The sequence below is a fragment of the Oceanitalea stevensii genome, assembly GCF_014837105.1.
In the GTDB taxonomy this organism is placed as follows: domain Bacteria; phylum Actinomycetota; class Actinomycetes; order Actinomycetales; family Actinomycetaceae; genus Oceanitalea; species Oceanitalea stevensii.
Map to the genome: position 1 here is coordinate 1 of NZ_JACSPO010000015.1, position 52952 is coordinate 52952.

The 52952-nt window shown below is 73.9% G+C and carries 48 protein-coding genes and 1 pseudogene; 13 read left to right on the forward strand and 36 right to left on the reverse strand.

Annotation, left to right across the window (positions count from 1 at the left end):
* Window positions 1-121: 121 nt before the first annotated feature.
* Entirely contained in the window at window positions 122-1429 is a 1308-nt protein-coding gene (locus tag H9624_RS15240; protein WP_251840754.1) for an ABC transporter substrate-binding protein, read from the reverse strand.
* Window positions 1430-1791: 362 nt separating this feature from the next.
* Window positions 1792-2814 (reverse strand): LacI family DNA-binding transcriptional regulator, encoded by a 1023-nt coding sequence (locus H9624_RS15245; RefSeq protein ID WP_251840755.1) that lies wholly within the window; start codon window positions 2812-2814, stop codon window positions 1792-1794.
* 123 nt (window positions 2815-2937) lie between these two features.
* On the opposite strand from H9624_RS15245, the gene H9624_RS15250 reads away from it, so the two are divergent.
* Window positions 2938-4371 carry a lipase maturation factor family protein gene (locus H9624_RS15250; RefSeq protein WP_251840756.1) on the forward strand — a complete coding sequence of 478 codons (1434 nt, stop codon included), beginning with the start codon at window positions 2938-2940 and terminating at the stop codon, window positions 4369-4371.
* Here the strand turns inward: H9624_RS15250 and H9624_RS15255 are convergent.
* Window positions 4334-4969 (reverse strand): TetR/AcrR family transcriptional regulator, encoded by a 636-nt coding sequence (locus H9624_RS15255; protein ID WP_251840757.1) that lies wholly within the window; start codon window positions 4967-4969, stop codon window positions 4334-4336. The genes H9624_RS15250 and H9624_RS15255 overlap by 38 nt on opposite strands.
* 82 nt (window positions 4970-5051) lie before the next feature.
* Between H9624_RS15255 and H9624_RS15260 the strand changes: the two genes are divergently transcribed.
* The 4 genes from H9624_RS15260 to H9624_RS15275 are packed head-to-tail and all read left to right on the forward strand — an operon-like array spanning window position 5052 to window position 10108.
* Window positions 5052-6710: an ABC transporter substrate-binding protein gene (locus H9624_RS15260; RefSeq protein ID WP_251840758.1), complete on the forward strand. Its 1659-nt coding sequence runs from the start codon at window positions 5052-5054 to the stop codon at window positions 6708-6710.
* A 10-nt stretch (window positions 6711-6720) separates the two neighbouring features.
* Entirely contained in the window at window positions 6721-7710 is a 990-nt protein-coding gene (locus H9624_RS15265; RefSeq protein WP_251840759.1) for an ABC transporter permease, read from the forward strand.
* On the forward strand, window positions 7707-8555 hold the full coding sequence (locus H9624_RS15270; protein ID WP_251840760.1) for an ABC transporter permease: 849 nt from the start codon (window positions 7707-7709) through the stop codon (window positions 8553-8555). The genes H9624_RS15265 and H9624_RS15270 overlap by 4 nt, the downstream gene beginning before the upstream one ends.
* Complete coding sequence (locus H9624_RS15275; protein ID WP_251840761.1) at window positions 8552-10108, forward strand: ATP-binding cassette domain-containing protein; 1557 nt, start codon at window positions 8552-8554, stop codon at window positions 10106-10108. The genes H9624_RS15270 and H9624_RS15275 overlap by 4 nt, the downstream gene beginning before the upstream one ends.
* 77 nt (window positions 10109-10185) lie before the next feature.
* Here the strand turns inward: H9624_RS15275 and H9624_RS15280 are convergent, their stop codons facing one another.
* The 8 genes from H9624_RS15280 to H9624_RS15315 all read right to left on the reverse strand — a co-directional run bounded on the left by H9624_RS15280 (window position 10186) and on the right by H9624_RS15315 (window position 18463).
* Window positions 10186-12858, reverse strand: coding sequence for a phosphoenolpyruvate carboxylase (locus H9624_RS15280; RefSeq protein WP_251840762.1), 2673 nt, complete (start codon window positions 12856-12858; stop codon window positions 10186-10188).
* Window positions 12859-12997: 139 nt separating this feature from the next.
* Window positions 12998-13969, reverse strand: a complete 972-nt coding sequence (locus H9624_RS15285) for an NAD-dependent epimerase/dehydratase family protein (protein WP_251840763.1) — start codon at window positions 13967-13969, stop codon at window positions 12998-13000.
* Window positions 13970-14187: 218 nt separating this feature from the next.
* Window positions 14188-14982: an MBL fold metallo-hydrolase gene (locus tag H9624_RS15290; RefSeq protein ID WP_251840764.1), complete on the reverse strand. Its 795-nt coding sequence runs from the start codon at window positions 14980-14982 to the stop codon at window positions 14188-14190.
* Window positions 14979-15803, reverse strand: coding sequence for a glutamate racemase (gene murI / locus H9624_RS15295; RefSeq protein ID WP_251840765.1), 825 nt, complete (start codon window positions 15801-15803; stop codon window positions 14979-14981). Before murI ends, H9624_RS15290 begins: the two co-directional genes overlap by 4 nt.
* 17 nt (window positions 15804-15820) lie before the next feature.
* Window positions 15821-16441: a DUF2017 domain-containing protein gene (locus H9624_RS15300; protein WP_251840766.1), complete on the reverse strand. Its 621-nt coding sequence runs from the start codon at window positions 16439-16441 to the stop codon at window positions 15821-15823.
* 1 nt (window position 16442) lies between these two features.
* Window positions 16443-16748, reverse strand: coding sequence for an ATP-dependent Clp protease adapter ClpS (gene clpS / locus H9624_RS15305; RefSeq protein WP_251840767.1), 306 nt, complete (start codon window positions 16746-16748; stop codon window positions 16443-16445).
* A 128-nt stretch (window positions 16749-16876) separates the two neighbouring features.
* Window positions 16877-17032, reverse strand: a complete 156-nt coding sequence (locus tag H9624_RS15310) for a hypothetical protein (RefSeq protein ID WP_181424561.1) — start codon at window positions 17030-17032, stop codon at window positions 16877-16879.
* Window positions 17033-17128: 96 nt separating this feature from the next.
* Window positions 17129-18463, reverse strand: a complete 1335-nt coding sequence (locus H9624_RS15315) for a nicotinate phosphoribosyltransferase (protein WP_251840768.1) — start codon at window positions 18461-18463, stop codon at window positions 17129-17131.
* A 92-nt stretch (window positions 18464-18555) separates the two neighbouring features.
* Between H9624_RS15315 and H9624_RS15320 the strand changes: the two genes are divergently transcribed.
* Window positions 18556-19380 carry an aminoglycoside 3'-phosphotransferase gene (locus H9624_RS15320; RefSeq protein ID WP_251840769.1) on the forward strand — a complete coding sequence of 275 codons (825 nt, stop codon included), beginning with the start codon at window positions 18556-18558 and terminating at the stop codon, window positions 19378-19380.
* 7 nt (window positions 19381-19387) lie between these two features.
* Here H9624_RS15320 and H9624_RS15325 read toward each other — a convergent pair whose 3' ends face one another.
* The 5 genes from H9624_RS15325 to H9624_RS15345 all read right to left on the reverse strand — a co-directional run bounded on the left by H9624_RS15325 (window position 19388) and on the right by H9624_RS15345 (window position 23826).
* Window positions 19388-21226, reverse strand: coding sequence for a DEAD/DEAH box helicase (locus tag H9624_RS15325; protein WP_372435156.1), 1839 nt, complete (start codon window positions 21224-21226; stop codon window positions 19388-19390).
* A complete protein-coding gene (locus H9624_RS15330) occupies window positions 21223-21567 on the reverse strand; it encodes a DUF3039 domain-containing protein (protein WP_251840770.1) in 345 nt (114 codons plus the stop codon). Before H9624_RS15330 ends, H9624_RS15325 begins: the two co-directional genes overlap by 4 nt.
* 73 nt (window positions 21568-21640) lie before the next feature.
* On the reverse strand, window positions 21641-22426 hold the full coding sequence (gene nagB / locus H9624_RS15335) for a glucosamine-6-phosphate deaminase (RefSeq protein ID WP_251840771.1): 786 nt from the start codon (window positions 22424-22426) through the stop codon (window positions 21641-21643).
* 242 nt (window positions 22427-22668) lie between these two features.
* Entirely contained in the window at window positions 22669-22953 is a 285-nt protein-coding gene (locus H9624_RS15340; RefSeq protein WP_110851969.1) for an HU family DNA-binding protein, read from the reverse strand.
* Between the two features lie 168 nt (window positions 22954-23121).
* Window positions 23122-23826, reverse strand: a complete 705-nt coding sequence (locus tag H9624_RS15345) for an NADPH-dependent FMN reductase (RefSeq protein WP_251840772.1) — start codon at window positions 23824-23826, stop codon at window positions 23122-23124.
* A 118-nt stretch (window positions 23827-23944) separates the two neighbouring features.
* Between H9624_RS15345 and H9624_RS15350 the strand changes: the two genes are divergently transcribed.
* Window positions 23945-24733, forward strand: a complete 789-nt coding sequence (locus tag H9624_RS15350) for a DUF1206 domain-containing protein (protein WP_251840773.1) — start codon at window positions 23945-23947, stop codon at window positions 24731-24733.
* Between the two features lie 20 nt (window positions 24734-24753).
* Here the strand turns inward: H9624_RS15350 and H9624_RS15355 are convergent, their stop codons facing one another.
* The 7 genes from H9624_RS15355 to H9624_RS15385 all read right to left on the reverse strand — a co-directional run bounded on the left by H9624_RS15355 (window position 24754) and on the right by H9624_RS15385 (window position 32909).
* Window positions 24754-25434, reverse strand: a complete 681-nt coding sequence (locus H9624_RS15355) for an N-acetylmannosamine-6-phosphate 2-epimerase (protein WP_251840774.1) — start codon at window positions 25432-25434, stop codon at window positions 24754-24756.
* Window positions 25435-25450: 16 nt separating this feature from the next.
* Window positions 25451-26431: an ROK family protein gene (locus H9624_RS15360; protein ID WP_251840775.1), complete on the reverse strand. Its 981-nt coding sequence runs from the start codon at window positions 26429-26431 to the stop codon at window positions 25451-25453.
* A 66-nt stretch (window positions 26432-26497) separates the two neighbouring features.
* Window positions 26498-27424 (reverse strand): dihydrodipicolinate synthase family protein, encoded by a 927-nt coding sequence (locus H9624_RS15365; RefSeq protein ID WP_251840776.1) that lies wholly within the window; start codon window positions 27422-27424, stop codon window positions 26498-26500.
* A 77-nt stretch (window positions 27425-27501) separates the two neighbouring features.
* A complete protein-coding gene (locus H9624_RS15370) occupies window positions 27502-28305 on the reverse strand; it encodes an ABC transporter ATP-binding protein (protein WP_251840777.1) in 804 nt (267 codons plus the stop codon).
* The gene (locus H9624_RS15375) at window positions 28302-30275 is read right to left on the reverse strand and encodes a dipeptide/oligopeptide/nickel ABC transporter permease/ATP-binding protein (protein ID WP_251840778.1); all 1974 of its coding nucleotides are present in this window, start codon (window positions 30273-30275) and stop codon (window positions 28302-28304) included. The genes H9624_RS15370 and H9624_RS15375 overlap by 4 nt, the downstream gene beginning before the upstream one ends.
* A gap of 2 nt (window positions 30276-30277) precedes the next feature.
* Window positions 30278-31234 carry an ABC transporter permease gene (locus H9624_RS15380; RefSeq protein ID WP_251840779.1) on the reverse strand — a complete coding sequence of 319 codons (957 nt, stop codon included), beginning with the start codon at window positions 31232-31234 and terminating at the stop codon, window positions 30278-30280.
* A gap of 67 nt (window positions 31235-31301) precedes the next feature.
* Entirely contained in the window at window positions 31302-32909 is a 1608-nt protein-coding gene (locus tag H9624_RS15385) for an ABC transporter substrate-binding protein (protein ID WP_251840780.1), read from the reverse strand.
* Window positions 32910-32996: 87 nt separating this feature from the next.
* On the opposite strand from H9624_RS15385, the gene H9624_RS15390 reads away from it, so the two are divergent.
* The 3 genes from H9624_RS15390 to H9624_RS15400 are packed head-to-tail and all read left to right on the forward strand — an operon-like array spanning window position 32997 to window position 35871.
* Window positions 32997-33770 (forward strand): FadR/GntR family transcriptional regulator, encoded by a 774-nt coding sequence (locus H9624_RS15390; RefSeq protein WP_251840781.1) that lies wholly within the window; start codon window positions 32997-32999, stop codon window positions 33768-33770.
* Window positions 33767-34798 carry a Gfo/Idh/MocA family protein gene (locus H9624_RS15395; protein ID WP_251840782.1) on the forward strand — a complete coding sequence of 344 codons (1032 nt, stop codon included), beginning with the start codon at window positions 33767-33769 and terminating at the stop codon, window positions 34796-34798. The genes H9624_RS15390 and H9624_RS15395 overlap by 4 nt, the downstream gene beginning before the upstream one ends.
* Entirely contained in the window at window positions 34798-35871 is a 1074-nt protein-coding gene (locus tag H9624_RS15400; protein ID WP_251840783.1) for a Gfo/Idh/MocA family protein, read from the forward strand. The genes H9624_RS15395 and H9624_RS15400 overlap by 1 nt, the downstream gene beginning before the upstream one ends.
* Window positions 35872-35892: 21 nt before the next feature.
* Here the strand turns inward: H9624_RS15400 and H9624_RS15405 are convergent, their stop codons facing one another.
* Window positions 35893-36117: an ECF-type sigma factor gene (locus tag H9624_RS15405; RefSeq protein WP_251840784.1), complete on the reverse strand. Its 225-nt coding sequence runs from the start codon at window positions 36115-36117 to the stop codon at window positions 35893-35895.
* 206 nt (window positions 36118-36323) lie between these two features.
* Between H9624_RS15405 and H9624_RS15410 the strand changes: the two genes are divergently transcribed.
* A complete protein-coding gene (locus H9624_RS15410) occupies window positions 36324-39392 on the forward strand; it encodes a discoidin domain-containing protein (RefSeq protein WP_251840785.1) in 3069 nt (1022 codons plus the stop codon).
* 56 nt (window positions 39393-39448) lie between these two features.
* On the opposite strand, the gene H9624_RS15415 is transcribed toward H9624_RS15410, so the two are convergent.
* From H9624_RS15415 to H9624_RS15460, 10 genes are all read right to left on the reverse strand, one after another.
* Window positions 39449-40465, reverse strand: a complete 1017-nt coding sequence (locus tag H9624_RS15415) for a putative FMN-dependent luciferase-like monooxygenase (RefSeq protein ID WP_251840786.1) — start codon at window positions 40463-40465, stop codon at window positions 39449-39451.
* A complete protein-coding gene (locus H9624_RS15420) occupies window positions 40462-41067 on the reverse strand; it encodes an alkylhydroperoxidase domain protein (RefSeq protein ID WP_251840787.1) in 606 nt (201 codons plus the stop codon). Before H9624_RS15420 ends, H9624_RS15415 begins: the two co-directional genes overlap by 4 nt.
* Window positions 41064-41699 (reverse strand): CMD domain protein, encoded by a 636-nt coding sequence (locus H9624_RS15425; RefSeq protein WP_251840788.1) that lies wholly within the window; start codon window positions 41697-41699, stop codon window positions 41064-41066. Before H9624_RS15425 ends, H9624_RS15420 begins: the two co-directional genes overlap by 4 nt.
* Window positions 41696-43309: a dipeptide ABC transporter ATP-binding protein gene (locus tag H9624_RS15430; protein WP_251840789.1), complete on the reverse strand. Its 1614-nt coding sequence runs from the start codon at window positions 43307-43309 to the stop codon at window positions 41696-41698. Before H9624_RS15430 ends, H9624_RS15425 begins: the two co-directional genes overlap by 4 nt.
* Window positions 43306-44184, reverse strand: a complete 879-nt coding sequence (locus tag H9624_RS15435; RefSeq protein WP_251840790.1) for an ABC transporter permease — start codon at window positions 44182-44184, stop codon at window positions 43306-43308. The genes H9624_RS15430 and H9624_RS15435 overlap by 4 nt, the downstream gene beginning before the upstream one ends.
* Window positions 44181-45188, reverse strand: a complete 1008-nt coding sequence (locus H9624_RS15440; protein ID WP_251840791.1) for an ABC transporter permease — start codon at window positions 45186-45188, stop codon at window positions 44181-44183. The genes H9624_RS15435 and H9624_RS15440 overlap by 4 nt, the downstream gene beginning before the upstream one ends.
* Complete coding sequence (locus H9624_RS15445; protein WP_251840792.1) at window positions 45185-46816, reverse strand: TIGR04028 family ABC transporter substrate-binding protein; 1632 nt, start codon at window positions 46814-46816, stop codon at window positions 45185-45187. Before H9624_RS15445 ends, H9624_RS15440 begins: the two co-directional genes overlap by 4 nt.
* 155 nt (window positions 46817-46971) lie before the next feature.
* Complete coding sequence (locus H9624_RS17005; RefSeq protein WP_251840793.1) at window positions 46972-47862, reverse strand: CAP domain-containing protein; 891 nt, start codon at window positions 47860-47862, stop codon at window positions 46972-46974.
* Between the two features lie 195 nt (window positions 47863-48057).
* On the reverse strand, window positions 48058-48735 hold the full coding sequence (locus tag H9624_RS15455; RefSeq protein WP_251840794.1) for a response regulator: 678 nt from the start codon (window positions 48733-48735) through the stop codon (window positions 48058-48060).
* A gap of 23 nt (window positions 48736-48758) precedes the next feature.
* Window positions 48759-49994, reverse strand: a complete 1236-nt coding sequence (locus tag H9624_RS15460; RefSeq protein WP_251840795.1) for a sensor histidine kinase — start codon at window positions 49992-49994, stop codon at window positions 48759-48761.
* 166 nt (window positions 49995-50160) lie between these two features.
* Between H9624_RS15460 and H9624_RS15465 the strand changes: the two genes are divergently transcribed.
* Window positions 50161-50868 (forward strand): DUF4352 domain-containing protein, encoded by a 708-nt coding sequence (locus H9624_RS15465; RefSeq protein WP_251840796.1) that lies wholly within the window; start codon window positions 50161-50163, stop codon window positions 50866-50868.
* A 48-nt stretch (window positions 50869-50916) separates the two neighbouring features.
* Here the strand turns inward: H9624_RS15465 and H9624_RS15470 are convergent, their stop codons facing one another.
* Both H9624_RS15470 and H9624_RS15475 read right to left on the reverse strand, forming a co-directional pair.
* A complete protein-coding gene (locus H9624_RS15470; protein ID WP_251840797.1) occupies window positions 50917-51330 on the reverse strand; it encodes a pilus assembly protein CpaE in 414 nt (137 codons plus the stop codon).
* The gene (locus tag H9624_RS15475) at window positions 51327-52184 is read right to left on the reverse strand and encodes a DUF72 domain-containing protein (RefSeq protein WP_251840798.1); all 858 of its coding nucleotides are present in this window, start codon (window positions 52182-52184) and stop codon (window positions 51327-51329) included. Before H9624_RS15475 ends, H9624_RS15470 begins: the two co-directional genes overlap by 4 nt.
* Before the next feature lie 120 nt (window positions 52185-52304).
* On the opposite strand from H9624_RS15475, the pseudogene H9624_RS15480 reads away from it, so the two are divergent.
* Window positions 52305-52952: pseudogene (locus H9624_RS15480) on the forward strand (hypothetical protein); the annotation flags it as partial.

Sequence of the window (52952 nt, forward strand, 5' to 3'; positions counted from 1 at the left end):
CGCCGAACGGCAAGGAGATCGCCGTCGAGATCGTCAAGGTCAAGCCCTTCACGGGCTGACCGAGCGACACCCGGGAGCGGGGGGGGGGGGGGGGGGGGCCCCCCCCCCCCACCGGGTGCCGTCAGCCGACCTGGTTGAGGATCTGGGAGACGCCGTTCTCCCAGGCCTCGGCCGGGTCGACGCCGTTGACCTCGACGGACAGCAGGGCCTGGACGAGCGCGTTCTTCGCCACGCCGTCGTGCGGGCCGAGGATCTGCGTCGGCGCGTTCTCGGCCGACGTCGTGAACACCTCACCGGTGGGGGCGCCGTTGAAGTACTCGTCGGTCGTGTCACCGACGAGCTCGATCGCGCCGGTGTTGGAGGGGAAGTTGCCGACGTTCTCGAAGACGGCGGCCTGCTGCTCGGCGTCGGTCAGCCACGCGAGGAGCTCGGCGGCCTCCTCCTTGTTCTCGCTGGCCTCCGGGATGCCGAGGTAGGCACCGCCCCAGTTGCCACCCTGGCCACCGGGGAGGGTGGTGATGTTCCACTGGCCGCTGCCGGCGTCGCCGGCCTTGCCCTTGATGTAGCCGATCATCCACGAGGGGCAGGCGATCGAGGCGAAGGTGCCGCTGCCGAAGCCGGCGTCCCAGCTCGGGTCGACGAACTGCTCGAGCTTGGCGGTCAGCCCGTCCTGGCCGGCCTGGGCCGCCATGTCGAAGGCCTCGCGGACGGCGGGGTTGCTGTCGACGACGAGCTCGCCGCTCGTGTCGTGGTAGATCTCCTCCTCGGTGGAGATGATCGCGTTGTAAAGGCCACCGGCGGAGTCGTGGAAGGCGGTGCCGTCGGGAGCGCCGGCCTGGAACTCCTCGCCGAGGGAGAGGAAGTCCTCCCACGAGCCGAGACGTCCGGCGAGCTCGTCGGGGTCGGTCGGCAGGCCGGCCTCCTCGAAGAGGTCGGTGCGGTAGCACAGGGCCATCGGGCCGATGTCGGTGCCCAGGCCGAGGACGCGGCCGTCCGCCGTCGTGGCGGCGTCGGCCTTCCACTGGACGTAGTCACCGACGCGCTCGCCGGCCACGGTCTCGCTGAGGTCGGTCCACAGGTCGGCCTGGTTGGCGGTGACCTCGGAGATGCGGGCGACCTCGATGCCCTGGATGTCGGCGGTGCCGCTGCCGGAGTTGAGCTTGGTCTGCAGCGCGGGCCAGTACTTGTCCTCGCCCTGGGTGGAGTCGTACTCGATGACGATGTCGGGGTTCTCCTCCATGTACTGCTCGAAGAGGCCCGACTCCTCGAAGCCGAAGGTGCCGAAGAGCGAGACGGTGAGCGTCGTCTTGCCGTCGCTGCTGGCGTCGGCCGCGGCCGAGTCGTTGCTTGCGCTGTCCCCGCAGGCGGACAGCGTCAGTGCGCCCGCCGTCATGGCCGCGATGACGGCCACAGACTTCCTGGTGTGCATTGCTCCTCCTCCCGGCCGAAGCGGCCGGCTGGTGTCGGCGGGCGGATCAGGCCTTCCTGATCGCCCCGTCCGTGCCCCCAGCTCTTCCTGGGCGGCGCGGGAACGGATGGGCGCCGTGGAAGCGGTTCCACGACGTTCCACGTACTGTGCCGGTGCGGTGCCCACCGTGTCAAGCGCCACGCAGGTCACGACAAGGTCACGGCGCCGAGGTGACAGCGCGCAGCGCGCGCCCCGCCCCGCCGCCGCTTGCGTCGCCCTTTCCGATCTCGCCGCGCCCTTTCCGTCGCCCTCGGCGGAGCGGAAGGTGCGACGCAAGCGCGTCCGGACCGGCCGGCGAGAGGCCGGCTCAGGGCCAGCCGGGGCTAGGCGGAGTCTCGGGGGACGAGGGCGACGTCGAGGGTCACCGAGGTGGCCTGCCCACCGTCGGCGAGGTCGATGAGCATCCGGGCCATCTGCCGTCCCATCGCCTCGAGGGGCTGGCGGACGGTGGTGAGCGGCGGGTCGGAGTCGACGGCGATCGGGACGTCGTCGAAGCCGACGACCGCGACGTCGTCGGGCACGCGCAGGCCACGTTCGCGCAGCGCCCGCAGCGCCCCGACGGCGGTGAGGTCGTTCGCCGCGAAGAGCCCGTCGAGCTGCTCCCCCGTGGCGAGCAGCTCGCGCATCGTGCGGTACCCGCCGCCGATCGTGAAGTCTCCCTCGACCACGCGCGAGCCCGGCAGCTCGACGCCCTGCTCGGTGAGCTCGGCCTGGAAGCCCGCGAACCGGTCGCTGGTCGCGGTCATGTCACGCGGGCCGGTGATGGTCGCCGGCGTGCGGCAGCCGCGGGCGAGCAGCGCCTGCGCGGCGAGCCGGCCCCCGGTGAAGTTGTCCGGGCTGACGAAGGGGAAGGAGGCGCGGCGGCTCGGTGGGCGGCCCGCCAGCACGACGGGCACCCCGAGGCGGTTGACGCGCCCGGGCAGCGGGTCGTCGCCGTGGACGGAGAGGAACATCGCGCCGTCGACGTGGCCGCCGGCCGCGTACTCCTCCAGCCGGGCGCGGTCGTCGTCGCTGCTCACGACGACGAAGAGCAGCTGGCGCCGCCGCTCGGCCGCCGCGACCTGCGCCCCGCGCAGCACCCCGGCGAAGAACGGGTCGGCGAAGAACTTCTCCCCGGACTCGGCGACGACGAAGGCCAGCGCGTCGCTGCGGCTCGTGGCCAGCGAGCGGGCGGCCTGGCGCGGGACGTAGGAGAGCTCCGCGGCGGCCGTGCGGACCGCCTCGCGGGCCCGGTCACTGACCCTCGGGTCGCCGCTCAGCACGCGGCTGGCGGTGGCGCGCGAGACCCCGGCCCGTTCGGCAACCGTGTCCAGCGTCGGCGCCGGGTCTCTCAGTGGCGTGGCCATGGGGGCTCCTCCCTCCGGCGAGTGGTCGTGGTGGACAGTATGCACACCGCTTCCATGGGCGGCGTCCATCGCCCAGGCGTGCAGGCGTCCGCGCGCCGGTGTTCGATGGGCGGGGAGGCAGCGGTGGACTGGTTCGTCGCGGAGGACTACGGGCTCGCGCGGCTCGTGCTGCAGCGGGGTGTCGCGCTGCTGTACGTCGTCGCCTTCGTCGCCGTGCTGCGGCAGTTCCCGGCCCTGCTCGGCGAGCGCGGCCTGCTGCCCGTCCCCCGCTTCACCGCCCGCGTCCCGGCGCGTGCGACCCCGAGCCTCTTCCACTGGCGCTACTCCGACCGGCTGCTGCGCGTCGTCGCCTGGACGGGCCTCGCGCTGGCCCTCGCCGTCGTCGTCGGTCTCCCGCAGCCGGGTCCGCCGTGGCTGCCGATGCTCACCTTCCTCGTGCTCTACGGGCTGTACCTGTCAGTGGTCAACGTGGGGCAGGTCTTCTACGGCTTCGACTGGGAGTCGCTGCTGCTCGAGGCCGGTTTCCTCGCCGCCTTCCTCGGGTCCGACGACGTCGGCACCCCGTGGATCACGCTCGTCGCCTTCCGCTGGCTCCTGTTCCGCGTCGAGCTCGGGGCCGGCCTCATCAAGCTGCGCGGCGACACCGCCTGGCGCGACCTCACCGCGCTGCACTACCACCACGAGACCCAGCCGATGCCCGGCCCGCTCAGCTGGTTCTTCCACCACCTGCCCGGTCCGCTGCACAAGGTGGAGGTCCTCGCCAACCACGTCACCCAGCTCGTCGTCCCCGTCCTCCTCCTCGCTCCGCAGCCGGTCGCGACGTGGGCGGCCGCCGTCGTCGTCGTCACCCAGCTGTGGCTCGTGCTGTCGGGGAACTTCGCCTGGCTCAACTGGGTGACGATCGTGCTCGCCTTCTCGGCGGTGAGCGACGACGTCGTCTCGGGCCTGGTCCCGTCCCTCGCCCCGGACCGGGCGTACGGTCCGACGCCGCTGTGGTTCGCCGTCGTCGTCGTCGCGGTGGGGGCGGTGCTGCTCGTGCTCAGCTGGTGGCCGGCCCGCAACCTGTTCTCGCGGCGGCAGCGGATGAACGCCTCCTTCAACGCCTTCCACCTCATGGGCGCCTACGGGGCCTTCGGGTCGATCACGCGGCGGCGGGACGAGGTCGTCGTCGAGGGCACGCGGGCGGCGGACCCGGGCGAGGACGACTGGGAGGAGTACGTCTTCCGCGGCAAGCCGGGGCCGACGGGGCGGCTGCCCCGGCAGTTCGCGCCGTACCACCTGCGGCTGGACTGGGGCATGTGGTTCCTCGCGCTGGGCTCCTCGGCGCAGCTGTCGTGGTTCCTGCCCTTCCTCGACCGGCTCCTCGAGGCGGACCGCGCCACCCTGCGGCTGCTCGCCCACGACCCCTTCGACGGCGAGCGGCCGGTCTGGGTGCGGGCGCGGGTGTTCCGTTACCGGTACTCGACCTGGGAGGAGCTGCGCGAGCGGGTGTGGTGGGTGCGCCGGGAGGTGGGGGCGCTCACGGCTCCCCGGGGGCTGCACCGCCCGCACGGCTGAGGGCGTCCAGGGCGCGAGCGAGCACCTCGGTGAGGGGCGGGCGCGGGACGGGGACGCGCGACCAGGAGCGCAGCGCCGCGAGGAAGGCCCCGGCGAGCGCCGCCCCGACGACCTCCGCCTCGAGCTCTGCCACACCGCGGCGGCGCAGGAAGCCCGCGAGCTGTGCGGCGGCCCGCCGCTGGCGGCGTGCCGCCGACTCCTCGAGCTCGTCGGCCACCCCCATGGGCTCGGCGTTGCCGAAGGCCAGCACGACGGTGCCCGGCTCCAGGAGCTCGGCCGCGCGCACGAGCGCCGCGCGGGCCTCCCCCACGGCTCCCGCGGCGGGAGGTGCGCCCACCTCCCTGCCCGGCACGCCGTCGCCGGAGGGGGCGAGGTCCTCGCCGAGCACCGCGAGCGCGTCGTCGACGGAGGTCCACAGCAGGTCGCTCTTGGCGGGGATGTAGTTGAAGAAGGTGGCCCGGCTCACGCCCGCGCGGCGGGTGATGTCCGCCACGGAGGTGTCCGCGTAGCCCTGCTCGAGGAACAGCTCGACGGCCGCCTCCTCCAGCATCTCGCGGCTTGCGGACCGCGGCCGGCCCGCCCGGCGTCCCTCGTGCATACCGAGATCCTACGGTCCGCCGCCGTTCGCGCAGGTCTATTGTTGGACGCAGACCAAGAACCTCCGAGTGAACGGTGCTCCCATGGCCAAGGCCACCTCCCTCGCTGCCGCTGCGCTCGCGGCCTCCCTGCTCCTCGCCGCGTGCGGCGGGGGCGGCAGCGACGACGCCGCGACGGGCGGCGGCGAGCCCGTCGCGGGCGGCACGCTCGTCTACGCCACCGGCGACGCCGAGCCCACCTGCCTGGACCCGCACGTGGGCGGCAACTACCCCCAGGCGCTCGTCAGCACCCAGTACCTCGAGCCGCTCGTCGGGCGCGACGCCTCCGGGGAGATCCAGCCCTGGCTCGCCACCGACTGGGAGGTGAGCGAGGACGGGCTCACCTGGGACCTCACGCTCGCCGAGGGCCTCACCTTCACCGACGGCACGCCGCTGGACGCCGAGGCCGTCAAGGTGAACATCGAGCACCTCCAGGACCCGGACACCGCCTCCTCCACCGGCTACCTCGGGGTGCGCAAGATCGAGGAGGTCGAGCCGGTGGACGCCACCCACGTGCGCCTCCACCTCTCCGAGCCGGACTCCGCGCTGCTCGAGTCGCTGTCGATGCAGTGGACGGCGATGCAGTCCCCCGCCGGCATCGCCCGCGGCCAGGACGAGAACTGCGCCGCGCCCATCGGCACCGGACCCTTCGTCGTCACCGAGTGGGTGCCCCAGCAGCACGTCGTCCTCGAGCGCAACGAGGACTACGCGAGCCACGGCCCCGAGGCCGAGCACGACGGCGCCGCCCACCTCGAGCGCATCGAGTGGCGCTTCATCCCCGACCCCGCCACCCGCTGGGCGGCCCTGCAGTCCGGGGAGGTGCACGTCATCGACAACCCCGAGCCCGAGGCCATCGTCTCCGCCGAGGCCGGGGAGGACATCACCCACATCGACGCGCCGCGCCCCGGCTCGGTCAACCGCATCGAGCTCAACTCCTCCCAGCCGCCCTTCGACGACGCCCGCGTGCGCCAGGCCTTCGTCTACTCCGCGGACGTCGACCCCGGCATCGAGGCGCTCTACCAGGGCGTGGCCACCCGCTCCCACTCCCCGCTCTCGAGCGTGGAGCCCATGGGCTACAGCGACCCCTCGCTCTTCGTCACCGACCTCGAGGAGGCCGAGCGCCTCCTCGACGACGCCGGCTGGACCGAGGTCGACGACGAGGGCTACCGCGTCCGCGACGGCGAGCGCCTCACGGTCCGCTTCCCGGTGAGCACCAACCAGTCGGTGGCCGCCGAGCAGGCGCTCTTCGAGCAGGTCCAGGCCAACACCAGGCGGGTGGGCTTCGAGGTCGTCCTCACCCCGCTCGACCTGTCCGCCTGGTACGGCGCGCTCGCCGCGCCGGAGGACGGCGGGGAGAACGCCTACGAGGCCGTCAGCGCCCCGTACACGAAGGTGGGGCCGGACGTGCTGCGCACGCTCTACCACTCCGACGGCACGGTCCCCGCACCCAGCGGCTACTTCGCCAACCTCTCCCAGGTGACCGACCCGGAGATCGACGCCCTCCTCGACGAGGCCGCCCGGATCACCGACCCCGGCCAGCGCGCCGACCTGTACGAGGAGGCGCAGCGCCGCGTGCTCGAGGGCTACTACGTCCTGCCGCTGTACGACCAGCAGAACCACTTCCTCACCCGCGGGGTGGAGGGCGTGACGACGCTCGGGACCGTGTCCACCCCGACCTTCGTCAACGCCCGGCTCACCTCCTGAGGGCCGCCCGATGACCGTGCTGCGCTGGCTGCTCGGACGCCTCGCCGCGGCGGCGCTCGTGGCGTGGGTGGTCGCCACCGTCGTCTTCTTCGCGCTGCGCTCGGCGGGCGGGGACCCCTCCGAGGCGATCCTCGGCGGTCCCGGCTCGCAGGCCAGCCCGGAGGCGGTGGCCCAGGTCCGCGCGGAGTACTCCCTGGACGAGCCGCTCCTCGTCCAGTACCTCCTCCAGCTCGCGCGCACGGTCACCTTCCAGCTCGGTGACTCCTACGCCCGACGCCGGCCGGTCTCCGAGCTCATCGGCGACCAGCTCACCGGCACGCTCGTGCTCGCGGCCCTGGGCCTGCTGCTCGCCTGGGTCATCGCGCTCGCGGTGGCGACGACGGCGGTCCTCGCCCGTGGACGCGTGGGACGCCGGGCGGTGGGCCTGCTGCGCGGGGCCGAGGTCGTCGCCTCGGTCATGCCGCACTTCTGGCTGGGCGCCGTGCTCATCGCCGTCTTCGCGGGCGGGCTCGGTTGGCTGCCCGCCACGAGCAGCGACAGCTCGCTGCGCTCCCTCCTCCTGCCCGCCCTCACCCTCGCGGTACCCGTGGCCGGCTTCCTCGGCCAGGTGATGCGCGACGGGCTCGAGGAGGCCCACACCGCCCCCTTCGCGACGACCTCCCGCGCCCGCGGCGCCTCCGAGGGCCGGGTGCTGTGGCGCCACTCCCTGCGGCACGCGGCGCTGCCGGCGATCGCGCTGTCCGGCTGGGCCTTCGGCTCGCTGCTGTCCGGAGCCGTCGTCGTCGAGACGCTCTTCGGCCGGCCCGGGCTGGGCCGCCTCCTCATCGACGCGACCCACTCCCGCGACGTGCCCGTCGTCATCGGCGTCGTCCTCGTCATCGCCCTCGGCTACGTCGTCGTCATGTCGGTGGCCGACGTCCTCGAGCGGGTCGTCGACCCGCGCCTGCGCGGCCGCGTCGAGGCCGTGCGCAGCGCGCCGCAGGGCCAGGTGGTCTCGTGACCGCCACGGTGGGGCGCACGGCACCCGCGCGGTCGGCCCGTGCGTGGCAGGTGCTGGGCCCGGGCGGGGTCGTCAGTGCCGCCGTCATCGTCCTCGTGCTGCTCGCCGCCCTGTGGCCGCAGCTGCTCGCGCCCGGTGACCCGACCGCCGTCGCCCCCGCCGACGCCTACCAGCCGCCGAGCGCCGGCGCGCCCCTCGGGACCGACGCGTCCGGACGTGACGTGTACACGCGCGTCGTCCACGGCGCGGGCCAGTCCCTCGGGGTGGGGGCGCTCGCGACGGCGATCGGGCTCTCCCTCGGGGTGGTGCTCGGCTTCGGCGCCGCGCTCGGCCCGCGGTGGCTCGACGGCCTGCTCAGCCGGGTCATCGAGGTGCTCTTCTCCCTGCCCAGCCTCGTGCTCGCGCTGCTGCTCGTCGCGGTGCTGGGCGCCGGTGTGGGGCCCTCGGTCATCTCGGTGGGGCTGGCGACGGCGCCCGGCTACGCGCGGATCATCCGCGCCCGGGCGCAGGCCGTGGCACAGAGCTCCTACGTGGGCGCGGCCCGGCTCGAGGGCGTCTCGGCGCCCGCGGCCTTCGTCCGCCACGTCCTGCCCAACACGGTGTGGCCGCTCGTGGCGGTGGCGACCCTCGGCATCGGCCAGGCGATCGTCTGGGTGTCCGCGCTGAGCTACCTCGGCCTCGGCGCCCTGCCGCCCTCCCCCGAGTGGGGCGCGATGCTCAACGCCGGCCGCCTCCACATCACCACCTCGTGGTGGCTCACCGTGGCCCCCGGGCTGGCGATCACGGTGACCGCGGCGGCGCTCACCATGCTCGGGCGCAGGCTGAGCGCGGTGGCTCCCTCATGAGCACCGTCCTCGACGTCGCCGGCCTCACCGTCGCCTTCCCCGGGGTCGGCGAGGTGCTGCGCGGGGTGGACCTGCGGATGGAGGCCGGACGCTGCCTGGCCGTGGTCGGGGAGTCCGGCGCCGGGAAGTCCGTGCTCGCCCGCAGCCTCGTCGGCCTCGCCGGGGAGGGCGGCGCGCCCGCGCGGGTGAGCGCCGAGCGCCTCACCGTGGCCGGGCAGGACGTGCTCGGCGCCGACGAGCGCCGGTGGCGCGGCCTGCGCGGGCAGGACGTGGGCCTCGTGCTCCAGGACGCCCTGCAGTCCCTCGACCCGCTGCGGACCGTGGGCGCCGAGGTGGGCGAGTCCCTCGCGGTGCGCGGGGTGGGCCGCGCCGAGCGGCACGAACGGGTGCTCGCGGCGCTGGCCGCCGCCGGGCTCGACGAGCCGGGGACCCGGGCCGCGCAGCGCTCGGGAGAGCTGTCGGGCGGCATGCGCCAGCGCGCCCTCATCGCCTCGGCCATCGTCTCCGAGCCGGCGCTGCTCGTCGCCGACGAGCCGACCACGGCCCTGGACGCGACCGTCGCCCAGGGCGTGCTCGAGATGCTCGGGCGCCTGCGCGACGCCGGGACCGCGATCCTCCTCGTGAGCCACGACCTCGGTGCCGTCGCCCGGCTGGCCGACGACGTCGTCGTGCTCGACGGCGGGCGCGTGGTCGAGTCCGGACCGGCCGACGTCGTCCTCACCGCCCCCGCCCACGAGGTCACCCGCGCCCTGCTCGACGCCGTCCCGCGCGGCTCCCGGCCGCCGGCGGCCGAGCCGGGGCGGGAGGTGCTGCGGGCGACCGGCCTGCACCGTCGTTACCGGCTGCCCGGCGGCGGATCGGTCAGCGCCCTCGACGACGTCTCGCTCGTCGTGCGCCGTGGGGAGTCCGTGGGGGTGGTCGGGGAGTCCGGGAGCGGGAAGTCGACGCTCGCGCGGATGCTCGTCGCCGCCGAGCAGCCCGACGCCGGACGGGTGGAGCTGACCGGGGAGCCGTGGAGCGAGCTTCCCGAGCGCCGGCGCCGGCCGCGGCGCCACCTCGTGCGGCTCGTCCCCCAGGACCCGCTCGGCTCCTTCGACCCGCGCTGGAGCGCCGGCCGGGTGCTGCGCGCGGCGATCCGGGCGTCGGGCAGCGACCGCACGCCCGCCGAGCTGCTCGAGCTCGTGCGCCTGCCGCCCGGCACGCTGGGACGGCGTCCGCGGGCGCTGTCCGGCGGCCAGCGCCAGCGCCTGGCGATCGCCCGTGCCCTGGCGGCCGACCCGGAGGTGCTCGTCCTCGACGAGCCCGTCTCCGCCCTCGACGTCACCGTCCAGGCGGCGATCCTCGAGCTGCTCGTCGAGCTCCAGGAGCGCACCGGGACCGCGCTCGTGCTCGTGTCCCACGACCTCGCGGTGGTGCGTCAGGTGTGCCAGCGGGTCGTCGTCATGCAGGCCGGCCGCGTGGTGGAGCAGGGCCCGGTGGATGAGGTGTGGCAAGACCCGAAGGCCCACGTGACCAAAGCCCTCCTCACCGCCGCCGCCCCACCCACCCCCTAACCGCATATGCGCGAAAACTGCGGTCCCCGAGCTCGGCGGGCCGCAGTTTTCGCGCATATGCGGAGTTGGGGGTGGGGTCAGCCGGTGTTCTGGAGGCCGGCGGCGATGCCGTTGACCGACAGGAGCAACAGGCGCTTGATCTCGGCGATCTCCTCCTCGGTACGGGCCTCGCCGTTGTCCGTGCGCAGCGCGCGCAGGGCGCGCAGCTGGATGAGCGAGAGCGCGTCGACGTAGGGGTTGCGCAGCTGGACCGCACGGCCCAGCACGCGCCGGCCCTCGAGCGGGTACTCGTGGCCGGTGATGCGCAGGACCCACTCGGTGGTGAGGTCGAGCTCCTCGAGCACGAGGCCGGCGAGGTCCTCGCGGTCCCCGAGGGCCAGGTACTGGCGGGCGATGCGCCGGTCCGTCTTGGCCAGCGACATCTCGACGTTGTCGATGAGCGTGTTGAACAGCGGCCACTCGCGGTAGGCCGTGCGCAGCTGCTCGATGTCGCCCACCGCGGCGAGCGCGGAGCCCAGGCCGAACCAGCCGGTGAGGTTGATGCGCGCCTGGGTCCAGGCGAAGACCCACGGGATGGCGCGCAGGTCCTCGAGGGACTCCACCGACAGCCCGCGGCGGGCCGGGCGGGAGCCGAGCGGCAGCAGGCCGACCTCCTCCTGCGGGGTGACCTGGGCGAACCACGGGGCGAAGCCCTCGGCGTGGATGAGGTCGAAGAAGCGCTCGCGCGAGCGCTCGTCCAGGGTGCTGGCGAGGCCGGCGAAGCGCTCGGCGGCCTCGGCGTTGCGCTTCTCGGTCGACGGGGCGGACGCGAGGAGCGTGGCGGCGGCGACCTGGTCGATGTGCCGGGCGGCGATCGCGCGGTCCCCGTAGCGGGCGGTGATGACCTCGCCCTGCTCGGTGAGCTTGAAGCGGCCGTCCACCGAGTGCGGCGGCTGAGCGAGGATCGCGCGGTTCGCCGGGCCACCGCCGCGGCCCAGGGCGCCGCCCTTGCCGTGGAAGAGGGTGAGGCGGATGTCGTGGCGCTGCGCCCAGGCGGCGATCTCCTCCTGCGCGGTGTAGATGGCCAGGGTCGCGGAGACCGGGCCGACGTCCTTGGCGGAGTCGGAGTAGCCGAGCATGACCTCCATGCGCCGGCCCGTCCTCTCCAGGCGGGCCCGAACCTGCGGGACCTCGAGCATCTCCTCGAGGATCCGGGGGGCGTTCTGGAGGTCGTCGAAGGTCTCGAACAGCGGGACGACGTCGAGGACCGGCGCCGCCTCCGCGGAGCCGAGCGCGTGCTCGGCCAGGCGGTAGACCGCGATGAGGTCCTCGCTGCTCCGGGTGAAGGAGACCGTGTAGCGGCGGCAGGCGTCCACGCCGTGGCGGCGCTGGATCGCGGCGATGGAGCGGAAGGTCTCGAGGACCTCCTCCGGGTCGACGCTCGGCTCGGGCATCGAGGCCGGGTCCGCGATCCACGCGAGGGTCTGGGCGTGCACCTTGGAGTGCTGACGGACCTCGAGCTCGGTGAGGTGGAAGCCGAAGGACTCCACCTGCCAGATGAGGTTCTGCAGGTCTCCGTGGGCCTTGCGAAGCGCACCGGCCTGGCGCAGGGAGTCCTGCACGATGCGCAGGTCCGCGAGGAGCTCCTCGGCGCCGGAGTAGGCGAGGTCGGCGTCACGCTCGCGGGTGGCGGCCAGCCGGGCCGCGGCGACGAGCATGACGCGGCGGTGCGGCTCGCGCGGGGAGCGGGCGGCCACCTGAGCGGTGACCTCCTCGGAGAGCTGGCGCTGGGTGCTCCACAGGGCCGTGAGCTCGGCGGAGGGCGGGGTGGTCTTCTCGTCGAGGGTCATCGCCAGGCCCACGCGGGCGGTCTCCCGCTCGAGGGCGGTGAGGACGTGCTCGGCGGCGATGGCGGCGGCCTGCCGGGTGACCTTGGCGGTGACGTTGGGGTTGCCGTCGCGGTCCGCGCCGATCCAGCTGCCCAGGCGCACGAAGGGCGTCGCACGGGGGGCGGCGAGCCCGCGCTCCTCCCCCAGCAGCCAGTCGTCGGTCTGGCGGTACACCTGCGGCAGCACCTCGAAGAGGGTCGCCTCGAAGACGGACATCGCCGTGAAGACCTCGTCGACCGGCGAGGGCTTCGTCTCACGCAGGTGTGCGGTACGCCACATCGTGTCGATCTCGGCGAGGAGACGCCGCTCGATGCGCAGCCGGCCGTTGGCGCCCAGCCGCGGGTCGTCAGCCTCGGCGACGAGCTCGGAGATCCGGCGGATCGAGCCGGAGACGGCGCGACGGCGGGCCTCGGTGGGGTGGGCGGTGAGGACCGGGTGGAACTCGATCTCGCGCAGGCGGCGCGCGGCCTCCTCCTCGGAGGTCTCCGCGGCGAGCTGCTCGTAGGCGCCGGCGAGGGCGTCGGCCCGCGGGGTGGCGTCCTCCCGGGCGCGCAGCGCGCGGACCCGGTGATACTCCTCGGCGAGGTTGACGAGGTGGAAGTAGCAGGTGAAGGCGCGGGCGACCTGGTCGGCGCGCTCGACGGTGAAGGAGTCGATGAGGGCCTGCGCCTCGGCGAGGCGGCCGTCGCCGTCGGTGTCCTCGACGGCGCCGATGGCCAGCTCGCGCAGGCGCTCGACGTCGGCGAAGAGCTCCTCGCCGCCGTCCTCGCGCAGGACCCGCCCGAGGAGCGCACCGAGGGTGCGCACGTCGGCGCGCAGGTCGTCGGGCATGTCGAGGCGGGCGTTGCTCCGTGCTTCGTCCGGTGAGGAGGTCTGCATCATGGGCTCAGGTTAACGACACCCGGCGGGGGGTCGTGACGTGCGTCCACCACGTGCACAGGCGGGAATCCGGGTGCCGTGGTAGCCGCCGCCCCCGCTCGCCTGCCGTTGTCCCCCTGTGCTCGCCGGCAGCGGACCGGGCTCAGGCGTCACCGGACAACTGACGTAGGAGCTGCGCCTCCTCGTCCGCGGTCAGGCCCGAGCGCCGTTCCCGGCCCGGCCCGCGCGCCGACTCGTCGCGGACGACGCGCTCCACCGTGTCACCGAGCGGACGCACCCGGCCCCCGGCCGCGAGGTAGGCCGCGTTGCTGCGCCGCGAGTGTCCGATGTGGTCCTCCGGCAGCCAGAGCGGCAGCGAGCGCGGACCGGCCCAGTACCGCACGTCGTGGTCGAGCAGCCAGGCGTCGTCCGCGGGCACGAGCTCGCCCGTGAAGCCGGCCGCCTCGCCCACCACCGCGAGGACGTCGGCGAGCCCGTGGCTGTGCCCGACAGCGTCCACGGTCCCGGTCGTCCCCGTCCGTCCGGCCCGGACGACCCACGCCGCGAGGTCCGCGACGTCGACCACCTGGACGACCTGCCCGGCGAGGGCCGGGACCAGGACGCGGCCGCCCCGCAGGAGGCGGGCCGGCCAGTACCCGAAGCGGTCGCTCGGGTCACCCGGCCCGGCGATGAGCCCGGGCCGCACGACGTGCAGCCGTCCGTCGAGGCGCTCGGCGGTGGCGCGCTCCGCCGCGACCTTGGCGTGCGCGTAGTCGGTGAGGTCGGTGGGCTCGACCAGCTCGGCGGACTCGTCGGCGCCCGGCGCGTCGTGGCGCGCGTAGACGGAGATGCTCGACACGAGGGTCCAGTGGGCCGCCCGGTCGGCGAGCGCCTCGAGGGCGGGACCCACGAGCGCGGGCTGGTAGGCGAGCTCGACGACGGCGTCCCACTCGCCGTCGAGGTCGTCGTACGCCCCGGGCCGGGTGCGGTCCGCGCGGACGAGGCGTGCGCCGTCGGGCACGTCGCCGGACGTCCCCCGCGCGAGGCACACGACCTCGGCGCCGTCCGCCGCGGCGGCCCTGGCCACCTCACGGCCGAGCCAGGCCGTGCCACCGAGGACGAGGACGCGTCTCATCCCCGTAGCCAACCGCGCCGGCCGACGCCGCGGAAGGGGATCGGGAGGAGTTCCGCTCTCGGCGCACGCCCCGGCGTCGCTCGCTGACCTCCCCGCTCGTCCTCCGACCTCCCCCCTCCGCCCGGCCCTCGACGGGGTGAACGGGGGAGCTCAGCAGCGGAGCACCGGCGTGGGCGGGCGACACGTCGGCCGTCGACGGCCAGTCGGGTGGGGCGGGCCTACAGGGTCCAGACCGCGCCGGGGGCGGCGAGCTCGATGGTGCCGCCGTAGGTCTCGGCGGCCTCGGCGCGGACGACCTCGGCGTCGGTCCACGGCGGCAGGTGGGTGAGGACGAGCTGGCGGGCGGCCGCGAGCGTCGCCGTCTCACCGGCCCGCCGGCCGGTGAGGTGGATGCCACGGACGGAGTCGCGGCCCTCCTGGAAGGCCGCCTCGCAGAGGAAGAGGTCGGCGTCGCGCGCGACCTCGACGAGCCCGTCGCAGGTGTCGCTGTCCCCCGAGTAGGCGAGCGCGACCTCCCGGCTCCCGTCCTCGGACGGGCCGGTCACCCGCACACCGAACGCCGGCACGGGGTGGTCGACGGGGACGGACTCGATCCGCAGCGGCCCCACGCTCACCGCCTGGCCGGGGGTGTGCGCGGCGAAGGTGAAGGAGGCGTCCAGGGCGCTGAGGTCGTCCTCCATCGTCAGCGCGCCGATCCGCTGGGGCGTGTCGGCCGGACCGAGCACCCGCACCGGCCCGAGGGCGCCGGCCGGGTGGTAGCGGCGGTAGACCTCCAGGCCGGTCATGTCGACGACGTGGTCCGCGTGGAGGTGGCTGAGGACGACGGCGTCCAGCCGGGCGGGGTCGAGGTGCCGCAGCAGCGCCCCGAAGGCGCCGGAGCCGAGGTCGAGCAGGATGCTCCACGTCCGCGTCGTGCCGTCCTCGTCCGGCCCGTCGGCCTGGACGAGGTAGCAGGAGGAGGCGGAGTCAGGGCCGGACATCGACCCGGAGGAGCCCACGACCGTCAGCCTCATGCGGTGACCTCCAGCTCGGTGTCGCTGTCGACGCGGTCGACCTCGGGCCCGAGGAACCGGCGGGCCAGCCGGGAGAAGCTCGCGGCCTCGCCCGTCGCGAGGAAGCGGTGCTCCGGCGGCGGGGCGCCGGGGTCCCGCTCGAGGTCGTGCGCGACGAGCGTCCGGTAGGTGTCCTTGGCCGTCTCCTCGGCGCTCGAGACGAGCGTGACCTCCTCGCCCATGACGTAGGAGATGACGCCGGTGAGCAGCGGGTAGTGGGTGCAGCCGAGGACCAGGGTGTCCACGCCCGCCGCCCGCACCGGCTCGAGGTACTCGCGGGCGGCCTCGAGGACCTCCGGCCCGGAGGTGATGCCTCGCTCGACGAGCTCGACGAAGCGCGGGGCGGCGTTCATCGTGAGCTCCAGGTGCGGCGCGGCGGCGAAGGCGTCGCGGTAGGCCCCGGACTCGATGGTCGCGCGGGTCCCGATGACACCGACCTTCCCGCTGCGGGTGGCGGCGACGGCGCGGCGCACGGCCGGCTGGATGACCTCGACGACGGGCACGCCACCGCCCACCGAGTAACGCTCGCGCGCGTCGCGCAGGACGGCGGAGGAGGCGGAGTTGCACGCGATGACGAGGGCCTTGACCCCGGAGGCGACGAGCCGGTCCATGACGTCCAGCGCGAGGGCCCGGACGTCGGCGATCGGCTTGGGGCCGTAGGGCGTGTGCGCGGTGTCCCCGATGTAGAGCATCGACTCGTGGGGCAGCTGGTCGAGGATCGCACGCGCGACCGTGAGGCCTCCGACACCTGAGTCGAAGACACCGATCGGTGCGTCGTTCACGCTGCCAGAGCGTAGTGTCACGACGCCCCGCCCGACATGGCCTCCAGGAGTGACTCCTGCCACCAGGTGAGCGCGGCGTAGAGGCTGGTGAGCGCGGCGTCGAGCTCGTCCTCGGGCGTCTGCGGCTCCCCCGCACCGGCGCGCTCGTAGACCCGCTCGGCGTCCGCGTCGGTCTCGATGCCCAGCCGGGACGCGAGGACGAGACGCAGGTCGGTGAGGGCGGAGAGCCACGCCCGCTCCTGCCCCGCCCGCACGACGACGAGGCCGGTGCTCGCCGCGAGGGCGTCGTGCACCACCCGCAGCTGCTCGGTCTTGGTCGCGCGCAGCGAGTGCTCGGTGAGGCGGCGCATCTCGGCGGCGAGCTCGTCGTCGTCGGTGCTCGCCGGGGGCAGCAGGCGGGCCAGGGCCGGGTCGCGCGGCGTCTGCCCCGCGGCCGGGTCCCAGTCGAGGGAGGCGAGGATCTCCTCGTCCGTCGACGGCGCGGGCGAGCCGTCGTCGTCCCGGGCGGCGTCGTCGTCCGCGTCGAGCGGCAGGCCGAGGAGCTCGCAGGTGTCGGCGGTGACCCGCGCGATGATCCGCAGCTCGGCCCGCTCGAGCTCGCAGGCGTAGCCGCCGGGGACGGCGGTGAAGGCGCGCACCTCAGCCCCCTCCCTCGGGGGCGAGGGTGGCCCACAGGCCGTAGGAGTGCATCGCCGTCACGTGAACCTCCATCGTCTCGCGGGCACCCTCGGCGACGACGGCGCGGCCGTCGTGGTGGACCTGGAGCATGAGCTCGTGCGCACGCTCCTGGGAGTAGCCGAAGTACGTGCGGAACACGTAGGTGACGTAGCTCATGAGGTTGACCGGGTCGTTCCACACGATGGTGCGCCAGGGGCGCGCGGGGCGGCGCTCCTCCTGCGGCGTCTCCACCGGCGCGGTGGCCGGGTGTGGTGTCGTGACCGTCATGCGCCCAGCCTAGGCACGAGAGGGGGCGGTTGCGCCCATGACCTCGGACACGGCGAGGCCCGGCAGGAACGTTCCTGCCGGGCCTCGGTACACGTGTGACGAGCGGTTGGAGGACCGCTGGTCGGGCGCTACACCCTGTTCTTGCCGCGTCCCACCAGCGAGAGGATGAGCGAGATCACGAGGATGGCGACACCGATCCAGATGAGGATCTGTGCGGCCTCGACGGCCACGCCGATGATGAGCATGATCACGCCGACAATGATGAGGATCAGCCACAAGGACATACGAGCTCCCTTCGTTCCGGTACCTGTCCGGCACCGCAGTGGCCCTAATCGTTGCGGAGATTGTTCACGTCGGCATCTTGAACGAGAAAGTCCCGCTCAGCCGAGGACGTGGCGGGTGGGGATCGCCGGCTCGCCCTCGCTCAGCCGCCACCCCTCGTAGGGCAGCGCCGCACGCGAGGCGACGTGGCGCTCCGCCGCGGCGCGCACGGCGTCGGGGCCGCGGTGCTCGTCGGCGATGGCGCCCCCGGTGACGAGGGGCAGCTGGAGGGGCCGGGCGCCGTGCTCGGCCAGCACCCGGGCGCCGGAGGCCTCGTCGTCGCAGCCCACGACGAGCTCCTCCTGGGCCACCCCGTTCTCGAAGACGCGCCCCGCGACCTTGAAGCCGCCGACGGTCGCCTTGGCCGCGGAGGCCTTGGCGACGTCGACCATCTGCCCGTCCGCGCCCTCCCGCTCGACGAGCTTGTAGACGAGCTCCGCCGTCGGCAGCCCGGAGCCCGTGACGAGCTTGGTCCCCACGCCGTAGGAGTCGACCGGAGCGGCACCGAGGGCCGCGATGGCGTACTCGTCGAGGTCGGAGGTGACGGTGATCCTCGTGGTCGTCGCGCCGAGCGCGTCGAGCTGGCGGCGCACGGTGAACGCCTGGGCCACGAGGTCGCCGGAGTCGAGCCGCACCGCGCCGAGCTCCCCGCCGTGACGGCGGGCGGCCGCGACGGCCAGCTCGACCCCGCGCTCGACGTCGTAGGTGTCGACGAGGAGCGTGGTCCCCGGGCCCATCGCCCGTACCTGGGCGTCGAAGGCGGCCTCCTCGTCGTCGTGGACGAGGGTGAAGGAGTGGGCGGCGGTCCCCATCGTCGGGATCCCGTAGGAGCGTCCGGCCTCGAGCACGCTCGTCGCGACGAAACCGCCGACGACGGCGGCTCGCGCGGCGGCCACGGCGGCCTCCTCGTGGGTGCGCCGGGCCCCCATCTCCAGGCAGGGGCGCCCGTGGGCGGCGGTCGTCATGCGGGAGGCGGCCGCGGCGACGGCGGAGTCGTGGTTGAGGACGGAGAGCACCACCGTCTCGAGGAGGAGCGCCTCGGCGAAGGTGCCGCGGATGGTGAGGATCGGCGAGCCGGGGAAGAAGCACTCCCCCTCCCCGTAACCGAGGACGTCCCCGCCGAAGCGGTAGCCGGCGAGGTAGTCGAGGGTCTCGCCGCTCACCACGCCCTGCTCGCGCAGCCAGTCGACCTCGGCGCCGGAGAAGGTGAAGTCGGCGATGGCGTCCAGCACCCGGCCGGTGCCGGCGACGACGCCGTAGCGCCGCCCGCCGGACAGCCGGCGCGAGAAGACCTCGAAGACGCTGCGCCGGTGCGCGGCACCGGACTGCAGGGAGGCCTCGAGCATCGTCAGCTCGTAGCGGTCGGTGAGGAAGGCGGTCGTCGCGCGGGGCATGGCGTCCAACCTAGCGACGTCGGCCTGCCCGTGCAGGGCCCCGTCCACGGGCCGCGCGTATCGTCGGCCGGTACCGAGGTGGGGACGAGGGCATGGACGAGGACGCGTCGACGGGTGCCGAGCGGGCGGGCCGGCCGCCGCTCGCGGGACCGCCCGGCACCGGCGTCGTCGTCCCGCGCGCCGTCGCCGCCCTCGCCGGCGGCGAGCCCGCGACGGCGGTCTGGCGCAACGAGCTGGGCGGGCTCACCTTCCGGCTCGGGGCCGACCGGTACGTCAAGTGGGTGGCCCGCGGCACCCCCGGGCTCGACCTCGCCGCCGAGGCCGCGCGCCTGGCGTGGGCGGCGCCCGCCACCCCGGTCCCGCGCGTGCTGGGCCAGGGCGCCGACGACGACGGAAGCTGGCTGGTCACCGCCGCCATGCCCGGACGCTCCGCCGTCGAGCACGACGCACGCCGCGCGGCCGTCGCCGTCGGTCTGGGCCTGCGGCGGCTGCACGACGCGCTGCCGGTGGCCCGCTGCCCGTTCACCTGGTCGGCTCCGGACCGCCTCCGCCGCGCACGCGACCGGCTCGCCACCGGCCGGGGCGGCCCGGCGACGTGGTCCGCCGAGCACCGGGGCCTCAGCGTCACCGACGCGCTGGCCGTCCTGCGCGACCCACCGCCGGTGGAGCGCCCGGTCGTCTGCCACGGCGACGCCTGCGTCCCCAACACCCTCGTGGACGACGACGGCGCCTGGGTCGGGCACGTCGACCTCGGCTCCCTCGGCGTCGCCGACCCGTGGGCCGACCTCGCGGTCGCCGCGTGGAGCACCGAGTGGAACGTCGGCCCCGGGTACACCGACGAGGTCTACGCCGCCTACGGGGCGGCGCCGGACCGCGAACGGATCGCCTACTACCGCCTGCTGTGGGACCTCGGCTGACCGCCTGCTACTTCCGGCCGACGAACCAGTTGCGGAGCAGGGCAATGCGCGCCTCGAGCTCCTCGGTGCTCGCGAGGGGCACCTCGGGGCCGCCGCAGGCCTTGCGCAGCTCGCTGTGGACGATCGCGTGGGGCATGTTGCTGCGCCGCGACCACGCGGACACGAGGCTGGACAGCTCCTTGCGCATGGCGGCGCGCCGCTTGTGGTCCGAGACCCCGGAGTTCTCCTCGCGCTGGGCGCGGGCCGCGGCCTGCCGCTTCTGGGACTTGACCTGGTCGGCCTGGCGCGCCTTGAGCAGGGAGCGGACCTGCTCGGGCTCGAGGAGCCCGGGCAGCCCGAGGTACTCCTCCTCCTCGATGGAGCCGACCTCCGCCCCCGTGCCGAACTCACCGCCGTCGAAGAGCACCCGGTCGAAGGAGGCCTGGGCGTCGAGGGCCTCGAAGCCGGGCAGCATGAGGTCGTCGCTCGCCTTGTCCTCGCGGTTGGCGGCCGCGACGAGGGCGTCCTCCGGGGTGAAGAAGTCGCCCTTCTCCTCGGAGGTGAGGACCCGGTCCAGGGCGTGGTCGCGCTCGACCTCCAGCTGGGCGGCGAGCTCGAGGAGCACGGGCACGCTGGGGAGGAACACCGAGGCGGTCTCCCCGCGCCGGCGGGCCCGCACGAAGCGGCCGATCGCCTGGGCGAAGAAGAGCGGCGTGGCCGCGGAGGTCGCGTAGACGCCGACGGCGAGGCGGGGCACGTCCACGCCCTCGGACACCATCCGCACGGCGATCATCCACCGCTGCTCACCGGCGGCGAACTCGTCGATGCGGGCGGAGGCGCCGTCGTCGTCGGACAGGACGACCGTCGGCTTCTCCCCGGTGATCTCGGTGAGGACGCGTGCGTAGGCGCGGGCCTTGGTCTGGTCGGTGGCGATGACGAGGCCGCCGGCGTCGGGGACGCCGCGGCGCACCTCGGTGAGACGGCGGTCGGCGGCGGCGAGGACGGCGGGGACCCAGTCGCCCTTCGGGTCCAGCGCGGTGCGCCAGGCCTGGGCGACGAGGTCCTTGGTCAGCGGCTCACCGAGCGCGGCGCTCACCTCGTCACCGGCGCGGGTGCGCCAGCGCATCTGCCCCGAGTAGGACAGGAAGATGACCGGCCGCACGACGCCGTCGCGCAGCGCGTCGGCGTAGCCGTAGGAGTAGTCGGCACGGGAGCGGCGCACGCCGTCGGCGTCCCGCTGGTAGGTGACGAAGGGGATGGCGGCGGTGTCGGAGCGGAACGGGGTCCCGGTGAGGGCCAGGCGCCGCCGGGCGGGCTCGAAGGCGAGCCGGATGCCGTCGCCCCAGCTCAGCGCGTCGCCGCCGTGGTGCACCTCGTCGAGGATGACGAGGGTGCGCTCGTTCGTCGTGCGCCGGCGGTGCAGGTCGGGGTTCGCGGCGACCTGCGCGTAGGTGAGCGCGACGCCGTCGAAGCTGGCGCCGTGGCGTTCCTGGGCGTTGCGGAAGGCCGGGTCGATCTGGATGCCCACGCGCGCGGCGGCCTCGGCCCACTGGCCCTTGAGGTGCTCGGTGGGGGCGACGACCGTGATGGCCGTGACCTCCCCGCGGGAGAGCAGCTCGGTGGCCACCCGCAGCGCGAAGGTCGTCTTGCCGGCGCCGGGGGTGGCGACGGCGAGGAAGTCACGCGGGTCGTCGGCGAAGTAGCGCTCCAGCGCCTCGGCCTGCCACGCGCGCAGGCGCGACGCCGTCCCCCAGGCCGCCCGCGCCGGGTAGGCGGGGGGCAGGTGCTCGGCGGCAGCCGTCGAGACGGCCGCAGGGGTGCCCTGCGTCGTCGTCGTGGCCGGCCTGCGCGAAGGTGCGGCGCTCACTCTCCGCTTCCGCCGCGGCCGCCGCGGCCGAAACCGCCGAAGCGTCCGCCACCGGACCCGGATCCGGACCCGCCACCCTGGATGCCCTCGTAGATCTCCTTGCACGTGGGGCACACGGGGTACTTCTTGGGGTCGCGTCCCGGCGTCCACACCTTGCCGCACAGCGCGACGACCGGCTGGCCCGACAGCGCGGAGGACATGATCTTGTCCTTCTTCACGTAGTGGGCGTAGCGGTCGTTGTCACCGGCCTCGTGCTCGCGCAGCTCCTCGCGCTCGAGGACGCTCGTTCCCGACGACGTCGACGGCTCGCTCGGGCTGCTGGGGGGCTCGGTGGAACTCATGTCGACCAGTCTAGGTCGTCCTCCGGCCCGGGTCCCGGTGGCCCGGCGTGCCGTGGCGGTCACACCCGGCCGCTCAGATCCCCTGCCACTGCGGCTTGGCGGCGTAGGCCTCGCGGTAGTCGTCCGCGCGCTCGAGCAGGCTGGCGGCGGCGCCGTCGAGCAGGACGGTGGCGTGGGGGTGGTGCTGCATGATCGTCGCCGGCCACGACGCGCTGACGGCCCCCTCGACGAGCTGCTGCACGGCCTTCGCCTTGCCCTCGCCGGTGGCGATGAGCACGAGGTGGCGGGCCTCCATGATCGTGCCGAGGCCCTGGGTGAAGCACAGGCGGGGCACGGCCTCGACGTCCCCGTCGAAGAAGCGCGCGTTGTCGCTGCGGGTCTGCGGGGCGAGCGGCTGCACCCGGGTGCGGGAGGCCAGGGAGGAACCGGGCTCGTTGAAGGCGATGTGCCCGTTGGTGCCGATCCCGAGGATCTGCAGGTCCACGCCACCGGCCTCGGCGATCGCCCGCTCGTAGGCCGCGGCGGCCGCCTGGAGGTCCTCGGCCAGGCCGTCAGGGCCCGTGACGGCGTCGGGGGCGAAGTCGACCCGGCCGACGAGCTCGCGGTCGATGACGTTGCGGTACCGCTGCGGGTGGTCGGCGGGCAGGCCGATGTACTCGTCGAGGGTGAAGCCGCGGGCCCGGGAGAAGCTGATCCGCCCGGCCTCCTGCCGGCGGACGAGCTCGTCGTACGTGGGCAGCGGGGTGGAGCCCGTGGCCAGGCCGAGGACGGCGTCGGGCTTGCGGCCGAGCAGCTGCTCGATGGCGTCCGCGGCGAGCCGCGCGCTCTCCTCCGCACCGGACGTGATGACGACCTCCACCGGACACCTCTTCCTCTGCGTGCGACGTGGTGCGGGTGCACCCGCACTCCAGCCTATGTGACCCCACTGCTCGCGGCAGGGACTCCCGGCCCGAGCTCCCCGGTTCTCCTCATCGAGCACGGGGCGGAGGTGGGAGGTGGGAGGACAAGCGGGTAGGTCAGCGCGCGCGGGCCGTCCGGACACAGCAAGGCGGGCAGGACGATCGCTCGTCCTGCCCGCCTTGCGGTGATGTCGCTAGGACGTCACTTGTTGGAGACGGCCTTCTTGAGGGCGCTCCCGGCGGAGATCTTGACGCCGTAGCCGGCGGGGATCTGGATCTCGGCGCCGGTCTGCGGGTTGCGGCCGGTGCGCGCGGCGCGCTCGACACGCTCGACGGCGAGGAGGCCGGTGATCTTGACGGCCTCGCCCTTGCTGACGGACTCGACGAGCACGTCCTGCAGCGCCGACAGAGCGGCGTCGGCCTGGGACTTGGTGAGCGAGGAGCGCTCGGCCACGGCGGCGACGAGCTCGGTGCGGTTGACGGACATGAAATCCCTCTCTCAGTCGGCGTGCGCACCCTTATGGGTGCGACGGGGCAGACATTACGGCGTCGGGGCGCCCGTTGTCGCCCTCACGCGCCGAGATTTCGGCGTGAGCCTGCGGATCTGTCCGCTTCGTGGGGCGCGTGGGGACGATGTGACCCCCACGGAGTGCCCTCAGACGAAGCCCGGCGGACGCCCCAGCGCGCTCGTCGCGCTCCACCCGGCATCCGTCCCGGAATCACGCGGCTGCCAGCGCGTCTCGCCGCCGTCACGGCCCGCCTGCTCGCCCTGCTGGTCCCCGAGCTCCTCGTCGGGCGCCCGGAGCAGGTGCATCGCGGCGTCCATCCGCACGAGGGCGTCCATCATGAGCTCCATCCCCTCGACCATCCCGGCGGAGGCCTCCAGGGTGCTCTCGCGGACGGCGGCCTCGGTGACGAAGGGCACGACGACCATCTCGCGCACCGGGTACATCTGCAGGGCGCCGAGCACCGTGCGCAGCGCCTCCGCCCCGCGCAGCCCGCCGGACATGCCCGAGCCGTAGCTGACGATCCCGACCGGCTTGAAGGCCCACTCCTGGACGAGGTAGTCCAGGGCGTTCTTGAGCAGCGCGGAGTAGCCGCGGTTGTACTCGGGGCTGACGACGACGAAGGCGTCGGCGGCGTCGATGCGCCGGGCCCACCGCCGCGTGTGCTCGTGGCGGTGGTGGCCGTAGCGGGGCAGGTCCGGCTCGTCGAAGAGCGGCAGGCCGACGTCGCGCAGGTCGATGCGGTCGATGACGAAGGCGCGGTTCGTGCCGAGCCGGTCGACGACCCAGTCGGTGATGTGGTTGCCGAGCCGGTTCGGGCTCGTCGCGGCGTTGAGGACGGCGAGACGGATCATCGGTGCTCCTGGTCCGGGGACAGCGGCCACGGTATCCGCTCCGCGGGACGGTCGGCCGGGACCTCCGGCACTGGCCCAGGGGTCGCGCCGCCCGTCCCGCTCCTGCAGGGTGAGGCCCATGAACACCGTGCGCGGTACCGCGGCAGACCTCGACGACCACCCCGTGCTCACCACGGGGGCCCGGCTCGGCTACGCGGCCAGCGGGGTGCTCCACCTCGTCCTCGGCTGGACGGCGGTGAGCCTCGCCTGGGGCACCGGCGGCTCGGGCGAGTCTGCGGACCAGTCCGGCGCCCTCGAGCAGCTCGGCTCGACGCCTGTCGGCGCGTTCCTCCTGTGGGTGGTCGTCGCCGGCTTCGCGCTCCTCACCCTGTGGCAGGTGGCCACCGCGGTGGCGACGGGCGAGACGAAGGACCGGCTCAAGTCCGCCGGCAAGGCGGTGACGTACCTCGTCCTCACGGCCCTGGCGGCGCGCGCCGCCACGGGACAGGGCTCGGGCGGCGGCGGGAACGAGCAGACCACGAGCATCACCGCACGCGTCATGGAGCACCCCCTCGGGCAGGTCGCCGTCGGCCTCGTGGGCCTGGGCGTCGTCGTCGTCGGCGGCTACCACGTGGTCAAGGGCTGGCGGCAGAAGTTCCTCGAGGACCTGCGGGAGAACCCGGGACGCGCGGTCACCGTCGCCGGCAGGGTCGGCTACGTCGCCAAGGGCATCGCCCTGGGCATCGTCGGCGCGCTCTTCGTCGTCGCCGCGGTGCAGAACGACCCCGAGGAGGCGAAGGGGCTCGACGGCGCGCTGCGCAGCCTCCTCGAGGTGCCGCTCGGCAAGGCGCTCCTCACCGCCGTCGGCCTCGGCATCGCCGCCTACGGGGTGTACTCCTTCGGTCGCGCGAGGTACGCGCGGGTCTGACCTGCGCCGGCGGTGCCGCGCTACCCGGCCGTCACCGCCTCGTGGAACCAGCTGGTGATCGACGTCGGGTGGGTGATGGCCGTGCCGACGACGACGGCGAAGGCGCCGCGGTCGATCGCGTCCCTCGCCTGGGCCGGGGTGTGGACGCGCCCCTCGACGACCACCGGTCGCCGGCAGCGGGCGACCATCTGGTCGATGAGCTCGACGTCCGGCCCGGCGGTCTTCTCCCGCTCGCCCGAGTAGCCGGCCAGCGTGGTCCCGACGACGTCCGCGCCGGCGTCCTCCGCGGCGAGCGCGTCGTCGAGGCTGCCGCAGTCGGCCATGACGAGGACTCCGGGGTGCTGCTCGCGCAGGCCGGTGACGGTCTCGGCGAGCGTGCGCCCGTCCGGGCGGGGCCGGCGGGTGCCGTCGAGGGCGACGATGTGCGCCCCGGCGTCGGCCACCGCGAGCGCGTGCTCGAGGGTGGGGGTGATGAAGACGTCGTCCTCCCCGTCCTTCCACAGGCCGGTGAGGGGGACGTCGGTGGACCCGGCGATGAGCCCGATGTCCTCCAGTCCCTGGGCCCGCAGACCGGCCGCACCGCCGGCGACGACGGCCTGGGCCATGCGCTGCATGACCTCCGGCACGCGCAGGGGCTCGCCGGGGTAGGCCTGGCAGGAGACGATGAGCCGGCCGCGCAGGCGCTCGAGGATCGGTGACATGGCAGGGGCCTTTCGGTCAGCCGCGCGCGACGAGGGCGGTGCGGGCGGCGCCGAGGACGGCGGCCACCGGGCCGAGCGCGGAGGGGCGGACGGGGATGTCGGCGAGCGGCTCGATGAGCTCCTCGCGCAGGGCGGCGTCCATGGGCTCCCACCACAGCGGCCCGGCCTGGCTCATGCCGCCACCGACGACGACGGCGGCCGGGTCGAGCACGGTGACGACGCCGGCCACGGAGCGGCCGACGGCGCGGGCGGACTCCCGCACGGCACGCTCGGCGACCTCGTCACCGGCGGCGGCGCGTGCGCACACCTCGCGGGTGTCCGCGACGGCGGCGTCACCGCCCAGGCGCAGGTAGTGGCGGTGGAGGGCCGGCCCGGAGCCCAGGGCCTCGAGGTGGCCGGGGCGCCCGCACCCGCAGCGCAGCCCGGCGGCGTCGGGGCTGGGCTGGTGGCCCATCTCCCCCGCCACGTGGTGCGCACCGCGCAGCGGGCGGCCGTCGAGGACGACGCTCGCCCCCACCCCGGTGCCGACGGCGACCATGAGGACGCTGTCCGCGCCGGCTGCGGCGCCGAGCCAGACCTCGCCGCCGGCGTGCGCGTCGACGTCGTTCTCGACGGTGACGGTGCCCTCGCCGACGACGTCGCGCAGGCGGGCACGGAGCCCGCCGCGCACGTCGGTCCCGGTCCACCCGCGGATGGCGTCGGTGGCCGAGACGATCGTACCCGTCGTCGTGTCGACGACGCCGGCGGTCCCGACCCCGAGCCCGCTGACGGCGACGGGCCCGGTGAGCTCCGTCGTCGTGCCGCCGGGGGCGGTGAGGGTGCCGCCGTGGGCGACGACGTCACGCACGAGGCCGGCGACGGCGTCGAGCACCGCCTCCGGCCCGGCGGTGGCGGGGGTCGGCACGGAGCGGACCGGGCCGACGGCCCCGTCCGCGCGCACCAGGGCGGCCGCGGTCTTCGTCCCTCCGAGGTCGACCCCGACGACGACGTCACTCATGTGTGGTCCTTCCAGTCCGAATCGGGCAGCGGTCAAGGACTGTACTGGCGACAGTCCTCTCCCGGCTCAGACGCGGGCCGGCATGGTGGCGTCGACGATCGCGGCGACGCGGGCCGTGGTCGCGCCGTCGAGCGGCTCGACCGGGAAGGCCATCGTCGCGCTGGGGATGAGCCCCAGGTGGTGCATCGCCGTCTTGAAGGCGCCGACGCCGGACGCGTCGCCGGAGCGGCCCTGCGCCTGGAAGACGATCTCGAAGAGGGCGGCGAGGCGGTCCTGCTCCTCGCGGGCACGGGTCCAGTCGCCGGCCTGCGCGGCCTGCCACAGGCGGGCGTAGCCGCCCGGGTCGACGTTGCCGAGGCCGGGGACCACGCCGTCGGCGCCGAGCAGGAGCATCCCGTCGACGACGACCTCGTGGCCGGTGAGCACCGCGAGCGGGCTGCCCGCGGCAGCGTTGGCGGCCACGAGACGGCGGAAGCCGACGTCGTCGCCCGAGGAGTCCTTGACGCCGGCGAGCACGCCGTCGCTGCCGAGGCGCACGAGGAGGTCCGCGGGCAGCTTGGTGCGCACGCGCACCGGGATGTCGTAGGCGAACAGCGGCAGCTCGGTCGCCGCGGCGACGGCCCGGAAGTGGCGCTCGATCTCCGCCATGTCGTTGATCGCGTAGAGCGGGGCGGTGGCGACGATCGCGTCGGCGCCGGCCTCGGCGGCCCGGCGGGCGGCCTGGGCGACGCGCCCGCTCGTCGTGTCGATGGCGCCGACGAGCACGGGCACCCGGCCGGCGACGGCGGCGACGACCGTGCGGACGACGACGTCGCGCTGGGCGTCGTCGAGGTAGGCGACCTCACCGGTCGAGCCGAGGGCGAAGACGCCGTGGACGCCCTCGGTGACGAGGTGCTCGACGACCGCGGTGAGCGTCGTCGTGTCGACCTCGCCCCCGGTGGTCAGGGGCGTGATGACGGGCGGGATGATGCCGCGGAAGCGGGTGGTGGTCACGGAAGAGCTCCATTCGGGGGCGGCACGGGGCCGCGGGTGGTTCGGTGCTGAGGTCGGGGGTGGCTGAGAGGTGCTGCTCACCCCGCTAGGAGGGACGGCGCGGCGCCCAGCAGCGTCCGCGTGTACGCGTCCTCCGGGTCGGCGAAGACCTGCTCGGCGGGGCCGAGCTCGACGAGGCGGCCGCGGTTCATCACGGCGATCTCGTCGGACACGTAGCGCACGGTCTGGATGTCGTGGGAGATGAAGACCATGGCCAGCCCGAGCTCGGACTTGATGTCGGCGAGCAGGTTGAGGATCTGGGCACGCACCGAGACGTCGAGGGCCGAGGTCGGCTCGTCGGCGACGATGACGTCGGGGTCCAGGACGAGGGCGCGGGCGATCGCCACGCGCTGGCGCTGCCCGCCGGACAGCTGGGTGGGCAGCATGTCGAGGGCCGAGGTCGGCAGGCCGACGAGCTGGATGAGCTCGCGGACCTTCGCCGCCCGGTCCTTGGCGCTGCCGATGCCGTGGACGTCGAGCGGGTCGCGCAGCGCGTCGCGGATGACCAGGCGCGGGTTGAGCGCGGTCGCGGGGTCCTGGAACACCGCGGACACGACCCGGCCGATCTCCTTGCGCTGGCGGGCGTTGCGCCTGCCCGTGAGGTGGCCCTTGAACCACACCTCACCGGAGGTGGGCTGCTCGAGACCGAGGAGGATGCGCGCCGTCGTCGTCTTGCCGCTGCCCGACTCCCCGACGATGCCGAGGGTGCGGCCGGGCATGACGCTCAGGCTCACGCCGTCGACGGCGCTGACCTTGACCGGCGTGAACAGGGTGCCCGTCCGGGAGGCGTACACGACGCGGACGTCGCGCAGCTCGATGACCGGCGTGGTGGTCTGGCTCATCGCAGGGCTCCCGTCGCGAGGACCGGCACGTCGTCGACGTGCGCGGCGTAGTAGTGCTCGGTGCCCTCGATCCGGCGGAGCACGGGCTTGGTGTCCAGGCCGACGTCCGGCCGCGAGGAGCGCGGCGCGAACCGGTCGCCCACGGGGAAGTCCCGCGGGGAGGGCACCGTGCCGGGCACCTGGTGGAGCCGGTCGGCACCGGACTCGATGGACAGCACCGCCCCGAGGAGACCGCGGGTGTACTCGTGGACGGGCTCGGTGAGGAGGTCCCGGGTGGGGGCCTGCTCGACGACCTGGCCGGCGTACATGACGGTGATGCGGTGGGCGAGCTCGGCGACGAGCGCGAGGTCGTGGCTGATGAAGACCATCGCGAAGCCAAGCTTCTCGCGCAGCTCGTTGAGCAGGTCGATGACCTGCGCCTGCACCGTGACGTCCAGGGCCGTGGTGGGCTCGTCGGCGATGATGAGGCTCGGGTCGCGGGTGAGCGCCATGGCGATGAGGACGCGCTGGCGCTGGCCGCCGGAGAGCTCGTGCGGGTAGCTGCCCAGGGTGCGCTCGGGGTCCAGGCCGACGAGCTCGAGGAGCTCCTCCGCCGTGCGGGTCCCCCCGCGCCTGGTCAGCTGCCTCATCTGGGTGCGGATGAGCATCGAGGGGTTCAACGAGCTCAGCGCGTCCTGGTAGACCATGGCGATGTGGTGGCCGCGCAGCGGGTTGCGCTCCTTGGCCGGCATCCTGAGCAGGTCCGTGCCCTTGTAGAGGATCTCGCCGCTGACCTCGGCGCCGCGGTCGATGAGGCCCATGATCGTCAGACCGGTGATCGACTTGCCGCAGCCGGACTCACCGACCAGGGCCATCGTCTCCCCGGGCCGGACCGTGAAGGAGACGTTGTCGACGATGTTGACCTCGCCGTGGCGCTCGGGGAAGCGGATGCACAGGTTGCGCACCTCGAGCAGCGGCGGCTCGTCGCGGTCGTAGACGAGGCGGTCACCGCGGGTGAGCTCGACCTCGCGGAGCTGGGCGAGCTGCTCCTCCAGGGACGTGCCGGGCGCCGGGGCGTGGGTCGCGGCGGCGGCGCGGGCCGGGGCGGCGACCTCGTCCCGGGTGGTGAGGCCCTTGCCGGTGGGCTTGGGCGCGACCATCGCGTCGGTGAGGCCCTCGGAGAAGATGTTGAGGCACAGGACGGTGACCATGATCGCCAGGCCGGGGAAGAAGGTCGCCCACCAGTAGCCGCTCATGACGAGGTCGCGGCCGGCGGCGATGATGTTGCCCCACGAGGGGTCCGGGTCGGGCACGCCCGCCTGGATGAAGGACAGCGAGGCCTCGAAGATGATCGCGTCGGCGACGAGGACGGTCGCGAAGACCATGACCGGGGCGATGGTGTTCCGGGCGACGTGCTTGACGACGATCCACGGCGTCGAGGCGCCCATGACCTTCGTCGCGGCGACGTAGTCCTCGCCGTAGGCGGCCAGCACGTTGGCACGGACCACGCGGGTGAGCTGCGGGGTGTAGAGGAAGGCGATCGTCAGGACGAGCACCGGCAGCGAGCGGCCGAGGACGCTGACGAAGACGGCGGCGAGGGCGATGCCGGGGAAGGACATGACGATGTCCATGACCCGCATGATGACCTCGGAGACCTTCTTGCCGGCCGTCGCCGCGACGGAGCCGAAGAGGGCGGCCGCCACGAGGGCCACGAGGGTGGCGCCGAGCCCGATGACGAGGGAGTAGCGGGCGCCGTAGACGACCCGGGAGAAGATGTCGCGGCCCTGGCGGTCGGTGCCGAACCAGTTCTCACCGCTCGGCGGCTGCACCGGTGCGCCGCTGGTGAGCGGGCCGTGGGTGGCCACGAGCGGGGCGAACACCGCCGCGAGGGCGACGACGAGGACGACGCCGAGGGAGACCTTGGCGCCCAGGGGCAGGGAGCCGAGCCGCAGGCCGGGCGTGGAGAGACGTTCGGTGAGCTTGCGTCGCACGGTCACACCGTCCTGATCCGCGGGTTGACGAGCAGGTAGAGCATGTCGACCACGATGTTGATGATGACGAAGGCGAGCGCCACGGTCAGGGTCACGCCCTGGACGATGTTCGGCTCGTTGGCCGTGACGCCGGAGAGGATGAGCGTGCCCATGCCGGGCAGCGCGAAGATGACCTCGATGACCACGGCGCCGCCCATCGCGTAGCCGATGCGCAGACCGAGGACGGTGATGGGCGTGATGAGAGCGTTGCGCAGGACGTTGCGGGCCACGACCTCGACGCGGCTGACGCCGCCGCCGATCGCGGTGCGCACGTAGTCCCTGTCGAGCTCCTCGACGACGGCGGTACGCACCACGCGGGTGAGCGAGCCGGACAGCGGCAGGCCGACGGCGAAGGCCGGCAGCGCCATCCGCGCGAGGTACCCGCCGGGGTCCTCGGTGAAGGGGGGCAACGGCCCGGAGCCGGGCAGCCACCCGAGGCCGAGGGTGAAGACCTGGATGAGGAGCACGGCCAGCCAGAAGGACGGCGTGGCCAGCGAGACGATCGAGACGAGGCGGATGGCCTGGTCGGGCCAGCGGTCCCGGTAGAGGGCCGCGACGACGCCGAGGACGAAGGCGGCGACGATGCCGATCGACAGGCCGAGGAAGGTCAGCTGGAGGGTGATCGGGAAGGCGCGGACGATCTCGTCGACGACGGGGACCTGCCGGGCGCTGTAGGTGCCGAAGTCACCCTGGAGGAGGCCCCCGAGGAACAGCAGGTAGCGCGTCCACAGCGGCTCGTTGAGGCCGTTGGCCTCCCGGTACGCCTCGCGGGCCTCGACGGAGGCGCCCTCACCGAGGGCGTTGATGGCGGGGTCGACCGGGGAGAAGGACATCACGATGAAGACGAGCAGGGTGATGCCCAGGATCATCACGGGCAGCTGGAGGAGTCGCCGACCCGTCAGGCGCAGCAGTGCGGTCACGCTCTGGGCTCCTTAGGTAGGGGTGGGGCGGTGCGGCGGCCGGGGTGCCGGCCGCCTCACCGGCTGATCACTCGGCGACGACGCCGACGTCGAGGAAGGACAGCCCGGTCAGCGGCACGGGGGCGAAGCCGACGAGGTCCTCGCTGCTCCACGCGGTGGGCAGCTGACGGTGGAACAGCGGGTAGAGCACGGCCTGCTCCGCGATGAGGTCGAAGGCCTGGTTCCACAGCTCCTGCTGCTCGTCGCCCTCGGTGCGCACGGCCTCGTCGAGGATCGAGGTCAGCTCGGCGTACTCGGGGGTGTCGTCCCAGCGGTAGCGGTCCTTGGGCCACACGTTGTCGCCGAACCACCAGCGCATGAGGAGGTCCGGGTCGTTGCCGAAGACCGAGGGGTCACCGGGGGCGACCATGACCTCGAGCTCGCCGTTGTCCACCTTGGTGTACTGGCCACCGGACTGGCCGATGTCGAGGGTGGTGTTGATCCCGACGGCGTCGAGGTCCTCCTTGATGAGCGGCGCGACGTCGGCCACCCACCCGGTGTCGGTCGTGAGCAGCGTGATGTCGAGGGAGTCGACCCCCGCCTCGGCGAGCAGCTCCTGCGCCCGGTCCGGGTCGTAGGAGTAGACCGTGGAGGCCTCGGTGTAGTTCGGGTGGTCCTCGGGGAGGAAGCTCGTCGCGGCGGTGGCGTTGCCGAGCATGCCGGTCTCGATGATCGACTCGAGGTCGAGCGCGTGGTGGAAGGCCTGGCGCACCCGGACGTCGTCGAAGGGCTCGAGGTCGGTGTTGAACATCATGAAGAGCAGGCCGAAGGACTGGACCGACTCGACGTCGACCTGGCCCTCGAGGGACGGCAGGTCGATGTAGGGGACGTCCTCGATGGCGTGGACGGTGCCCGAGCTCATCGCGGTGACGCGGGCGGCGGCGTCGGACAGGAGGTTCCAGTTCATCCCGGCGGCCTGGGCCGGGCGCGGGCCGGTGTAGTCGTCGAAGCGCTCGAAGGTGATCGCGTCGTCGGGGGTGGCGGAGGTGAGCACGTAGGGGCCGGTGCCGGTGGGCAGGGCGTTGAAGGCCTCGTAGTCGGCCTCGACGACCGCCTGCGGGACGATCTTGACGACCGACAGGCGCTCGGGGGTGAGGCTGAAGGCGTGCTCGAGGTTGATCTGGACCGTGGTCTCGTCCACGGCCTCGACCGACTCGATGAAGTCGATGAAGGAGACGTACAGCGAGTTGTTCGCCGGGTCCATCACCCGCTCGAAGCTGTAGACGACGTCGTCGGTGGTGACGGGGTCACCGTTGTGGAAGACGGCGCCCTCACGCAGCGTCACCTGCCACGTCGTGTCGTCGATCTGCTCGGGCAGCTCGGCACCGAGGGCGGCGTACACCTCGCGGGTCACCGGGTCGAGCTCGGTGAGGCCCTCGAGGGTGTGCCAGTTGGCCGCCACCGTGACCGCGCCGGAGGTGGTCATCGGGTCGAAGCCGCCGCTGAGCGGGTACGAGATGCCGGCCTCGATGATGGCGTCGGGGTCGATCTCGCCCGCGGGCGTGGACTCGGAGCCGGTGGCGTCGCCCGCCGGCTCGTCGCCGCCACCGCACGCGGTGAGGGCGAGGGCTCCGACGACGACGGCGGCCGTGACGCCGACCGCCCGGCGTGGGCGGGTGAAGGACAGTGTCCGCATGAGCTCTCCTATGAGACAGATGACGTCTGATGTCTGACGTAGTAGGGTGACCTTAGACTCACCGACGGCGAAAGGTCAAGGACGGACATGGCGACCACGGCAGGCGCACGAGCGAACGGCAATGCACGGGAGGCCGCGGGTCGGCGGGCGACGACCGCCGACCAGATCAAGGAGTACATCCTCGCGAACGGCCTCAAGCCGGGCGACTCCCTGCCCACGGAGTCCGAGCTGTGCGAGCTCCTCGGCGTCTCCCGGTCCAACGTGCGGGAGGCGGTGCGCACCCTGACGACGCTCAACATCGTCTCCGTGCGCCACGGCCACGGGACCTTCGTGGGCGACATGAGCCTGGACGCGCTCGTCGAGTCGCTCGTCTTCCGTGGCGTGCTCATCCCCGGGGACGACCTGCGCGCCCTGCGCGACATCGTCGAGGTCCGCCAGGCGCTGGACACCGCGATGGCGCAGCAGGTGGCCACCACCATGCGCGGCACCTACAACAAGGACCTCCACGACCTCGTCGACGAGATGGTCGCGCTCGCCGAGCGCGGCAAGCTCTTCCCCGCCCAGGACCGCGCCTTCCACACCTCCCTGCTCGCCCGCATCGACAACGAGCTCGTCGGCCAGCTCGTCGGCGCCTTCTGGGACGTCCACACCGCTGTCATGCCGAGCCTCGGGGTCGCCCCGTCCGCCGACATGGTCCAGACCGCCCTGGCCCACGGGGACATGCTGCGCGCCGCCGAGGAGGGCGACGCCGAGGCCTTCATCGCCTCCGTCGGGCGGCACTACGAGCCGATCGTGCGGACACTGGAGGGCGTGCGCCCCCAGCGCACCTCCGCCAACGCCGCACTGGAGGACCAGCCATGACGGCTCTCGTCACCGTCGTCGGGACGGGCGCCTTCGCCCGCGAGCACCTTCTCGCGCTGCGGCAGGTGCCGAGGCTGCGCGTCGCGTGGGTCGCCGGCAGCGACCTCGAGCGCGCCGAGGAGCTCGCGAGCCTCGTCGGGGCACGCGCCACGACCGACATCCACGCCGCCGTCACCGACCCGGCGGTCGACGCCGTCGACGTCGTCAACGCGACGCCCGGCCACGCTCCCTGGACGATCGCCGCGGGCCGCGCCGGCAAGCACGTGCACGTCGACAAGCCCGCGGCCCTGACCCTCGGCGACCTCGACGCGATGGTCGAGGCGACCGCCGGCACGAGCCTCGTGGTCGGGCAGACGGTGCGCTTCCAGCCCGCCGTGCGCCGCCTGGCCCAGGCCGTCCGGGACGGACGCGTCGGGGACCCGCGACTGCTCCACATCACCTGGTACACCGGCCACGCGTGGCCCGGCGGCTGGCGCAGCTGGCAGCTGGACCCGGCCATGTCCGGGGGGCACCCGGTGCACAACGGCACGCACATCCTCGACGCCGCCACCTGGCTGCTCGGCTCGGCCCCCACCGAGGTCTTCGCCCGCGGGATGCGCACCTTTTCCCCCGACATGGAGTCCCCCGACTCCTTCCAGGTCCAGCTCCGCACGGCCGACGGCGGCCTCGCGACCCTCGAGCTGTGCTACGCCCTGCGCCAGCGCGGTGACATGCTGCGCCGCGTCGTCCTCGTCGGCACCGGCGGCACGCTGAGCCACACGACGGAGAACGAGCCCGGCCTCACGTCCGACGCCGCCCGCCCGGCGCCCCTCTCCCTCGACGGCGCGCTGCGCGACCAGCTCGAGCACTGGGCCGACGTCGTCACCGGTCGGGCCGAGCCCCTCGTGCGGACCGAGGAGGTGCGGGCCGCGCTGGCCGGCGCGCTCGCCGCCCAGCGCTCGCTCGTCACGGGCCGGCGGGTCCACGTCACCGAGATCGAGGGCGACCCGGACGTCGGGGCGCACGCCAACGTCGAGGAGGTCCTGTGATGGTGCTGCGGATCGGTGTCCTCTCCGCGGTGCGGCACGCCGCGGACTACCTGCGCATCCTCGGCCAGGACGAGCGTGTGGAGCTCGTCGCCGTCGCCGAGGAGCCCTCCGCGCCCGACTGGGTGCGCGCCGACTCCCGCGCCGCGGCCGAGCGTGCCGGCGTCCGCTACACCGAGGACGTCGAGGAGGTCCTCGACCCCGAGCGGGTCGACCTCGTCGTCGTGTGCGGCGCGCCCACGCGCCACGCCCGCCTCGCGCTCGCCGTGCTGCTCGCCGGCATCGACGTCCTCGTCGACAAGCCCGTGGCGACCACCCTCGACGACGCCGACGCCCTCGTCACCGCGGCCGAGCGCACCGGACGCGTGTGCGCCGTCGTCAACCGGACCCACGCCCCCGCCCTGCGCCGCACGCGTGCCTGGGTCGAGGCCGGGCACATCGGCCTGCCGCGGCACGTCGACATGGAGCTCCTCGCCTCCGGCGCCCACTTCGCCACGTCGGTGGAGCGTCCCGAGCTCGTCGTGGACCCCGCCCTGTCCGGCGGCGGGGAGGTGCTCAACTTCCTCGGCTACTGCGTCGACGCCATCGGCTACCTCACGGGCCTGCCGGTCCGCGAGGTGCACGCCTTCACCGGCACCCTGTTCTCCGAGGCGCACGCCGCGCACGACGTCGAGGACAGCGCCGTCGTCAGCCTGCTCCTGGACCGCGGGGTCACCGCCACGGTGACGCTGGGGCGCGTGCCCTTCGCCCCCGGCACCACCCCGACGACGAGCTCGCTGCGCCTGCTCGGCTCCCACGGCCACGCCGTCGCCGACGACGACAAGCCCGCCATCGCCGTGTTCGGGCCCGACGGCGCGGACGCCCTCGTCGCCGACGCCGGGCAGGTGGCCCTCGAGCGCTACCTGCGCCACGTCGTCGACTCGCTGACGGCCGGCACGGTGCCGGACTACACGGTCCACGAGGCCCGGGACGCCATCGCCGTCATCGACGCCGCCTACCGCTCCGCGCACAGCGGCGACGTCGTCGCCCTCCTGCCGGCGCCCACCCTGAGCGAGGGCCCGCACCTGGCCGGATGAGGGGCCCGGCGTGAGGCACGCTCAGGGCGTGCGTGCCTCGCGCCGGGAACCGCCGTACTTCTTGTGCACCGCCTGCTTGGAGACGCCGAGCAGGACGGCGATCTCGGCCCAGGTCAGCCCCCGGGCCCGGGCGCGCCTGACGAGCATCGCCTCCCGGCGGTCGGCCTGCCGCCGCAGCTCGGAGAGCGCGTGGAGGGCGGCGACGACGTCACCGTCGTCGTCGACGGACTGGGCGAGTGCACTCATCGGGGCCTCCTCGGTGCCGGACATGGTGTCAACCTACGTTGACACAGGCCACCCGTCAACCGTGGTTGACGGCTGGCCGGGTCGAACGGTTGACATCACTTGTCGGTCGTATAACGTCTGATGTCAGGTGTCTACCGCACCTCGTACTGGTCACGGCGCAACGGTGAGTCCTACCCGCACGACGCACCGGGCGCTTCTCTCGGGCGATGTCGCCCGGAAAGGTCCACATGTCACTGACGACGAGACGACGCGCGGCGGCCGGCCTGGCCGCTGTGCTCACGACCGGACTGCTGGGCATCGCCCCGGTCCACGCCGCCGCCGAGGACGCCCCGGCACCTGACTACGACGCCGTGTGGGGAGGTGAGTCCTTCTACGAGGAGCAGCAGCTGGCGTCGAACGGCGAGGGCTTCGCGAACTACCGCATCGCCGCGCTCGCCGTGGCGAACAACGGGGACGTGCTCGCGTCCTACGACGGGCGCCCCACGGCCGCCGACTCCCCCGGCCCCAACTCCATCCTCCAGCGGCGCAGTACCGACAACGGGGAGACCTGGGGTGAGCAGACGGTCATCCGGCAGGGCCGCACCGAGGCCCCGATCCAGGGCTTCTCCGACCCGAGCTACGTCGTGGACCGCGAGACCGGCTCGATCTTCAACTTCCACGTCTTCTCGCTGGACCGGGGCTTCGGCAACAGCCAGCCCGGCACCGACCCGGCGGACCGCAACGTCATCCACGCCAACGTCGCCCGCTCCGACGACAACGGCGAGACGTGGACGCACCGGACGATCACCGCGGACATCACCGCGGAGCTCGGCTGGCGCAGCCGCTTCGCCGCGTCCGGCCAGGGCATCCAGCTGAAGTACGGCCCGCACGCCGGGCGGCTCGTCCAGCAGTACACGATCATCAACGACGACCTCGGCGGCGCCTTCCAGGCCGTGAGCGTCTACTCCGACGACCACGGCGAGACCTGGCAGGTCGGCGAGCCCGTCGGCACGGGGATGGACGAGAACAAGACGGTCGAGCTCTCCGACGGGCGCGTCATGCTCAACTCGCGCGACTCCCAGCGCTCCGGCTTCCGCAAGGTGGCCATCTCCGAGGACGGCGGGCACTCCTACGGCGAGGTCGTCGTCGACCGGCAGCTGCCGGACCCGACGAACAACGCCTCGATCGTGCGCGCCTTCCCGAACGCGGAGGAGGGCTCCCCGGAGGCCAAGGTCCTGCTCTTCTCCAACGCCGGCAGCTCGAGCACGCGGAGCAACGGCACCGTCCGGATGTCCTGCGACGACGGCCGCACCTGGCCGGTCTCCCGGGTGTTCCAGCCCGGTGGCATGGCGTACTCGACCCTCGCCACCCAGCCGGACGGCAGCGTCGGGCTCCTCTACGAGCCCGACGCCGGGAACGGCGGCATCCGCTACGCCAGGTTCAACCTCGCGTGGCTCGGTGGTGTGTGCGCCGCCGTCGCCGCCGACGACGTCGCCACGGACGCGGGCACGACGGCGGACGTCGACGTCACGGTGACCAACCAGGCCTCCGCTGAGCTCACCGGAGGCACGCTGTCGCTCACCCTGCCCGAGGGGTGGGGAGAGGCTGAGGCCGAGGTGCCGACCGTGGCCCCCGGCGCGTCGGCCACCGTCACCGTGCCCGTCGCGGTGCCGGACGACGCCTTCGCGGGCAGCTACCCGGTGGACGTCAGGCTGACGACCGACCAGGGGACGTCGTCGGGCTCCTTCACCGTCACGGTCGACGCCGCCGAGGGTGAGGTCATCACGGTCGTGCCGAGCGTGACCGACGCGAGCGCGAGCGCGGAGTACCTGCCCGGGGAGCGGCTCTCCTTCTCCTACCGGGTCACCAACATCTCCGACGAGGTCGTGTCGGTGGTCCCGCAGTCCTCCAACCTCGCGGGCTTCAACCCGCCGGAGGCCCCGAACTGCCGCTGGCAGAACCTGCAGCCGGGCTCGAGCTACACCTGCACCAGTGCCTACCGGGTCCTCACCCAGGAGGACCTCGACGCCGGCTCATTCACCCCGCAGACCACGTGGACGGCGCTGCGCGGGAACTACTCCGGACCGGAGATCGGACAGCTGGAGCGCACCGCCCCGACCGTCGAGGTCCGCGCCCCGGAGAACCTCCTCCCGCAGGACCAGCTCTCCGTCACCGACGTCTCGAGCGAGGAGACCGTGGAGGCCCAGACACCCGCGGGGAACGCGATCGATGGTGACCCCGCGACGATCTGGCACACCGAGTGGGCCGACGTCATGGGCCCGCACCACATCACCCTCGACCTCGGGGGCGAGTACACGGTCCAGACGCTGCGCTACCTCGCGCGGCAGTCCGGGGGCACGAACGGGGTCCTGCGCGACTACACCGTGCGGGTCTCCTCCGACGGCGAGACCTGGGGCGAGCCGGTCGCCGAGGGCATGCTGCCCCAGTCGACGGCCCCGCAGGCCATCGAGCTCGAGCCGGCCGAGGGCCGGTACCTGCGGCTGGACTTCCTCACGTCCTACAGCGACTGGAGCAACCACTTCGCCTCGGCCGCCGAGCTCAATGTCCAGGCCGCGGCCGTGGAGGAGCCGGACGAGCCGGGGCCGGCGCCGCAGCAGTACGGGTTCTTCCTCAACGACGGCTGGGACGGCAAGCCCGAGCACGTCTTCCAGTACGGCCGGCACACCGACGAGGTCCTCATCGGTGACTGGGACGCGGACGGGACCGACACGATCACCGTGCGCCGGGAGAACCGCTTCTACGTCAACAACGCCCCCCGGGGCGGGGACGCGGACAGCGTGTTCACCTACGGGCGTCCCGGTGACGTCGTCCTCGTGGGCGACTGGAACGGCGACGGCCGCGACACCCTCGCGGTGCGCCGGGGCTCGACCTACCACGTGAAGAACTCCCTGCGTGGGGGCGAGCCGGACCACGTCATCACCTACGGCCGTGTCACTGACGCGGTCATGGTCGGTGACTGGGACGGCAACGGCACCGACACCTTCGCGGTGCGCCGCGGCTCGACCTACTACGTGAAGAACTCCATGCGTAGCGGGGACGCCGACCGGACGTTCACCTACGGCCGCGAGGCGGACGTGACGCTGGCCGGTGACTGGGACGGCAACGGCACCGACACCTTCGCGGTGCGACGCGGCAACGCGTACTTCGTGAAGAACTCCCTCGCCGGCGGCGACGCCGACTTCTCGGTGCGGTTCGGCCGTGAGGGCGACGAGGTGCTCGTCGGTGACTGGAACGGCGACGGCCGCGACACCCTCGGCGTGCGCCGCACCCCGTAGGCGACGCAGCCACCCGAGCGCAGGACCCCGGCGGCCGCCGGGGTCCTGCGTGCGTCTCAGACCGTCGCGAGCGCCGCCGGGCTCCAGCCCAGGGCCGGCGCCACCTCCCGCGCGAGGAGCTCCACCGAGCGGAGCACCTCGCGGTGGGGCGGGTCGACGGAGTGGACCTGGAAGGACAGGTGCGTCGCCCGCGCGACGGCCGGGTCGGCGAGCAGCCCCGCCGTGACGGTGGCCGGCGACCCGACGTGCGAGTCGGTCGCCGCGACGAGCTCGGCGGTGGACAGGCCCACGGCCGGCCGTCCCGTCATCCGCTCGACGAGGGGCGCCACCCTCCGCAGGCCGGTCTCGGCGAGCTCGGCGGCCCGCCACTCGTCGTCGGTGACGACGACGGTGCGGGCCACGCTGATCCGGGGCTCGACGCCGGCCGGGAGGTGCTCGAGGTAGGCGTCGACGAGCCGCTCCTGGAGGGACCCGAGGGTCAGGCCGGGCTCCTCCGCCGGACGCGGCTGGGTCCGCGAGAGCATGAGCCCGTGGCCGCGCCGCCCCGCCTCCACCGCCCACGGCTCGGAGAAGGTGCCGATCCACACGCGCTCGGCGAGCGTTCCCGCCGGCGGGTACAGCGCCCGTCCCTCCGCGACCGGCTCCCCCCGCAGGGCCGCCTCGAGGCGGTCGAGCTTGGCCGCGAACACCGCGTGCCGGTCGGCGAAGTCCAGGCCGAGGGCCGCGAAGGCCCCCGGTGAGCCGCCCGAGGCCAGGCCCAGCTCCACCCGTCCCCCGCTCAGCTGGTCGAGGACGGCGGCGTCCTCCGCCACGCGCACCGGGTCCTCCAGGGCGAGGGTGATGACGCCGGTGGTGAGCCGGACCCGGGAGGTCATCGCGGCCGCGTGGGCGAGCAGGACGAGGGGCGAGGGCAGCCCGCCCTCGCTGCCGTCGAGGTGGTGCTGGGCGACCGCGACGGCGTCGAACCCGGCGGCCTCTGCGGTGCGGATCTGCTCGAGCGCCAGCCGGTAGCGCTCCGCCGGTGAGGCGTCGTCGAGCACCCGGGTGAAGAAGCCGAGCCGGGGGCCGCTCACGAGCGCCTCCTGGCGGGCACCTCGGGCTCACCGAGGGAGAGCATGAGCCGGTTCGCCCAGTTGAAGAAGGCGGCTCCCCCGATGACGTCGAGGATCTCGTCGTCGCCCAGGCCGGCCGCCCGCAGCTGCTCGACGTGGTCCGGACCGAAGCGGACGGGCGTCGCCGTCAGGGCCTTGGCGGCGGCGACGATCGCCTCCCACCGCTGCCCGAGCTCGGCGCCGGTCCCCTCGTCGAGCAGCCGGTCGACGTCCTCGGGGCGTCCGGAGAGCCGGGCCGCGGCCCGGGCGTGGACGGACGCGCAGAACACGCAGCCGTTGACGCGGGAGGCCGCCGCCGCCGCGAGCTCGCGCTCGGCGCGCGGCAGGCCGCCGTCCTCGGTGAAGAAGATGTCGTTGTCCAGGCGCGTGCGCGCCCCCAGCAGCTCGGGGTCGCGGGCCAGCAGCCGGAAGTAGGCGAAGTCCGCCCGCGCCGGCTCGACGAGGCCCGCGTAGTGGCGCTCGGTGAGCTCCTCCTTGGCGAGCGGCTCCAGCCACGGCACCCAGCCCAGGGGCTCGCGCGTGAAGGCCTCGGGACGGTCGAGGTCGGGGTGGTGGTGGATCATCGCGGGGCTCCCGGGGTGGCGTGGAGGACGGACAGGCCGGCGGCGGCGCGCAGCTGGTAGCTGAGGAACGCGACGAGCTGGGACAGGGTGACGGTCCCGCCCGCGGCCCAGCCGGCGGCGGCGAGGCGCTCGAGCGCGGCCGGGCGGGCGTCACGCGGGTGCAGGACGAGCAGCCGGGCGTGCTCGACGGCGGCCGACAACCGCTCGCCCAGCACCTCGCGCGCGACGACGCGGTAGTCCGGCACGGGGTCGGACTCGGCAGCCAGCCCGGGCTCCCGGTACGTCCCGGCCGGGCCGGTGACGGCGGCGGTCCCGGCCTCGGCGACGAGCGTGGCCGCGAGCGCGTCCGACCCTCCGGCGCCCAGCAGCGCCCGCCGGTAGTGGGACACCGCCCGCTCGTCGCGGTGCAGGCCCGCCACGAAGAGGGCGACGGCGAGCCGGTCGAGGACGGACACCTCGCCGTCGTCGTCGGGGGCGAAGAGCAGCCGGTAGGCGAGCTGGGCGTTCTCCCGCGCGGCGGGCCGCAGGTCGCGCAGCGCGTCCACGGCGCCGCCGGCGGGGACCCCGGCGAGCTCGCGCAGGACGTCGGCGCTCACCTCCGGGGCGCGGGTGTGGTCGAGGACGTGGGTCATGAGTCTCTCCTGGTGGCGTGGGCCGCGGGGACGGCGTCGAGCAGCTCGCGGGTGTACTCGCTGCGCGGGGCGTGGAAGATCTCGGCGGTCGTGCCGCTCTCCACCACGCGGCCGCGCTGCATGACGGTGACGCTGTCGGAGACCTGGCGGACGACGCCGAGGTCGTGGGAGATGAACAGGTAGGTGAGGCCGCGCTCGCGCTGCAGCTCGGCGAGCAGGTCGAGGATCTGCGCCTGCACGCTGACGTCGAGGGCGGAGACCGGCTCGTCGAGGACGACGACGCCCGGGTCCAGGACGAGCGCCCGGGCGATCGCCACGCGCTGGCGCTGCCCGCCGCTGAGCTCGCGCGGCCGCCGTCCGTGCAGCTCTGGTCCCAGGGCGACCCGCTCGAGGAGCGCCGCGGCCGCCGCCGCCCGCTCGCGGCGGTTGCCGAGCCGGAAGTTGCGCAGCGGCTCGGCCACGATGTCGAGGACGGTCATCCGGGGGTCGAGGGAGCCGAAGGGGTTCTGGTAGACGAGCTGGACCTGGCGGCGCCACTGGCGGCGCGCCTCCCCGCGCAGCGAGGCGACGTCGGTGCCGTGGACGAGCGCCGTGCCCGCCGTCGCCGTCTCCAGGCCCAGCAGGATGCGCGCCGTCGTCGACTTGCCGGAGCCTGACTCCCCGACGACGGCGTGCGTCGTCCCGGCCGGCACGGTGAGGCTGAGGTCGTCCACGGCCCGCACGTGCTGCCCACCACGGCCGGTGAAGTCCTTGCGCACGGACCGCAGCTCGACCGCGGGGACCGCGCCCGGCGGCGGCGCCGGCGGGGTGGGCCGCAGCGGCGCCGGGTTGAGCGCCGGCGCGTCCCGCACGAGGCGCCGGGTGTAGTCGCTGCGGGGAGCGCCGACCACCTCGCTCGCCGTCCCGGAGTCGACGACCCGCCCGCCCTGCATGACGACGATCCGGTCGGCGCGCTCGGCGGCCGCGGCGAGGTCGTGGGTGACGAGGAGGACGCCGGTGCCGTCCTGCGCGCGCAGCTCGTCGAGCAGGTCGAGGATGCGCCGCTGGACGGTGACGTCCAGGGCACTGGTCGGCTCGTCGGCGATGAGGAGCTGGGGCCGGAGCGCGAGCGCCGCGGCGATGAGCACCCGCTGGCGCATGCCGCCGGAGAGCTCGTGCGGGTAGGCGCCGGCCACGCGCGGGCCGGGCAGGCCCACGCGCTCGAGCAGCTCGGCCACCCGGGCCCGCACCGCCGCCTCGTCCCGCTCCCCGTGCACCCGCAGGGTCTCGGCGACCTGCCAGCCCACGGTCCGCAGCGGGTCGAGGGAGCTGCCGGGGTCCTGCGGCACGAGACCGATGCGCCGGCCGCGGACGTCCTGGAGCCGCCTGTCCGACCAGCCGCGGATGTCGGTGCCGTGCAGGAGGATCTGCCCCGAGGTGACCGTCGCGCCCGGTGCGAGCAGCCCGAGGACGGCGTGCGCCGTCGTCGTCTTGCCCGAGCCGGTCTCCCCCACCACCGCGACCACCTCCCCCGGCGCGACGGTGAGGCTCACGCCGGCGACGGCGGTGTGCTCCCCGCCGCGGCGGGTGCGGTAGGTGACGGAGAGGTCGCGGACGTCGAGGAGGCTCATCGCTCGCTCCCCAGGGAGCGGCTGACCCGGTTCGCCGAGAGGACGACGGCGACGATGACGAGGCCGGGCAGGGTGGTGACCCACCAGGCGGCGGCGAGGAGGTCGCGGCCCTGGGCGATGATCATGCCCCACTCCGGGTCCGGCGGGGTGACGCCGTAGCCGAGGAAGCCGAGGGTGGACAGCGCGAGGATCGCGGTGCCCAGCTGCATCGCCGCGAGCGCGACGACCGGCCGCAGGGAGTTGCGCAGCACGTGGCGCCACAGCACCGACAGGACGCGCCCGCCGCTGCCGTAGGCGGCCTCGACGTACTCGGTGGCGCGCACCTGGACGACCTCGGCCCGCACGAGCCGGGCGAACCCGGCCACCGCGCCGACACCGACGGCGAGCGCCGCGTTGACGGTGCCCGGGCCGAGGAGGACGACGACGGTGAGCGCGAGCAGCAGGCCGGGGATCGCGAGAAGGACGTCGACGACCCGCATGAGGACCTCCTCGACGAGCCCGCCGACGGTGCCGGCGACGACCCCGAGCAGGGTGCCGGCGGTGAGTCCGACGGTGACGGCGACGAGGGCGCCGGCGAGCGACTCGGACGCGCCGTGGACGACGCGGGAGAACAGGTCGCGGCCGTTGGCGTCCGTGCCGAAGAGGTGCTCACCGCCCGGGGCCTGGAGCCCCGCGCCGACGCTCGTGTAGGCGTCGAACGGGGCCAGGACCCCGGGGAGCACGGCCCACAGCAGCACGGTGGCGATGACGGCCCAGGCGAGCACGAGGCCGACGGGGACCGGACCGCGTCGACGGCGCGCGACGGGTGCGGGCTCGGGGGTGAGCGCGACGGGGACCGTGGGCGCCGCCGGGTCTCGGGTGGTGGTCGCGGTCATGTCCGGGCTCCTTCCAGCGGGCCGGCCACGGCGGGCGCGGCGACGGCGCCGGACGGTGGCGCCGTCGTCGTCCGTGCCCGGCGCAGACGCGGGTCGAGGACGGGGTAGAGGAGGTCGACGACGAGGTTGACGGTGACGAAGGCGAGCGCCGCCACGAGGACGATCGCCTGGATCACCGGCAGGTCCTGCGCCGCGACCGCGAGGTTGGTGAGCCGGCCCAGCCCGTCGCGGCCGAAGACGGACTCGGTGACGACCGAGCCGGCGATGAGCTCGGCGACGAGGAGCCCGCTGATCGTCAGCACGGGCAGCAGGGAGTTGCGGGCGGTGTGCCGGCTCAGCGTCCACCACCGCGAGGCGCCCTTCGCCTCGACGACGTGGACGAAGGGCCGGGTGGCGACGTCGTCGAGGGTGCGCAGGACGATCTGGGCGAGCGGCGCGCTCACCGGGACGGCGAGGGTGAGGACGGGCAGCACGAGCTCCTGCCAGCCCTCGGCCCCGATGACCGGCACCCAGCCGAGCCGGAAGGAGAACACCTGGAGCAGGACGATGCCGAGCCAGAACGCCGGGACGGACACGAACAGCGACGGGATCGCGGTGATCGCGTTGTGCAGCCACGGGCCGCGGGCGTAGCTCGCCGCGAGGGCGAGGACGACGGCGACGGCGGCCGCCACGACGAAGGCCAGGGACGCGAGCTGGAGCGTGGCGGGCAGGGCGGCCGAGACGCGGTCCACGACGGGGGTGGCCGTCTCGACGGAGTAGCCCAGGTCCCCCTGCAGCGTCCCCACCAGGGCGTGGACGTACTGGAGGAGGAGCGGGTCGTCGACGCGGTAGTACTCGCGGATCGCGGCGACCTGGTCGGCGGACAGGCCGAGCTCGGGGTTCTCGAACTTGATGAGGATCCCGTCCCCGGGCAGCGCGCCGAGGAGGAGGAAGGACAGCGTGTAGGCGGCCCACAGGACGAGGAGGGCCTGGCCCACCCGCCCCGCGACGTAGCGCGCGGTCACCGCTCCTCCAGCCACGTGTCGTACAGGCGCAGGCGCCCGACCGGCTCCCAGCCCAGGCCGTGGACGTGCGGCCCGGCGGCGTAGGTCTGCGGCATGTCGTACAGCGGGATCGTCAAGGCGTTGTCGACGAGGTACTCCTGCACCTCCGCGGCCTTGGCGTAGCGCTCCTCCGTGCCCGGCAGCGAGGTGATCTCCTCGAGGAGGTCGTCGAGCGTCTCGTCGGTGGAGACGAGGTAGTCGCGCTGGCTGCTGTGGAAGGCGCTGTAGAGGACGTCGGGATCGACGCGCCCGACGTGGCTGATGAGGACGCCGACGTCGGCCGGGTCCTGCTGGCGCTGGACCGCGGTGGCGGGGTCGGGCAGCTCGATGTGGAGCTTGGCGCCGACCGCCTCCCACTGCTGGGCGACGAGCTCGGCCGTCTCCTGGCCCAGCGGGAAGACCGCGGGGACGATCGTCGTGAGCTCCAGGCGCCGGCCGTCCTTGGTGCGGATGCCGTCCGGGCCGCGCTCCCAGCCGGCCTCGTCGAGCAGGCGGTTGGCCTCCTCCGGGTCCGCCGTCAGCCTGTCGGACAGGTCGGTGTAGCCGGTGGCCCCGGAGCTGAGCGGTGACGTGGCCACCGGGTAGTTCTCGGTGAAGAGCGTGTCGACGATCGCACCGGTGTCCGTCGCCTTGAGCAGCGCCTGCCGGACGGGCAGCTCGGTGAGGACGGGGTTGTCGGGGCGCAGCGCGATCTGCGGGCTGACGCCGTTGGTCTGTGGGGCGTACAGCTGGTAGCCGGCCGCCTCGACCGTCGGCTCGTCGTAGGCCTGGACCGAGCGCACCGCGTCGGCCTGCCCGGAGGTGAGGGCGCCGATGCGCACCGAGTCCTCGGGGGTGACGACGATGTGGATCTCGTCGAGGTAGGCGCGGCCCTGGTGCTCCTGGTGCGGCGGGGCCCAGTCGTAGTCCTCCCGCGCGGTGAGCGTGTACTCCTGCTCGGGCACCACCTCGGTGACCGTGAACGGGCCGGTCGCGACGAGGTTCTCGAGCTGGCACTGCTCCTCGTAGGGCAGCTCGTAGGTCGCGGGTCCGACGATCGCGGCGCCGACGACGGAGGTCGCCTGGAGGAAGCCGGGCACGGGGGCGTCGAAGGTGAAGACGACCGTGTGCTCGTCGCGCACCTCGGAGCCGGCGTAGTTCGAGACGAACTCCTGGCTCGCGAGCCCGAGCTCCTCGTCGCCGAGGCCGAGGTGGTCGAAGTTGGCCGCGACGTGCTCGGCGGTCAGCGGGGTGCCGTCGGAGAAGGTGACGTCCTCGCGCAGGTGGAAGACGTACTCGGTGGCGTCCTCCGACACCTCCCAGGACTCGGCGAGCCACGGGTGGATCTCGCGGGTCTCGGGGTCCTGGAAGGTGAGCTTGTCGGCGACCTGGTTGAGGACGGTGGCCACCGGGTAGTAGCCGGAGCCGCCCGCGTAGAAGCACGTGGGGAACTGGTACTCGAGGAAGGTGAGGGTGCCGCCCTGGCGGGGTGCGCCGTCGTCGGCGGCTGCCTCGCTCGTCGCACCGGGGCTGCCGCTACAGGCGGCGAGGACCAGGGTCGCGGCGGCAGCGGTGGCTGCGGCGAGCGTGCGGCGATGGGTGGTGCTCATCGGGCGGTCCTCTCGGGCTGACGGTCGAGCGTTCGGTTGAACGCTTGACCATCAGCGTGGAGGCCGTCCGCCCCCGTGTGACCGGGAGGTCGGGCGAAATCTCAGCGCGTGAGAAGCGGGGGGCTCCCCGCCGTGCGCGGTGAGACGGAGCGGGCTCAGCGACCGCCGAGGAGGAGGACGGCGTAGGGGCCGCCCGAGCCCATCGCGTAGCCCACGCCCACGTGGGTGTACTTGGTGTTGAGCATGTTGGCCCGGTGGACGCTGGAGTTCTTCCACCAGTCGACCATCCAGCTCGTGATCGCGCTGGAGGACATCGAGGCGCCGCCGGTGTTCCGGACGATGTTCTCCCCCGCCGCGGACCAGCCGCCACCGATCTCGGACCGGTAGTTCGGGTTGTGCTGGAGGGTCTGGTTGGCAGCCATCCACTCGGCCCAGCTCTGGGCGACCTGGTCGAGCGTGCCGTCGCTGCCGAGCGTGTGCAGGCCGTTCTGCGCGCGGAAGTCGTTGACCATGGCGCCGATCGCGCCGCGCTCACCGCCCTGCCCCACGGACACGGCGGCCGCGGGGGCGTCGTCGTCGGCGGTCTCCTCGCTGCTCTCGGCGGCGGGTGCCGGCGAGCGGGACGCGGACCGGCTCGCGGCGGCGGCGGCCTCCTCGCGGGCCGCGGCGGCCTGGCGCTCGGCCTCCTCCTCGGCCTCGATCGCGGCGACGACGTCGGGGATGTCCTGGATGTCGCCCTTGCTCAGCTCGACGTCGACGTCCATCGGCTCGAGCCCGAGGTCCGCCGAGCCGGGGACCGTGATGCCGGGGGCCACGTCGTTGCCGGTCTCGAGCCCGAGGGCGGCGAGGTCGGCGCGGGCCGCGGAGGCGTCGTCGTCGACGACCGCGGCCGCCGTCGCGCCCGCGACGAGGACGACGGCGAGAGCACCGGCCAGGCCCGCGCGGTAGCGGCGCTGGAGCGGCGCGGCGACCTGCTCGTACGGTCGCAGGCGCTGCGCGAGACGCTCGGCTCGGGACACGGTGCGGTGGGACGACGGCTCGGCCACGACTGGCCCTTCTCACCCCCCGGCTCGTCGGCGCCCGACCGACGGCACACCCCGCCGCTGGGTCGTCGTCCTCGGGCGGCGGCGGGAGGGGGAGCCGGCCGAGGGTCCCGCGCGGAGGGTTCGCGGGACACGGGCGACACTAACCCCGGACGCGGGCGAATGTCACGCTTTGGTCACGACGCCGTGGTGAACGCCTCAGTGGTCGTGGGCGGCCCGGAGGAGACCGGCACGCTCGGCGTGAACGGCGACCTGCACGCGGTTCCGGACCCCGAGCTTGGTCTGGATGGTGGCGAGGTGCGCCTTGACCGTGGCGGCCGAGACGAAGAGCTGGGCGGCGACCTCGGCGTTGCTCAGCCCGTGGCCGACGGCGACGGCGACGTCCCGCTCCCGCTCGGTGAGCGCCGCCATCGCGGCCTTCGCCTCCTGGCGGGCCTGGCCGTCGCCGCCGCGCGTGTAGTGGTCCAGGAGCTGCCGGGTGCTGCGCGGGGAGAGCACGGCGTCGCCGGCGACGACGGCCTTGACGGCCCCGATGATCTCCGCGGGAGAGGAGGACTTGAGGAGGAAGCCCTCGGCGCCCGCCTCGAGGCTGCGGAGCACGGCGTCGTCGACGTCCCAGGTGGTGAGGGAGATGACGTGCGGTGCCCGCGGCAGCGCCCGCACCGCGCGGGTGGCCGCGATCCCGTCGAGGCGGGGCATGCGCAGGTCCATGAGGACGACGTCGGGCGCGTGCCGCTGGACGGCCTCGACGACCTCGTCACCGTCACCGGCCTCCCCGACGACCTCGAGGGCGGGGTCGCTGCTCAGGAGGAGCCGCAGGCCCGTCCGCACGAGCGGGTCGTCGTCGACCAGGAGGATGCGGTGGGCCTCGGGCATGCCGTCATCGTAGGCGGCGCAGGTCAGAGGGCTGCCTCGCGCCACGGCAGGCGGACGGTGACGCGGAAGGTGCGGCCGTCGTCGTCCAGGCCGTAGGCGAGGTCCCCGCCGAGCAGCTCGACGCGTTCGGCGATGCCGCGCAGGCCCTGCCCGCCCCCGACGTGCCCGCTGGGCTCGTAGGGGTTGCGCGCGTCGATGTGCATGCCGGCGCTCGGGCTGCCGGTGACGTCGAGGCGCACGGGCCGACCCTCGGCGTGCCGGCGGGCGTTGGTGAGCAGCTCCTGGACGATCCGGTAGACCCCGCGGGCCAGGGCCGGGTCCGCCCGCTCCGCGCCGTCGATGTACACCGAGGAGCTCACGGGGAGCCCGGCGTCGACGGTCTCGCCGATCATCGCGGGGAGGTCGACGAGCGAGAGGTCCGGCTCCGCGGGCTCGGCGCTCAGCGGCTCGTTGAGCATGGCCAGCAGGGAGCGCAGGTCCGCCATCGACTTCGCCGCGCCCTCGCGGACGAGGCGGGCACTCTCGCGGAGCTGGCCGTCGGGTGGCGCGTTGGCCTCCAGGGCACCGGCGTGGAGGTTGAGCAGGGAGAGCCGGTGGCCGAGGACGTCGTGGACCTCCCGGCCGATGCGCTCGCGCTCACGCTGGCGGGCCAGCTGGTCGTCCAGGCGGTCGGTCCGCTGCTCGGCGGCGCTCACCTGGCCGGCGGACACCGCCGCCTCCCGGCGGGCGCGGACGGCGAGCCCTGCGCCCACCGCCACCGCCATCCCCAGCGCGAGGAAGAGGGGCGCGACCCACCAGCCGAGGGTGACCGCGGTGCCGGGCTCGGATCCCGCGGGCGCGAGGAGCGTCTTGATCAGGGAGGCGCCCGACGTGCGTCCGGCGGCGTCCCGGGCCACGGTCACGGTCGTGGCCACGGCGACGGCCGCCGTCGTCCACCACACGTCGGGCCCGCGTCTGCGGGAGATGAGCGAACCGAGGGCGACGAGCGCCGTCCAGCTCCCCACCGGCAGCACCACCGCGGTGGCGGCGGCGGTCAGGGTCACGGCGTAGGGCGCACGTCGTCGCCACAGGAGGACCAGCGGGAGACCGAGGGAGACGAAGAACCCGACCAGGACGACAACAACCGCGCCGTCCTCCGCGCGCTGGCCGGTCTCGGAGAAGACGAAGCTCGTCAGCGACATGAGCGCGCACAGCGTGCCCCACAGCACGGTGCGCCACCACGGCGCGGGCCGCGCCGGGATCTGCGCACGTCGCTCCATGGGCACACCGTATTCACCGCCGGACCGCGCCGGCACCGCCGACCGGCCAGTGTCGCGCCGCGCGGGCCTGGCCGATCGGCTGCGAACGGTAGGCAGTCGGCCGATGTGGCGACGGTGCCCGGTCGAGTTCGCTGGTGGTCACACGCCCCACTCCCAGGAGGACACGATGAACCACACCGACGGCCAGACCTTCCCGCACGGTCCTGGCGCCTACGCCACTCCGGGCGCCCCCTACCCGCCCGAGCCCCCGAAGCAGAAGAGCTGGTTCGCCCGGCACAAGATCCTCACCGCGATCCTCGTCCTCGTCGTCCTCGTCGTTGCGGGGACCGCGCTCGGTGGCGGCGAGGAGGAGGCGCCGTCGTCGGGAACCACCTCGGAGGCGCCCGCGGAGGAGGCCGCCGAGCCGGCGGCCGACGACGCCGCGCCCGCCGACGCCGCACCCGCCGAGGAGCCGGAGGAGCCTGCCGACGACGCCGCCGCCGGCGTCGGCGACCCCGTGCGTGACGGCAAGTTCGAGTTCACCGTCACCGAGGTCGAGACGGGCGTCAGCGAGGTGGGCGACGAGTTCCTCAGCGAGCAGGCGCAGGGCCAGTTCGTGCTCGTCCACATGACGGTGAGCAACATCGGGGACCAGGCGCAGATGCTCAGCGGGAGCAACCAGACCCTCGTCGACGACCAGGGGCGCGAGCACTCCGCCAACGGGTCGGCCGCCATCTACCTCGAGGGCTCGGAGACGTTCCTCAACGACATCAACCCGGGCAACTCCGTCGAGGGGACGGTCGTCTTCGACATTCCCGCCGACGCCCAGCCCGCCGCCATCGAGCTGCACGACTCGATGTTCTCCGGTGGCGTCACGGTCAGCCTCACGGACTGACCCACGATCCACGGCCCGGAGCCCCCTGCCAGGGCTCCGGGCCGTGCGCTACGCCGAGACCGCGCGCTCCACGAGCTCGAGGAGGGCTGCGGCGTAGGCGTCCTCGACGTCCGCGGCGCGGTGGGTGCTGGCCGCCCCGTCGGGGCCGGCGGTCGTGACGACGTACTCCCCGTCCACCCGCTCCAAGCCGCGGAACGTGCCACCGAGGTACTCGCGCAGCTGGTCCTCGCGGGGCAACCAGAGGGCGTCGTCCTGGTCGACGTTGTCCAGCGCCCACTCGGTGGTCCCGTTGAAGTTGAGCACGGTGCCGGTGTCGTAGGTCCGGGCCTCGATGACCATGTGGGAGAGGATGAAGACGTCCTCGGAGAGCTCCTCCGCCTTGATGCGGAACCGGTCGCCGGGCGCGGGGTCCCAGCGAAGTCCGGCGGCTTCGAGCTCACGGGCGAGACGATCGCTGATCATCCACCCAGTGTGCCGACCGTGGCGGCGGGGCGCTCAGCGATGTCCGCGAGCATGTCGGTGAGTGCGAGCGCGTCGAAGGGCGCCCGCACCTTGGCGTCGTTGTCGAAGTAGACGACGACGTCGTGCCCCGCCTCGTACCAGGCCCTCACCTTCGCGGCCCACGACCGGAGCGCCGGCTCGTCGTAGCCACTCACGTACAGCTCGGTGGCGCCGTGGAGGCGCACGTAGACGAGGCTCGCCGTGACGTCCTCGAACACGGGCCAGGTCTCGCCGCCGTCGGAGACGACGAGGCCGACGTCGTGCTCCGCGAGCAGCCGCAGGAAGGCGGGGTCCGCATAGCTCTCGTGGCGCACCTCGAGCGCGTGGCGGAGCGGCCGGTCCGCGTCCGTCGTCGTCCAGGCGCGGCCGTCCAGGCGTTCGTCGTGCCGTTCGCCGAGGGAAGCGGCCTGGGTGGTGCTCGTCGGGAGCGCGCCGAGGAACGCGGCGACCCTGTCGAGGTCGAGCCGCTGGCGAGCCGGCAGCTGCCAGAGGATCGGACCGAGCCGGTCCTCGAGCGCGAGCACGCCCGAGGCGAAGAAGTTGGCCAGCGGCACCTCGACGTCACGCAGCGCCTTGAAGTGGGTGATGAACCGGCCGCCCTTGACCGCGAAGGTGAAGCCGGGCGGTGTGCTCTCGCGCCAGCGCGCGTAGGACTCCGGGCGCTGGAGGGAGTAGAAGGAGCCGTTGAGCTCGACGGTCGGGAAGGTCTGCCCGATGTACTCGAGCTCCCGGCGCTGAGCCAGCCCGGGAGGGTAGAAGTCTCCGCGCCAGGGGGCGTACCTCCACCCGGACACGCCGATCCGCACCTCGGCCATGGCAGCGAGTGTAGGAATGAGCCTGCCGGTCCGCCCGGCGGCGGCGCGGTCGTCGTCGTCCACACCCCTTGTCGTTCGAACATGTGTTCGATATCATAGGGGCAGGAGGGGGTGAGGGCGATGGTCAGTCAGACAGCCGGGACAGCCGCCGCTGACGACGACGACCGCTCGCCCCTGATCGCGAGGGCCACCTTCGCGGAGGCACTCTCCCCCGACTTTGCCGGTCTGGTGTTCCGGTCTGTCAGCCGGCCGGGGCAGACGGCCGACCCCACACCCTCCAACCCGACGCCCGGTCCCGGTCAGGCACGGCCCCGGCCGCCGGCAGCGGCGGACGAGGAGCCACCGGGGTGGCCCGGCAGCCTCCTCGCGGAACTCCTCCCCCAGCCCGGCGCCCTCGGGGACTACCTCGAGCCGCTGGCCCCGAACGAGCGGCTGGCCACGCTGCTCGCGGCAATCGATCCCGTCGACGTGGACGACTTCTCCCTCGTCGAGCTGGTCGCCGCGCACAAGCGCATGGAAGCGTGGTCCGCGGCCCAGGCCGCCCGCGCCGCCGCGGTCCTCGCCGAGCGTGACTCGGTGAACCCGACCTGGCCCGGTGACGTCCCCGGCCGCACCCGGGGGGAGTGTGTCGTGGGCCAGGAGCTGTCCATGCGGCTGCGGATCACCAAGCAGGCCGCCGTCAGGATGGCCGCCTGCGGCCGCGCCTTCGGTGGCATGTTCGAACCCACCGGCGAGCTCCTCGACCGCGGTCTCATCGACTGGCCCCGA

Coding starts and splice junctions, on each gene's coding strand:
- H9624_RS15240 (WP_251840754.1), bottom strand. CDS start 1,429: ATGCACACCAGGAAGTCTGTGGCCGTCATCGCGGCCATGACGGCGGGC.
- H9624_RS15245 (WP_251840755.1), bottom strand. CDS start 2,814: ATGGCCACGCCACTGAGAGACCCGGCGCCGACGCTGGACACGGTTGCC.
- H9624_RS15255 (WP_251840757.1), bottom strand. CDS start 4,969: ATGCACGAGGGACGCCGGGCGGGCCGGCCGCGGTCCGCAAGCCGCGAG.
- H9624_RS15260 (WP_251840758.1), top strand. CDS start 5,052: ATGGCCAAGGCCACCTCCCTCGCTGCCGCTGCGCTCGCGGCCTCCCTG.
- H9624_RS15265 (WP_251840759.1), top strand. CDS start 6,721: ATGACCGTGCTGCGCTGGCTGCTCGGACGCCTCGCCGCGGCGGCGCTC.
- H9624_RS15275 (WP_251840761.1), top strand. CDS start 8,552: ATGAGCACCGTCCTCGACGTCGCCGGCCTCACCGTCGCCTTCCCCGGG.
- H9624_RS15280 (WP_251840762.1), bottom strand. CDS start 12,858: ATGATGCAGACCTCCTCACCGGACGAAGCACGGAGCAACGCCCGCCTC.
- H9624_RS15285 (WP_251840763.1), bottom strand. CDS start 13,969: ATGAGACGCGTCCTCGTCCTCGGTGGCACGGCCTGGCTCGGCCGTGAG.
- H9624_RS15290 (WP_251840764.1), bottom strand. CDS start 14,982: ATGAGGCTGACGGTCGTGGGCTCCTCCGGGTCGATGTCCGGCCCTGAC.
- clpS (WP_251840767.1), bottom strand. CDS start 16,748: ATGACGGTCACGACACCACACCCGGCCACCGCGCCGGTGGAGACGCCG.
- H9624_RS15310 (WP_181424561.1), bottom strand. CDS start 17,032: ATGTCCTTGTGGCTGATCCTCATCATTGTCGGCGTGATCATGCTCATC.
- H9624_RS15315 (WP_251840768.1), bottom strand. CDS start 18,463: ATGCCCCGCGCGACGACCGCCTTCCTCACCGACCGCTACGAGCTGACG.
- H9624_RS15320 (WP_251840769.1), top strand. CDS start 18,556: ATGGACGAGGACGCGTCGACGGGTGCCGAGCGGGCGGGCCGGCCGCCG.
- H9624_RS15330 (WP_251840770.1), bottom strand. CDS start 21,567: ATGAGTTCCACCGAGCCCCCCAGCAGCCCGAGCGAGCCGTCGACGTCG.
- H9624_RS15340 (WP_110851969.1), bottom strand. CDS start 22,953: ATGTCCGTCAACCGCACCGAGCTCGTCGCCGCCGTGGCCGAGCGCTCC.
- H9624_RS15345 (WP_251840772.1), bottom strand. CDS start 23,826: ATGATCCGTCTCGCCGTCCTCAACGCCGCGACGAGCCCGAACCGGCTC.
- H9624_RS15350 (WP_251840773.1), top strand. CDS start 23,945: ATGAACACCGTGCGCGGTACCGCGGCAGACCTCGACGACCACCCCGTG.
- H9624_RS15355 (WP_251840774.1), bottom strand. CDS start 25,434: ATGTCACCGATCCTCGAGCGCCTGCGCGGCCGGCTCATCGTCTCCTGC.
- H9624_RS15360 (WP_251840775.1), bottom strand. CDS start 26,431: ATGAGTGACGTCGTCGTCGGGGTCGACCTCGGAGGGACGAAGACCGCG.
- H9624_RS15370 (WP_251840777.1), bottom strand. CDS start 28,305: ATGAGCCAGACCACCACGCCGGTCATCGAGCTGCGCGACGTCCGCGTC.
- H9624_RS15385 (WP_251840780.1), bottom strand. CDS start 32,909: ATGCGGACACTGTCCTTCACCCGCCCACGCCGGGCGGTCGGCGTCACG.
- H9624_RS15390 (WP_251840781.1), top strand. CDS start 32,997: ATGGCGACCACGGCAGGCGCACGAGCGAACGGCAATGCACGGGAGGCC.
- H9624_RS15395 (WP_251840782.1), top strand. CDS start 33,767: ATGACGGCTCTCGTCACCGTCGTCGGGACGGGCGCCTTCGCCCGCGAG.
- H9624_RS15400 (WP_251840783.1), top strand. CDS start 34,798: ATGGTGCTGCGGATCGGTGTCCTCTCCGCGGTGCGGCACGCCGCGGAC.
- H9624_RS15405 (WP_251840784.1), bottom strand. CDS start 36,117: ATGAGTGCACTCGCCCAGTCCGTCGACGACGACGGTGACGTCGTCGCC.
- H9624_RS15410 (WP_251840785.1), top strand. CDS start 36,324: ATGTCGCCCGGAAAGGTCCACATGTCACTGACGACGAGACGACGCGCG.
- H9624_RS15420 (WP_251840787.1), bottom strand. CDS start 41,067: ATGATCCACCACCACCCCGACCTCGACCGTCCCGAGGCCTTCACGCGC.
- H9624_RS15425 (WP_251840788.1), bottom strand. CDS start 41,699: ATGACCCACGTCCTCGACCACACCCGCGCCCCGGAGGTGAGCGCCGAC.
- H9624_RS15430 (WP_251840789.1), bottom strand. CDS start 43,309: ATGAGCCTCCTCGACGTCCGCGACCTCTCCGTCACCTACCGCACCCGC.
- H9624_RS15435 (WP_251840790.1), bottom strand. CDS start 44,184: ATGACCGCGACCACCACCCGAGACCCGGCGGCGCCCACGGTCCCCGTC.
- H9624_RS15445 (WP_251840792.1), bottom strand. CDS start 46,816: ATGAGCACCACCCATCGCCGCACGCTCGCCGCAGCCACCGCTGCCGCC.
- H9624_RS15455 (WP_251840794.1), bottom strand. CDS start 48,735: ATGCCCGAGGCCCACCGCATCCTCCTGGTCGACGACGACCCGCTCGTG.
- H9624_RS15460 (WP_251840795.1), bottom strand. CDS start 49,994: ATGGAGCGACGTGCGCAGATCCCGGCGCGGCCCGCGCCGTGGTGGCGC.
- H9624_RS15465 (WP_251840796.1), top strand. CDS start 50,161: ATGAACCACACCGACGGCCAGACCTTCCCGCACGGTCCTGGCGCCTAC.
- H9624_RS15470 (WP_251840797.1), bottom strand. CDS start 51,330: ATGATCAGCGATCGTCTCGCCCGTGAGCTCGAAGCCGCCGGACTTCGC.
- H9624_RS15475 (WP_251840798.1), bottom strand. CDS start 52,184: ATGGCCGAGGTGCGGATCGGCGTGTCCGGGTGGAGGTACGCCCCCTGG.